The sequence below is a fragment of the Chryseobacterium sp. CBo1 genome, assembly GCF_001693475.1.
Taxonomy (GTDB): Bacteria; Bacteroidota; Bacteroidia; order Flavobacteriales; family Weeksellaceae; genus Chryseobacterium; species Chryseobacterium formosense.
Window position 1 is genome coordinate 57672 of the sequence record NZ_MAUH01000045.1, and the last position, 57463, is coordinate 115134.

Below are 57463 nucleotides of genomic sequence, written 5' to 3' on the forward strand. Positions count from 1 at the left end.
CGTTTTCGGCAATCGGTTCAACCTGGTGATTTTTATAATAATTATATCCAAAGTAAGAAGCTCCACCCAACAATATAATTCCGCCAAGACTGAAGAATGCAATTTTATAGGGATTTCTTTTCTTTTTTTCGGTAACAGGTAAAGTTTGTTCAGGTTGTTTTTCTACAGGCTTCTCTCTAATTTCATTTGAAGAATTTTCAGAACTTAGATTTTCAGATTCTAAATTTTGCTGCTCCGAAAAATCATCAGAAGGCGAATTATTGTTTTGCTGTGATTGATTTTTATCCAACTCGTTTTGGTCGGATTCATTTTTTTCATGATCCATTTGTGCTCAATATTAAGTGTTTATAATAAAAAAGTTGATTCTTAAAATAAGAATCAACTTGTGGTATAAATTTAAAAAAATATTTTAGATTATTTCAAATTTTTTAATGCATTCTCTAATTTCGGCATCATTACTTCAATTTCATCAATTGCCAAACCTCCTACAGAAGCTCTGAACCAAGGCTCAGTTTTCTCTTCTCCGAAAGCCGAGAATGGTACTAATGCAACTCCTGCCTCATTAATTAAATAGAAAACAAGATCTGAAGAATTTTCAATAACTGCTCCGTCAGGTTTTGTTTTTCCGATATAATCTAATTTAATGGTAAGATATAAAGCTCCCATCGGCTCAATACTTTCTACCGCTAAACCTTTGGTTTTTAAATCCTGAATTCCGTTGTGAAGAACCTTTAAGCTTTCTTCTAATTTACCTTTAAAATCATGGATAAATGAATTCACATTATCTGCATTCTGGAAATATTTTGCAGTAGCTTCCTGCTCCGGTTTTGGCGCCCAGGCTCCAACGTGAGTCAATAAAGCTTTCATTTTATCGATTACCTGAGAAGGACCAAATCCCCATCCTACACGTACTCCTGTTGCGGCAAGACATTTAGAGATACCTTCGATATAAATTGTAAATTCTCTCATTTCAGGGAAAAGAGACACCGGATCGACATGTTTTGCACCAAAAGTAAGATTAGAATAAATCTGATCGTACATCAAATACAATGGCTTTTCGTCTGCTCCTCTTTTGCTGTTTTCCTCCAAAATCATTTCACAGATTTCTCTTAACTGATCTTCCGTAAACATCGTCCCAGTAGGATTCAGTGGTGAACAAAGCGCTAAAAGAACTGCACCATTTAAGTGTGGTTTCAATTCTGCAGCAGTGGGTAAGAAATTGTTTTCAGGAGTGGTTTTTACTTCTATTGCATCTGCAGAAGTAAGATATGCGTAATGATTGTTGTTCCAAGAAGGTGTAGGATAAATTACCTTATCGCCTTCATCAACGATAGTTTTGTAAACCGCGTAAATCAAAGGTCTCGAACCTGCTGTAATCAGAATATCATTCGCTGAATAGTCTAAATTCCATCTTGATTTTAAATCTTTGGAAACTTCATTTCTCAACGACAATAATCCGTTTGCAGGCGGATAATTGGTCAAATTATTCTGATACGCTTTCTGAATTTCTTCTTTTAATTCTGCAGGAATCGGATACAAATTAGAATTTAAATCCCCAATCGTAAGATTCGCAATTTCTGCTCCTTTCGCTTTTAAATCATTTACTTCATTACCAATTTTTACAATTTCAGAACCAATAAGGTTCGCTGCTAATTTTGAAACTTTCACTTTTATTTACTTTTAATATATTTAGGTTTTTAGGTTGCAGGAATTAAGGTTTAGATAATTATAATGCCTGATTTTAACGCAAAGTTCGCAAAGTTTTTTTTAACAACTAGCTGTTTTTAAGCTCGCAAAGGCGTTTGACTACGTTGAATCTTCGATTTCACTCAGCAAAGAACACAAGGCATTTGCTATAATTTAATATTATCTAAATCTAATTTCGGCAACCTTATTTTAATTCAACTGAAGATCTTTTCTTACTTCTTCAATTTTTGCTTCCAAAGCTTTTAATTTATCTTTAAAATCTGCTTTTGATTCTAATACATCTTTTACAGAAACGTAGAATTTAATTTTTGGTTCTGTTCCCGAAGGTCTTACACAAACTTTTGTTCCGTCCTGAGTGTAATAAATCAAAACATTAGATTTTGGAATGTCATCCATCACATGTTTTTCGTTTTCAGAAACTACGAAATTGGTTTGCTCTTTAAAATCTTTCACTTCTTCCACTAAAGAACCAGCCAATGATTTTGGCGGATTTTCACGGAAATTCTTCATCATATTCTGAATTTCCTCAGCACCGTCTCTACCTTTTTTAACGATATTGATCAAACCTTCGTAATACATTCCGGTTTCCTGATAAATCTCGATCAGATATTCGTACATCGTTTTTCCGTTTGCTTTGCACCAAGCTGCAATTTCACAAGCTAAAATGATACTTCCGCAAGAATCTTTATCACGAACGAAATCTCCGGTCATAAACCCGAAACTTTCTTCACCACCGCAAATGAATTTTTCCTGACCTTCAAAATCACGAATCATTTTTCCGATCCATTTGAAACCTGTTAATCCGACTTTACAGTCAACCCCGAATTTTTCAGCAATATCAAAGAAAATATCTGAAGTTACAATCGTAGAACCGATGAATTCTTTTCCTGTAATTTTGCCTTGTTTTTTCCACTGGTCTAAAATATAATACGTCAAAATGGTATTACATTGATTTCCATTCAATAACTGAATTTCGCCTTCAAGATTTCTAACCGCAATTCCGAGTCTGTCTCCATCAGGATCAGTTCCGATAACAATATCTGCATTGGTGATTTTGGCTAAATCCATTGCCATTTCAAGAGCTGCAGGTTCTTCCGGATTCGGAGAATCTACGGTCGGGAAATTTCCGCTCGGAATCATCTGTTCTTTTACCAAATCTATTTTCTTGAAACCAGCTTTTTCCAAAGCTTTCGGTACAGTTGTATAGGTTGTTCCGTGGATTGATGTGAAAACAATATTCAAATTTCCTTTTCCAACATCCTGATAAGTTGAATTTTCGATACAGGCATTGATGTAAACATCATCCTGCTCCTCTCCGATCCATTCGATTAGATCATCATTTCCATCAAATTTAATATCTTCAAATTTTGTAGAATATACCTCTTTAATGATTGCTTCATCATGTGGCGGAACAATTTGTGCTCCGTCATTCCAATAAACTTTATAACCGTTGTATTCAGGCGGATTGTGAGAAGCCGTCAATACAATTCCTCCATTACATTTTCTGTCACGAACCGTGAAAGACAATTCAGGAGTCGGTCTATGGTTTTTGAACAGCAAAACTTTAATTCCGTTTGCTGTTAAAACATCTGCCACCAATTTTCCGAATTCTTTAGAATTATTTCTCACGTCATAAGCAATCGCAACACTGATTTGGCTCGTCCCTGACTTCGCCGAACCTTCGGTTTCTTCACCTTGGAACTGCTGTAACATATAATTCGCAAGTCCCTGTGTTGCTTGACCTAACGTATATTTATTTAAACGATTGGTTCCAACACCCATAATTCCTCTCATTCCTCCTGTTCCGAACTCCAATTCTCTGTAAAAAGAATCTTCTAAATCAGGAGAATTGCTGTCGATTAATGTTTGAACAGCATCTTTTGTTTCCTGATCAAATGAGTCGCCTAACCAAAGTTTCGCTTTTTCTAATGTTGTCATATTTGTATGTTTTTTTTGGTCGGAAGTTAGAAGTAGGAAGTTGGAGGTCTTCCATCATCCCGTTTCAAGCTTCCAGCTTTTTATTCTTTTATTTTATTTCTAAAAGCTATAATCTGATTCATTAAATTATAACTTTCATTATATAGTTTATTAAATTCTTCTTCTAAAATATAGTTTCTATTCTTTGATTTATAAAGACATGTTACTACTTCGGCTAATGAGCGGATTGAAAATCCTAAAAATTTTCTAAACTCTAATTTAGATTGTAAAATACTTCCTTCGGAAATATTTAGTGCAATAGAATCAGAAGCTCTTCTAATCTGAGAAGTTAAATTAAAAGATTCATCTTTTGGAAATTTTAAAGTAAGTTTATAAATACTTTCTCCAAAATCCATAGACTTTTGCCATATAATTAACTTTTCAAATTTAAAACTCATTTCATTTGTATTAATGATTTGTTTTGAAATTTTAGACTCATAAAACTTCCATCATCCAGCTTCAAACTTCCCGCCTAATTTAATTTCTTGTTTTCTACCTTCGTTGTTTTGTCTACCTTAAAAGCTCTGATCGGATCATTATAATATACAAACTTCGCAGTATTTTTCACGTTTCCTTTTAATGAATCTTTTACATTGACTTCTGCATAATTTCCGTTTTGAGAATCTAAATTCAGATTAACAATCTTCCAATAGGGAGCAATCAAACTAGCGGTATCTGAAATCTTGATGACCGCATCTTTAGTTTCACCCAAAAAATTAGCGCGGCTTCTGTTTTTCATGTCAACTTCTGCCCTTCTTGTGTTGATCGAACCCATAAAAGTAGCGTAATTTTTTAAATTTAATCTAAAATTATCAGTTTTAATTTCACTAGAAATATTCATTTCCACAGAATCTGAAATTGAAACTTTCTCCAGATTATATTTTGAATAGATCGTAATATTATAAAAATCTACCCCTTTTGTTTTTCTGTTTTCTTTGATTGAAAGGGTTTTATCATCCACATCAATATCCAGATTGTCTGCAATGTTGGGATACGTTTCTACTTCCACAAAATTTTTAGGGCCTTTTGCATAAAATACACGAAACTTTCCATCCAGATCAAGGTTGACAAATTCTTCAACATCGATTTCTTTTTTATCTAAATTTCCTTTGGGAGAAATCTTTCCGCAGGAAAATATAGCCAGTAAACTTAATCCTAAAACTACTTTTTTCATTATTTACTTTTTTTGTAAAGCCAGGTTAGCTTTTTACCATCAATATTCTTCAGAAGCAAATATTTGTTTTCAATAACAGAATAATTAAACTTTATGGGTTCAGGCAGATTAGAATACTGCATGATTAAAGTGTTGTTTTTCAAAGTATAAGTACCTTCACTATTATTTTTACTCCCGACGGAAGAAAAAGATAAATCTTGTTTGAATTCTATGATTCCGGTACCATATTCTTTATTAATATTATTCAGCATTTTATCATCAACTTTGTTTCTGTCACCTTCATTTATACTGATAAATTCCCATTGCGCAGTTATCGGTTCGGAAACTTTCACTTCCGAGCATGACATTAATAATAGACTGAAAATGATGAGATAAAATTTCATAAACTTAAATCACTTCGTCAATATTATAATTCTTATGCTCTCTGTTGGTTCGGATAATCATTTCGCCTAAAAAGCCTGCGATGAAAAGCAAAGTTCCCATCAACATCATCGTTAAAGCAATATAAAACCAAGGATTATTGGTTATTAAATGACCGTAAATTCCTCTTGCAACATCGATCAGTTTTGAAACCCCTAACCAAAGTGCAGAAAGAAATCCGATGATGAACATTAAAGTTCCGACTGCTCCGAAGAAATGCATCGGTCTTCCTCCGAATCTGCTTACAAACCAAAGGGTTACCAAATCTAAGAATCCGCGAACAAATCTTTCAGTTCCGAATTTTGAAGTTCCGTAAGGTCTTGCCTGGTGTGGGACTTCTTTCTCAGTAATTCTTCTGAAACCTGCATTTGCGGCCAAAACCGGAATGTAACGGTGCATATCTCCGTAAACATCGATTGATTTGACAACCTGTTTTTTGTAAGCTTTTAAACCGCAATTGAAATCATGAAGATAAACTCCGGAAACCTTTCTCGCTGCTGCATTGAAAAGTTTTGAAGGAATGTTTTTCGTCATTACATTATCAAAACGCTTCTTTTTCCATCCCGAAACAATATCATAATTATCTTCCATCACCATTCTGTACAGTTCAGGAATCTCCTCCGGAAAATCCTGAAGATCAGCATCCATCGTAATAACAACATCACCGTTGGTTTTTTCAAAAGCGGCATGTAAAGCCTGAGATTTTCCGTAATTTCTGGAAAATTTTATTCCGTGAATCTGTGGATGCTGAACTTTCATGTTCTCGATAATGCTCCATGAAAGATCGGTGCTTCCGTCGTCTACAAACCAAACTTCGTAAGATAAGTTGTTGGTTTTACATGTATTATCAATCCTCGAAAAAAGCTCTTCAAGAGATGCTTCCTCGTTCAGTAACGGAATAACTATAGATAAATTCATTTAATTTTAATAAAAAATTATGCTTGATTAGGTTCCTCCTGCGGAATTGTTTTTGTTCTGAAAAACGCTCCGAAAAAGACAGACAAAATTACGTAAAATATCAGGATTGCTGCAAAATATCCTGAAAAATGACTTGCCGTCAACATATCTTTTCCTTTTACAACCTTAGGATCAAATCTTTCAAGCCCTTCTTTGTATTTTTGTTCCAGTTCATCAATGTCTTTTTGGTGTTTTAAAATCTTTTTTGCTGACTGATATTCTTTATCCAATTCCGATTTTTGTCTTGTTACATATTGGTAATTTAACAGTTTTTTCGCATCGGTATCAATGTAATTTAAGAAAGTAAATATGCTTACGATGGATAAAATTCCACCAATAAACATCGGAACAAATGCTCTTTTAAAAGCCTCTCTGAAACCCATTTTGTGGGTGTTCCATCTTGATTTTACAGACCAGAATGCAGTTACCGCATAAATTAAGGGCAAAACGAATGCATTGACTTTCAATGTAGTATCGAAATATTCAATGCCGGAGAAAAAAGAATACACTACAAAAAAGATGATCATTGTAGCAATAAAAAGAATAATTCCTAAGGTAGTCGGACTTTTAGCCATGTTTAAAAAATTTTATAAAAAGATGAAAAATTATTAACTTAAATTTCAGCAAATTAGCTTAAATTCTCAGTTTTTTCACCTGTTTTTCTGCTTTACAGTTTTGAAGTTTAATATTAATTCCTATCTTTGCAACGGCAAGTCCTAAACAACCAGCTCCTGAGAATCCTCCAGGGTGGGAACGCAGCAAAGGTAATTGGTCGTAGCGGTGTGATTTAGGTAGCTTGCCATTTTTTATTTTTATAAAAAAGAGATTAAGATGATTTTATTTAAATTGCTTAATCTCTTTTTTTGTATTTATATTTCGAAACTTTCTCCCAATTTTGGTAAAACCAATTCTACATTCTTGTCAGCAAAATGTTTCGCCGCACTCTCGTGATTGATTTCAATTGCAGGAAAAGTATCAAAGTGACATCCGATCACTTTCGGAGTTTTCAATAATTCTGATGCTGCAAAAGCCGCTTTTCTTGCACACATTGTATAATGACCACCAATCGGAAGAATCGAAAGGTCTAAATTTCCAAACAATGAAGGAAACAACTGCATGTCTGCCATTACTCCTGTATCTCCTGCCAAATACAAATTTCTCCCTTCAGGAAGTCTGAAAATATATCCTACAGGAACTCCACCATAAGTTCCGTCAGGAAACGAACTTGTATGATGAGCCGGAACCATAGAAATTTTCAAATCATCGATTTTTGCAGAACCTCCAAGGTTTACATCGTCTGTATTTTTTGCATTTTTAAAGTAAGCACAGATTTCTGGCTGACCGATAATCGTAGCTTCAGGGTAATGTTGCAAAACCTCTCCTACATCGGCAATATGATCTCCGTGAGCATGAGTCAGTAAAATGTAATCTATTTTTTGAGCGGTGATATCAAAACCTGATTCTGCTTTTTTGTAGTTGTAAAAAGGGTCGCATAAAATCGTTTTGTCTTTGTACGTGAACAAAAAACAGTTTTGTCCTAAGTATTGTATTTTCATTTTTAATTCATTTTTGAATATTGCTAATTTTTTTAAAACGCAAAGAGCGCAAAGATTTTTATATAAATTATTCTGTTTTTAAGTTCGCAAAGGCGTTTGACTCAGCAAAGTTTTGAAAACTATTTCGATGGAAATTTATCTTCAATCAATCTCAGATTAATGCCGTGTTCTAAATAAGCTTTGCAGCCATCTAAAACGGTTGTAAAACCACCCGTATTGTCATTAATTACAGATAAAAGTTCATCTCCTGTTTCAGAATATCCAAAACTTTTGATGATAACTAATGTTCCTTTTTCCATTTCTTTAAACTCATAATCGACATTGTTGGAAAATAATCCCCACGTTGTTTTTATAAGCTGATTGGGAATAATCTGATGAACTTTAACCTCAGATTTCGCATCGTACATTTCCCATTCCCAAAGGATTGTTTCACCTTCCACGAGTTTTCCGCTCGATTTTGTAAACCAGAAATTGGTTGTGATTTCCGGATTGATAAACGCTTCGAAAACTTCGTTGATCGGTTTTCTGATGAGCATCTGAGCCTGAACGAATATTTTAGATTCCATAACAGAAAATTTAGCTAAAATAATTAAGACCTACTGCCGTTAAAACAGCCATCATTAAAGTCATGATTCCTACCTGTTTCAAAAACGGATCAAGTTGTTTCGGTTCTTTCACAGACATGATGCTTCTTCTTAGTTTCGCTACCGGGAATAAAAGAATCATTACAATAAACACGTAATATTTCTGAAGCTGAATGAAATTATTTAATCCTAAAAAGATCAAAACTAAAATCAAAGGAAGCTGCAACAAAACCATTTCGTAGATCATTGCATTCTTAAAGCCAATTCTCAATGCAAGGCTGTTTTTGCCTGATAATCTGTCACTTTCAATATCTCTCATGTTGTTAAGATTCAAAACTGCCATACTCATCATTCCAATCGCCGTTCCCGGTAAAAGAATGTCCCATGAGAAAGTTTTTGTAAACAGAAAATAACTTCCACAAACCGAAACCAATCCAAAGAATATAAATACGAAAACGTCGCCCAACCCCATATATCCATAAGGTTTTTTACCGACTGTATAACCGATTGCCGCCAAAATACTTGCCACTCCCAATCCGATGAAAATGTAAAATTCATTCATAAATTCAGGGATAAAAGCGATGTACAGAAGTGCAACAGTTGCTACAAAAGACAAAACAGAAAAAAGAATTACTGCATTTTTCATTTGTTTTGCCGTGATTTTCCCTGACGCAACAGCTCTTGCTTCTGCTTCACCGATTCTTTTGGCATCAGTTCCTTTCACACCATCTCCATAATCATTCGCATAGTTTGATAAAACCTGATACAGCAAAGTCACCAACAGTGCCAAAGCAAAGATCTTCCAGTCCCAGGTTCCTCCCTCTTCTCTGAGTCTCCATTTTGCGATGAAAGATCCCATGATGATTCCGCTTAACGATAACGGCAACGTTCTAAGCCGTGCGGCTTTTATCCAATCAATCATAATTTATGAGTAGTGAGTAATGGGCAATAGGCAATATAAAATCTGAAGATTACTCATTACTTATTGCTCATTACTTATATTAATTTGTTTCTATTTTATAAATGCAGTAATTGAGCAGTTTTTTGAGCTTTGTAAAATTTAAAGCAACTATTCTGAACCGTCCTGCAGAGGTATAAAAAGTGATACTTCCCAAGTTTGTTTTTCTTTGCCAAAAATACTGAGAAATTTTCACAGTCTGAAGCTTTTCGACCTCAAAAGTTCGGTTATCGATGTCCCAAATTCCTGATTTTAACCTAATGAATCTTTCATTATAAAACAATCTCAGGTTTCTGAAGGAAATCAGAATACATATTTCGACTAAAACAATATACACAACTGCTAAAAACCAGTAGTTTATCAACAAATCTTTTTCAATAATAAGAAACAAAAGAAGCGGAATAATAATGAACTGAAAAGTATTGACGATAATTAATCTGAAATTCGGTTTCAAAAAGTTTTCAAAAACAGGATTTTCTTTCCAGATTGTTGAGATCAATTTTGATTTTTCTTCATTATTAATTCCCGGAACGGCTGCAACATTTTTCTCATCTTCTTCTTCATTTTTTCCGATTTGCAGGAATTTCACATAAGAAATTTTCATCTTCTTCTGAATCCAGTTTTGCGTTTCGGTAATGACCTGAACTTTCGATTTGTTGACAATTGAATTTCTTGTGTTAAACAAACCATATTCAAAAGAAAAGCTTTGATTGTTTTCCGTGATTTTAAAGTTGAAAAATTTAATGATGGTTCGAACTGCATTCACGATGATTCCGATAATAATAACGACTAAAACAATCCCCAAAATGACAGGTATTGAAAATGCCAGAAATCTTTCTTCCACCGTATCATAATCCAGCTGAGTATCAAATTCTACCTTTTTAAGTAAGTTGGCAAGTTCAGAAAAACCGTAAATCAGCAAACTGACCATTGCCAGAAAACTCCGAACATAATTTGCCGTTATTCCATATTTTAAAATGCTGAAAGTAGAAATTTTAATGGAACGAAGGTCTTTAATTTCTTCATTTAATACAATATCATCTGTTTTTTCTATAGAGTACTCAACAGTAGTTTCCGTTAAAAGATATTTTTTGAGGTCAATTGCATTCTGTTTTGTCAATGCCGAAATTTTCACCTCTTTTTCAGAACTTCCGGGTGTATCAATTTCAAGTTTATAAATATTAAAAAACCGATGAATAAAAGGTTGTGAAATATTTACTTCCTGAATATTTTTCTTTTTGATCTTGGTTACCGAAGTATTGATAATCCCCTCATGAATCACAAATTCCTCATTCTCTTCATCGATATAATATTTAAAATGAAAGTATTGTAAAACCGCTGAAACAATAAGAATTAAAAGTGCTGCAACGATTGCTACAATAATCATCCAGGATTCTACTTTTTCCTTTTTAACAAAGAAAAGAACGATTAAAACCCATAGGTTTTTAATTACCATTCCGATATTATACAGAAAAAGCAGAACGATACCTGTTTTTGATTGTCTTTGAGGCTGAAAAAAAGAATTAAGCTTCTCCTCCATCTTCTGTTTTTTCTTGTGAGATCGTTCCACGGATATGATTGTTGATTCCTTCCGCGATCTCTTCAGGTAAACCGTTGATGGTAACATCTCCACCATTCACTCCTGCTGTAAAAACGGCAATCGATTTTAAGTTTAATATCCTTGAAAACCAACCCTGTTCTACTTTTACATGTTGAATCCTGTTGAAAGGAACAATGATAATGCTTCTTTTCAGCCAACCGTATTGATAGACCAAATCTTTTTCCCGAACAGCATATTTCCTGAATTTAAAACCAATGATTGCATTCAAAAACAGAAAAAAAATCATCAGGAAAATTCCGATAACAATTGTTAAAATCTGTAGTTTTGTTAAATTTAAATAAAAGAAATAAAAAGCCACTCCAACAGCTCCGATTAAAAAAATCGAAAACAATGCAAGATTTAATAAAATAATCCTGAGATATTTTGGAGAAACAGCCGTCAGTTTCAGATCATTGAAATCAGGAATTTCAAGGTCGAAAATCTGAGGGTTTTGAAAGTTTTGATTCATATTGTTTTAGAGCTCTCGCAGATTTTGGAGATGACGCAGATTAGTTTTTTATTTGTTAAATCTGAAATAATTATTTTTGTATATCCGTTATTTATCATACTTGGATTTCACCACGAAGCTCACTAAAGATTTCACCAGGAACACAATAGTTGTGAGCTTTATGGATAACCTTAGTGTACGTTGTGGTAAAAAATAATTATGATTACAGCAAACAGCATTTAATTATAGCATATTGCGGACAATCAGATAATTATTTAAACAAAATAATAGGTAATGAAATTACTCATTACCTATCACTTATTATTTATAATTAAGAAATCCACTGATCTTTTCCAAAGTCAGGTTTTCTTTTTTCAAGGAAGGCATTTCTACCCTCTTTTGCTTCTTCTGTCATGTATGCCAAACGGGTTGCTTCTCCCGCAAAAACCTGCTGACCAACCATTCCGTCGTCAGTAAGATTCATTGCAAACTTCAGCATTCTGATGGAAGTCGGAGATTTTGCTAAAATTTCCTGAGCCCATTCGTAAGCTGTGTCTTCCAATTCGTCGTGAGGAATTACGGCATTCACCATTCCCATATCGAAAGCTTCCTGAGCTGAATAATTTCTTCCTAAAAAGAAAATTTCACGTGCTTTTTTCTGTCCGACCATTTTAGCCAAATAAGCTGAACCGTAACCGCCGTCAAAACTTGTAACATCAGCATCAGTCTGCTTGAAAATAGCGTGTTCTTTACTTGCTAAAGTCAAATCACAAACTACGTGAAGCGAGTGACCACCACCTACAGCCCAACCCGGAACCACAGCAATTACCGCTTTCGGCATAAAACGAATCAGACGCTGAACTTCCAGAATATTTAAACGATGTCTTCCATCTTCGCCTACATAACCTTGCTGACCTCTTGCTTTTTGGTCGCCCCCACTACAGAAAGCCCAAACTCCGTCTTTAGAACTTGGCCCTTCTCCTGAAAGCAAAACCACACCAATTGATGGATCTTCTGATGCATCATAAAAAGCATCATACAATTCTGAAGTTGTTTTTGGTCTGAAAGCATTACGGATTTCCGGTCTGTTGAATGCAATTCTTGCCACACCGTTGCATTTTTTATAAGTAATATCTTCGTATTCCTTTACGGTTTTCCACTCGATCATTTTGTAAAATTTTCCCCAAATATACGGAATTGGAGAGAGATTTTATGATATTCGGTTTTGAAATATTAGTAATGGGTGATTGGTAATTAATAATTTGGAAGTAGCTTAATATATCAACATATTTGCTAATAATTTTAAATTTAATAATCATTTGTCATACTCAATGAAAACATTTCTTTTTTATTTTTTGCTTTTATTATCAATTAATATTTTTGGATGCAAATGTGCTTATGAACCCGATATTGAAAGTTCCTTTAAATCTGCAGATATTGTATTCATCGGAAGTGTTTATGATATCAATACTTCATACAAGACAGGATATTCGAATGTTGAAAATTCACTTTCAAAAGTAAAGATTGAAAAGATTTACAAATTTTTAGAAGATGATTTTAAAAGTACAGAAATTACTTTTTTCGGACAGCAGCTTAACTCCTGCGATTTTATGTTCAGAGAAAAAGGAAAATATTTGATTTTTGGATATTTTGATCCTGACACAACCTTCTTTTATACAACTCACTGCTCCGCAACACAATTAATAAACAACTTAGATCAAGATGATTATCTTCTCCTTAAAAAACTCAGTCAGGAAAATAAATCTAAGCAAACCAAAAACACAGAAACGATATCAGATATTATAGAACTTGAAGATAGGTATCCTCATAAAGATGTTACTAATTTAAAGCTGAGCAATCAACAACTTTCTGAAGAAATTGAGAAGCAGAGAGTCTTCTTTATCGTAATTATTTCTGTTTTATTGGTTATTATTTTAATTCTAATTTGGATGCGTCGAAAAAAGAAGTAGTTTTTTGAATCAAATACAATTTTAAAGTTTTGAAAATCAAATCCTATAGGTTATAAAAAAACCGACTCTCTCGAATCGGCTTTTCAATTATAATTTATCCAAAATCTTTTTCGGAAGAACTTTTTCCAGCTGTTTTTTATATTCTGTATCGGCAAAAACCACTTTCCAGTTTTTCTTGTCTTTTGAAACCGCAACCATTTTCATCGGAGCATTGATAACGTAAGCGCCTTCTTTAGCAAGATATTCCACGCTGCCTTTTCCATATTTTTTAGTCAGCATTTCTGAAATAGATTTTTTCATTTCTTCATTCATCGAGCTTACATCTGCTTTGAGTTTTAAATAATAACTTGTGATAGAGAAATTTTCACCGTCTACCAATTCAGGTTTTCCGACTGAAGCAAATTTCATATCCAAAACATCAATCTTCACAAATGGATTATTATAAGTCATGTTCAGCATTTGGGTGAACTGTTCTTTGTTGACAACCGTAAAAAACTTTGGATAGAAACAGTCTACAGTCTGATCAATCTTTTTGTATTTAATGGTATTGGCAAAATAAACCAGTGATTTTCTGATAGACTGATCCTCTGCATTTGCTTTTGTCTGCGCGAAAGAAATCAGAGAAAACAGTATAAAAAGTGCTGTGATGAATCTTGTTTTCATTTTAAATTTTAATTATTTATATGAAACCTCATAGGTTTTGAAAACCTGTGAGGTTTAAAGATTTAAAAGTAATAAAAAAACCGCCTTTCACAAGACGGTTTAAGATATTTTATGAGTGTTGATTAAGGTACTTTTACCAATTCAACATCGAAAATTAACCATGCGTTTGGCGGAATTACTCCTCCTGCACCTCTTTCTCCGTAACCCATCACTGGCGGAATCAATAAAGTAGCCGTTTCACCTTCTTTTAACAATAAGATTCCCTCGTCCCAACCTTTGATTACTCTACCTGTTCCTACAGGGAATTCAAGAGGCTCATTTCTTTTAAATGAAGAATCGAATTCAGTTCCGTTTGTCAGTTTACCTGCATAATGAACTTTAACGTTATCTCCTGCTTTTGCAGCTTTTCCGTCAGTCTTCTTAGTGATTTTATAGTAAAGACCAGATTCTGTAACCTGCATTCCAGCTTTTAATTCTTCCAAAGCTTTTTTTGCTTCAGCTTCAGCTTTTTCAGCCATTGCTTTGTTATTGGCAGCAATCTTACCTTTTCCTTCGTTGAAAGTTTTTGCAGCATCGTAATTTTTATACTCGTCTCCTTTGCTGAAAATGCTTACTTTCTCAAGTACGATGTCAGTTTTTGGTTTATCCTGAGCTCCTTTTTCAACAGCAGCAATAGCATCAATAGTTTCAGTTCCGCTTACTACAGATCCGAAAATCGTGTGTCTTCCGTCTAACCAAGGAGTAGCCACTTCCGTGATGAAGAACTGAGAACCGTTTGTGTTTGGTCCTGAATTCGCCATAGAAAGAATACCTTTTCCTGTATGTTTAAGATCGTTTTTCTCGTCTTCAAATTTATATCCCGGATCTCCCATTCCTGTTCCCTGAGGATCACCTCCCTGAATCATGAAATCTTTAATTACTCTGTGGAAAATAGTTCCGTCATAAAAAGGAACTCCTTTCGCTTTCGCTTTATTATCGATTTTCCCTTCTGCAAGACCAATAAAGTTAGCCACAGTTACCGGTGATTTTTTGTCTTCAAACTTTACAATCATGTTACCTTTTGTAGTCTGAATATTAGCATAAAGTCCGTCTTTAAGCCCTTCGTAAGTTTCTTTGTCTACGTTCATCTTTTTATAAATTGGAGTACAGCTTAAAAGCGAAACGCTCGCCGCTGCTAAGATTATATTTTTGTTTAGGAATTTCATTTTAGAGTGCTTTTAATTTTATAATTAAAGGAATATCGTTATCAATTTTATTTTGGTCACCATAAGTTCCGTAAGCTAATGAAGATGGAACAAGAAGCGTTACTTCTTCACCGTTTTTCATGTATCGAAGTGCATTCTCAACTGCTTTGAGCTCATCAAAATGTCCAAATCTTGCATCCGCCCTGCTTATGGATTTGTCATAAATTTTAGTCTGATCAAAATCGTAAAGATCGTAAGAATACGAAATTGGCGAATCGTCCGGTCTTCTTTCTCTATGGTCGAAACCTTCCACATTCGTCCAGTAATTCAACTGTGTAGGAAAGAATTTTTCGTTCTGACCTTTGATCCAGTCCTGAATCTGCTGTCTTTCGATCGCATTGAGATTTCTCATGCGGTTTTTAGATACATCCAGGTCATTCTGGCTCAAAACACCGCCAACCGGAGGATGCACCGGATTATTTCTTTTGCAGCTGAATAAGCTTAAAACAGATATGAAGATTAACTTTTTCATAAAAACTTTTGCGAAAATAAGCATTTCGGGAATTACTGGCAAAAGTTGTTTAACATATTGAATTAAAAGTTTTCACATTTTTTGAAATCAAAATTGATGTTAAAATATTCTTTTGACTTAAGCATAAAGATTCAATTGCTTTTGTCATTCTGACGAAGGAAGAATCTCAACATATTATTAAAGATTCTTCACTCCACTTCGTTCCGTTCTGAATGACAAAAATAACCTATTTAGCCAAAAACAAAAAAGCCGGGAACAATTCCCGACTTTATATTTGATATTTAATTCTAAAATTAAACGGTCTCCATAGCGTGGTCAACCAAAACTCTCCACCCGAAAGGATCTTCAGCAAGGTTTGTCTGCAAATCAACCAAATCATTTTTAAGAATTACTGCATAGCTTTCCTCATCAGAAAGTCTTGGCAAGTCAAGCTTTTCTCCATTATAACCTAAGGCTTCGAAAACTGTCGTTACAACCGCAGTTCCTACTCCCCAAACTTCTTTCAGAGTTCCGTTTTTCTGTGCTGCAACAACGTCTTTTACTTTAATTGGCTCTACTTTCACCTCAAATCCTCTCTTCTTTGCCAATTGAATAAAACTGTCTCTTGTAACACCATCTAAAATTTTCTCAGAAGTTGGTGGTGTATAGATCGTATCGTTGATTCTTACAAATACATTCATCGTCCCACTTTCTTCAAAATATTCGTGAGTAGCATCATCCGTCCAGATAATCTGATCATAACCTTCTTCGATAGCCAACTGAGTCGGGTAAAAAGAAGCAGCATAGTTTCCTGCAGCTTTAGCAGAACCTACTCCACCGCTCGCCGCTCTTGAATAGTGATCTGAAATTTTTACAGAAACTGGTTCTGTATAATACATTTTTGCAGGTGTTGCAACGATTGCAAACATATATTTATTGGCTACTCTTGCTTTTAAGGCCTCTTCGGTAGCGAAAATCAAAGGTCTGATGTATAAAGACATCCCTTCTCCTTCCGGAATCCATTCTCTGTCGATATCTACTAATGCTTTCAACCCATCCAAAAACATTTCTTCTGTAACTTCCGGCATTGCCAAACGTTTTGCAGATTTATTGATACGTTCAAAATTCTTTTCGGGCCTGAAAAGGAAAACCTGTCCGTCTTTATCTTTGTAGGCTTTCATACCTTCAAAACAAGCCTGTCCGTAATTTACACCCATCATTGCAGGAGAAAATTGTAGCGGACCATAAGGAACCAATTTTACATCACCCCACTTTCCGTTTTCATACTCGCAAATGATCATGTGATCGATGAAAGTATTTCCAAAAGAAAAGTTACTCGGGTCGAATGTAGAAATTCTAGAGTTTTCTGTTTTTTGAATTATCATTTCTTAAAATTTTTATGATGTTCGACAAATTTAACATAATTTTTTAAATATAAAAATTTTAGATTAAATTTGAAAAAAAATACCTTGGAAAGAGAGATTAAGATCACAAACGACGGAAGCAAAACACTGTTTATCAATGAATTAAATGAAAACTATCATTCTCATCATGGTGCGCTTCAGGAAGCAGAACATGTGTTTATTAAAAATGGACTAAATTTGATAAATGATTACGAAATTAATATTTTAGAACTCGGTTTTGGCACAGGTTTGAATGTTTTGGTAACAATTAATGAATATTTAAAAACTGACAAAAATCATGACATCCATTATTTTACCCTAGAAAAATATCCGATAAATGCGTTTGAAATAGAAAATCTGGCATATTTTGAGCTTTTTGATAACCCAGAGTTAAAAAATATTTATCAAAAAATTCATCAGACTGAGTGGGAAAAACCGGTCGAAATTATTAAAGGATTTCATTTACATAAAATTCAATGTGATTTTTTTGAGCTAAAAAACATTGATCTGCCGAAGATTAACCTGGTATATTATGATTGCTTCGGTGCGAGAGTTCAGCCCGACCTTTGGGAAAAACCTTTATTTGAAATGGTTTCCGACAAAATGACGGTCAACGGACTATTAACAACCTATTCATCTAAAGGAAGTGTGAGAAGAATTCTTCAGGAACTCAATTTTAATGTTGAAAAAAAGCAAGGACCTCCGGGAAAAAGAGAAATGATTAATGCCGTGAAATTATAGGTTTGATGCTGGAGAAGCTTGAAGTTGGATGTTCATTTGATTAAGCGTGCAACTTGGCATCTATCTTAAAATATTTTCCCTATTTTAGCTAAGCAAATTATTATTTATGATCGACAATATTAATGTAAGGGTTTATGCATGTGTGGTAAAAGATAAAAAAGTTCTGACTCTTTTTGAAGAATATGCGGGCGAACCTTTAATGAAATTTCCCGGTGGCGGACTGGAATACGGAGAAGGACTAACCGACTGCCTGAAACGTGAATTCGAAGAAGAACTCAATGTACATATAGAAATTGTAGAGCATCTTTATACTCAGGAAGATTTTCTTGTATCGAGGTTTAAAGAAAATGAGCAGCTTCTTACCATATATTATACAGTAAACATATTAAACGAAGAAGATTTTATCATTCTTGATCCTTGTATAGAAAAAATCGACTGGATCGAAATTAATACCGAAGAAAATCCCTTCTCTTTGCCTGTAGACAAAATTGTTTTCGAGAAGCTGAAAGAAAAATTCCTGTAACTATTTACAGGAATTTTTATTATTTTGATACTTTAAAATCTCTTGCTCCGGGATAAGGCTGTAAGTAACCTGAATTCCAGTTGGATTGAAGAAGCGATTCCAAAAACTCATCGGTTCTGTTTTTATGAGGATCGTATTTATCTTTCAGGTCTATATCTGCCATTTTTCCTTTTACATTCCACCAGAAAGCACTCCATCCGCCACGCAATTCTTTGATAATTTCGTAGACATTTTTATTGGTCGCTCTGTTCATCAGTTTAGCAAAAACCTGACCTTCAGTGGTCGTTAAATCTCTTAATTGTTTTTCATACTGGTCTGCCAACATATTCTGCCTGTCTTTTACATACTTTCTTTTTGCAGCAGTGTCCAGATTCGTCATTTCTCCCTGAATATCACGATATTGTTGTAAAGCAGTCAGGAATAAAGGATAAACCCGGTATAATTTTTTATTTAAAAAGAAGTAATAATTTTTATCTAGCTGATTATTGAATTTTGGTTTATTTAAAAGAATCAGCTCATCCATTACAACAACAGTTTCACCATTGATTTCGTAAATTTTAGCTTTTTGTCTTTCATCATAGAAATACTTATTGCCAAATTCATCTGTCTTTAGTTGATCCTGAGGATACTGACTTAAAGGTTTTACAACAACTGAATCTCTTTGCTGCCCAAAAACAGAGATACCAAAAAAGACTATAAAAAGGCAGGCAATTTTATGAAATTTCATTATTTTTACACGTATTATAACAAAATTTAATTACAAAAATCATTCCTTTTATATGAAATTCGAGAAGAAATCTTTGAAATTTTTAGAGAAATATTTAAACACTTCGTCACCAACCGGTTATGAACATGAAGGCCAAAAAATATGGATGGATTATATTACTCCATATGTTGATAAAATTGAAGTTGATCATTACGGAACATGCTACGGAATAATTAATCCTGAAGCAGAATTTAAGGTAGTCATAGAAGCTCATGCTGATGAAATTTCATGGTATGTAAATTACATCACTGACGACGGTCTTATTTATGTTATCAGAAACGGAGGTTCAGACCAAACGATTGCCCCTTCAAAAGTTGTACACATTCATGGCGAGAAAGGAATGGTTAAAGGTGTTTTCGGATGGCCTGCAATTCACACAAGAAGCGCAAACCAAAATGAGCCAACTCCAAAAATTGAAAATATTTTTATCGATTGCGGCGCAACATCAAAAGAAGAAGTTGAAGAACTGGGAATTTTTGTAGGATGCATGATTACGTATCCGGATGAGTTTTTCGAAATGAATGATCGTTATTTTGTTTGCAGAGCTTTAGACAACAGAATCGGAGGATTTATGATCGCTGAAGTGGCAAGACTTTTAAAAGAAAACAAAAAGCAGATTCCATTCGGTTTATACATTACAAATTCGGTTCAGGAAGAAGTTGGCCTGTATGGAGCAGATATGATTGCAGATACCATTAAACCAAACATCGCCATTGTAACCGATGTTACCCACGATACAACAACTCCGATGATCGAAAAGAAAAAAGAAGGCGATCAGAAATGCGGGAATGGTCCGGTTGTATTTTTTGCACCAAGTGTACATCATACCATCAGAGAATTAATTATTGATACGGCTAAAACCAAAAAAATTCCTTTCCAAAGAGCTGCTGCAAGTCGTGCAACAGGAACCGATACAGATGCTTTTGCTCATTCCAACGGCGGTGTTCCAAGTGCTTTGATTTCATTACCTTTGCGCTATATGCATACAACAGTTGAAATGGTTTCTAAAGAAGATGTCAGAAATGTCATCCAATTAATTTACGAAACCCTTCTGAAGATCACACCGGAAATGAAACTGAAGTATCATTAAAAGTAAAAAGAGACAAGTTTAAAGTAAAAAGTAAAAATGAAAACGAAGCTTATTGCTCCTTCCCTTTTAGCCGCAGACTTCGGGAATCTGCAGAGAGACATCGAAATGCTTAATAATTCTCAGGCAGACTGGCTTCATATCGATGTGATGGACGGAAGATTTGTTCCGAATATCTCTTTCGGATTTCCTGTGATGAAAACGGTACAGCAACACGCCAAAAAGTTTGTAGATGTACATTTAATGATTGTTGAACCAGATAAATATGTTGATGAATTCATTAATCACGGAGCAGATTTGATCTCTGTACATTACGAAGCTTGCACCCATCTTCACAGAACGATTCACCATATTCAAAGTAAAGGCGTAAAAGCCGGAGTTGTTCTGAATCCTTCAACACCCGTATTAATGCTTGAAGATATTATTGCTGATGTTGATCTCGTCTTATTGATGAGCGTAAACCCAGGATTTGGAGGTCAGAAATTTATTGAGAATACCTACAAAAAAATTGCAGAAACCAAAGATCTTATCCTGAGCAACAATTCGACAGCTCTTATTGAAATTGACGGCGGTGTGAATTTAGACAATGCCTCAAAACTATTCGAAGCCGGAGCTGATGTTTTAGTGGCGGGAAATGCGGTTTTTTCAGCTGAAAGTCCTGAGAGAACGATTGAGCTTTTAAAAGTTTAAAATAAAAAAAATATAAAGGCTGTTTCATCTGAATGAAGCAGCCTTTTTTTAATATGATATGAATGTTTATTCAATCTGCTGAAAATTAAAACTAAGATCTCCTCCGTTATAATTTTGAGAAACATTTGTCGGAAAAACCTGTGTCGTAGTACCAATCCATCTGTATTCCCAAACTTTGATATTTCCTGCAGTAATCGGATAAGTTGCATTGCTGTTATCCACCTTATTACGTTTGTACCAATCGTTCGAATTCATGGTGATCATATATTTTTTGTCTTTTTCTAAAACCATTTCAGAAATACTTTTTACTACCGAAACATCTGCTGCAGATACATTTATCGTCTCAGTTCTTAAAACAGTTTTAGCATCGTAATCCCAAATAGTAACCCTAAGATTGGCATTTGATGCAGGCAATTTTACAACCAAAGAATTTATTTTTCCTTTTACATTTGGTGAAAAAGCAAGTCCGAATTCATAATCTCCCGCATTTACAAAATTACTCGTTGTGGTAAATCCAGCCAGTTCATGATATTTGTTTAAAGGATCTTCTTCATGATATACAACAGGAGTCGGCTCATCATCATCTTTGCTACAACTTATGGTAAATACTGTTGTAGATAAAGCAAATAATAAAAGAAGACTTTTTAGCACAATTGGAAATTTTAAATTTTTCATGATATTTTTATTTGTTTAAATTATTGTGACAAAGTTCACAATAAACAAACCTCAGTATAACAGGAAAAACACCTATTTTAAAACCATATTTTTCCTGTAAAAGAAATATAGGAAACAAAAAAAAGCAGTCGTTAAACTGCCTTTCACCTCATTTAAAATAAGATTAGTTTATATGGTCATTAGTTTTCAGAATCGATGCTAGAAATTTGATTCTCTGTTTTAATTTGATGTAAAGATGACTAAATTTAAAACATTAACCAATCCGTAAAATCACGGAAATTTCAACAAGCATTTTTATTTTTAGTTTTAATTAAAAAATAAAACGATATTGATAATTAAATTAAAAAACATTTTTATTTATTTAGTTTAAATAACTATTACTCTGAAAAACAATATTTTATACAAATTATTTATGACGAAATGTCACACAAAAACAATAAAAAAATCCGGAATAAAATTCCGGACAAAATTTATATTATTTTAATCTGATTTAGAAAATTTCTCTTCCTGAAAAATGGAATTGAGCTTCGATTAAAGCATTTTCATTAGAGTCTGAACCGTGTACAGCATTCTCTCCGATGCTTCTGGCAAACATTTTTCTGATTGTTCCTTCAGCAGCTTCAGCAGGATTTGTAGAACCGATTAAAGTTCTGAAATCTTCAACAGCATTGTCTTTTTCTAAAACCGCAGCAACGATAGGCCCTGAACTCATAAATTCTACCAATTCACCATAAAAAGGTCTTTTTGCATGAACTTCGTAGAATTTTTTTGCATCAGCAACAGTAAGTTGAGTTAATTTTAAAGCTTTAATTTTGAATCCACCTTCAGAAATCTTCCCTAAAATAGCACCAATGTGACCATCAGCAACTGCATCAGGTTTGATCATTGTGAATGTAATGTTTGACATATTTGAATATTTTTTTAATGGCACAAAATTACAAAAAATATCCTAAAATAATTTTAAAATAATTTTAACATAAAATAACTTTTGTTAAGAATTGAGAGTTGATTCTTGGCACACTAATTGTTATTAATATTCCGATTCTCATGTTTAATTTGAGTTTTCATGGTTATTAGTTTTTACCCAGCTTCGGCTGGGTTTTTTATTGCTAATAAATCATCACTTTCTTTATCAAATTCACATTTAAACAAACAAAAGAAAATAGGAATAAAAAATTATTGCTTCAATATCAATCAAAGCAATAAATTGTATCGGAAAAAATTTATGAATATATATTTACTTATGTGCGTTTTCCTCCGCCTCTTCCATAAGTTTAATATAAGTAGAATATCTTGAATGTTGAATTTCCCCAGTTTCTAAAGACTCTAGAACGGCACATTTAGGCTCATTAATGTGAAGGCAGTTATGATATTTGCACTCTTCTCTTTTTTTGAAAATTTCAGGAAAATAGTGTTGTACTTCTTCTTTCTCTATATCAATCATGGCAAATTCACGAACTCCGGGTGTATCGATCACATTTCCACCAAAATCCCAAAAATGCATTTGTGCAAAGGTTGTTGTATGCTTTCCTTTTAAATGAGTATCAGAAATTTCCGAGGTTCTCAGATTAAGATCAGGCTGTAAAGCATTAACCAGAGTAGATTTTCCGCAACCTGAATGTCCGAAAAACACAGAAGTTTTATCTTTCAGAATTTCAACAAGATCATCAAGATTTAATTTCGAATATGAAGAAATTTCTAAAGTCTCATACCCAATTTCGTTGTAGAGAAACTCAATATCTTTTACGATTTCAGATTCTTCTTCAGAAAGAACATCCATTTTATTAAACAAAATCAGAGGCGTAATATTGTAAGCTTCACAACATGCCAAAAAACGGTCAAGAAACCCGAGAGAAGTTTCGGGATGCTTTAAAGTAAAAATAAAGCACGCCAGATCAATATTTGAAGCAATAATATGTGCTTCTTTAGAAAGATTTACCGATTTTCGGATGAGATAATTTTTGCGGGGATCTATTTTTGTAATCCAGGCAACATCGTCCTGCTCCAATTGAAATTCAACAAAATCACCAACAGCTAAAGGATTGGTAAGTCTGGTTTTTATCAGCTTAAATTTTCCTCGAATTCTCGCTTCGAAAATTCTCCCGGTTTCCGTTTCCAAAACCTGGTACCAGCTTCCCGTAGATTTAATGACTTTTCCTTTCATATTTTAAGATACGGCAAATATAGGGAATTAGTTTAGGTTTGAGAGTTTTAGAGTCTTTGAGTTTAAAATGTTATTAGAATAATTTTTGTATTCGACAATAACACTTTTGCCCTAAAACACTAAAACCCTCTCACATATTTACCTGTCAATCATAATATTATTCTGAACTTCAATTGACTCTTCGTGAATTGCTTTAAAAACTTTTTCTATAAATTCCTGAGACATTCCTGTTTCTGAAGCTTTTTGTACGGCATATTCGGTAATGACTTTCCATCTTTCAGGCTGAAAAATAGCAATATCATTCTCTTTCTTCAGTTTACCAATTTTTGCAGAAATTTTCATCCTTTGGGAAAGCAATTCAATCAACTGAAAATCAAGATCGGAAATCAAGGTTCTGTGTCTTCCCATTTCATCATCAAAACCAGCCAAATCTGTACTTCTTACTTTAAGATTTGAAATCATATTGCCTAAAACTTCCGGTGTAATCTGTTGTGCAGCATCACTCCACGCTTCATCAGGATTGCAATGTGTTTCGATAATAGCACCTTGGTAACCTACATTCAGAGCTTCCTGTGTAATATCTGCCAATCCGGTGCGATTTCCGCAAATATGTGAAGGGTCTATTAAAATCGGAATATTCGGAAACTGGCTTTTGAAATCTAAGGCAATCTGCCAATTCGGATTATTTCTGTATTTTGTTTTCTGGTAAGTAGAAAAACCTCTGTGAATAGCTCCTAAATTCTTAATATCCTGCCCTAAAATTCTTTCTAAAGCACCAATCCATAATGCCAAATCCGGATTTACAGGATTTTTAACCAAAACAATTTTTTCTGTACCTTTCAAAGCTTCGGCAATTTCCTGAACTGTAAAAGGATTTACAGTAGAACGTGCTCCAATCCATAAAATATCGACATCAGCTTCTAAAGCAGCATCTACGTGATGAGCGTTCGCAACTTCAGTCGCGGTTTTAAAACCATATTCTTCTTTTACTTTTTTCAGCCAGTTTAAACCAATTACGCCCACTCCTTCAAAACCATTGGGTTTCGTTCTCGGCTTCCAGATTCCTGCCCGAAAAATAGGAACCTGAGCATTGGTATTTTTAATTCTCTTTGCTGTTTCCAGCATTTGTTGTTCACTTTCCGCACTGCATGGTCCTGCGATGATAAGAGGTTGCTGAAAATCTTTTATCCAGCTGTTTTCTAAATCTCTTAAGTTCATATTGTAAATTTTATTTTAAATTAAAGGCAATAGTATATTCATTATAAAGTTACTTTATAATTCTTTCTAAAAAATGTCGTTCAAAAATTGTTATGAAATCAGGAATCTACAGTAGAGTTCCCATATTTTTTTTAAGAAAGAAATTAAATTAGCTGTACCAATAAAATCGATAATAGCTTCTAAAATTTCTGTAATAAAAAGTTGCAAAAGAAAGATAACTGCTTAAAAAATAAGCAGGTGCAAAACTGATTGTTTGAGTAGAATCAGCAGTATATGGAAGTTTGGAATGTTCCAATTTGTATACTTTTTTATCTTGTCTCTGTAAATATTAAGCAAATATATAAAAAATTATGACAAATCAAACTTCATCAAATCATCAAGATCTTTCAGTAGCGGATTTTTTTCTATAAATTTTTCGAAAATTTTCTTTTTGGTGACGATTTCAATCTTAAGATTTTCATGATCTTTTTTAAATTGAAACTCTATGGAATGGTTATTTACCTTATGTTTAAAATGATTAAAAAACTCAATACTTATCTTATCAAACTCATTTTTTGCGGAATCTGAAGGATAAGATATCTGAATAATTTTTTCATCAATTTTAGTAAATTTAAAAGTTTTTATAGCATTGAAAACCACAGGATCTTTTTGGCGAAGCTGTTTTAAAAGGATCATCCATTCGTTCTGTACATCTGTTTCAGTAAAATGATGTTCTGGAAGTTTTTCTGTATTTACAATTGTTGCTTTATCTTCAACTTCAGATTTTTCTTCTTTATTTAAAAGAGAATTAATGCTGAAACTTGAAGAAATATTGGGTCTTGATAAAGGTTTTGAAGCTTTTTTGATGAGAACTTCAGCAGGCGGTTCAAGAGCAGTTTTTGTCTCAACTTTTACCTCTTCATTTTTTTTCTCCTGAATCTGAGTTGGTAATTTTACTTCCTGCTTCTCTTTGAGAAATGGAGCTAATATTATAAACTTTTTTTTTTAGCTAATTCGCCACCGGCAGAAAGAGAAGACAATTGCATCAACGCAATTTCTACAGTAAGCCTCGGATTTTTTGAATTTTTGTAATTAATGTCTGCATGATTACAGATTTCAATAGCATCAATCAGATGTTGAGCGCTCCATTTTTGTCCCTGTTCCGTAAATTTCACTTTGGTCTGCTCTCCTACCTCGATCAGATCCATTGTTGATGGATTCTGAGCCATCATCAGATCACGGAAATGATTACCAAGTCCTGCAATAAATAAATGCGGATCAAAACCTTTCTTTACAATTTCATTGAAAGCAGAAAGCACTTCAGGAATTTTACTTTCTTTCGCTAAATCTACAATTTTAAGATACTGATCGTAATCTAGAATGTTAAGAACTTCAGCAGCTTTAGCAAGTGTAATATTCTTTTGTGAAAAAGTAGAAAGTCTGTCAAAAATTGAAAGCGCATCTCTCAAAGCGCCATCAGCTTTTTGTGCAATCAAATACAAAGCATCATCTTCATATTTAATATTTTCTTTCTCAGCAATCTTTCTTAAATGATCCTGAATATCAAGAATAGTAATTCTTTTGAAATCGTAAATCTGACAACGGGATAAAATTGTAGGAATAATTTTATGCTTTTCCGTCGTTGCCAAAATGAAAATCGCATGAGCAGGCGGTTCTTCCAATGTTTTAAGGAAAGCATTGAAAGCCGCTGAAGACAACATGTGAACCTCATCGATTATATACACTTTGTACTGACCAACTTGTGGCGCAAAACGCACCTGATCGATTAGCTCACGAATATCATCAACAGAGTTATTGGATGCTGCATCGAGCTCATAGATATTGTAAGCAAAGCCGTCCTCTGAGACAGAGCCGTCCTTTTCGTTGATTTTTCTTGCCAAAATTCTGGCACAAGTTGTTTTGCCGACGCCTCGAGGACCGCAAAACAACAGCGCCTGTGCTAACTGATTTTCTTCAATAGCATGTTCCAGCGTATCTGTAATGTGAGACTGCCCAACAACGGTATCAAACTGTTGCGGGCGGTATTTTCTTGCAGATACGATAAAATTTTCCATTGCCCAAAAGTATGAAATATAGTTTTAATTTAAAAATTTTAATTTTCAAATTTCATTAAAATACACTTATAATTTTGGGTAACAGAATATTATTTATTGTAAGCGAATTCGATAATATCTTCGATTGCGGTCTTTATTTTTTGTCTTCCGTCTTCACTTTTCATATCGATACCGCAGAATGTAGTTGCATTGTGTGCCGTAAACATATTTAAGTGATAACTTCCAGCAACTAAAATAGCTGCAATTGCTCTAAATTTATCAGATTTTTCTCCAAAATAAGGATCTGTAATATTTTTGAATAATTCTTCACCCACTTCTTCTCTCTGATCAAAAAGCTTTTTAAGAATCGGCCGGCTTTCAGACATTTCCCAAATCAGGATTTTCTGAAGTTCTTTGTTCTTTTTAAGATTTTCAAACTGATTCAGAATTGCTATTTTAGACATTTCTTTTCCTCCGTCAGATAAATCTGTATCGCTTGCAAGCTCAAATCTGCTCCAGTAATCCTGAGATTTGATATATTCGTCGATCAATTTATCTGTACTTCCGAAATATTCGTAGATCAGCTTTTTATCAAAGCCTGCAACAGCAGCAATTTTGCTTACCATTAATCCTGAATATCCTTTGGTTTTCAAAATCTTTCCTACTGCATTGAGTAGTTTTTGTTTTGTTTTTTCTTTGTCCCTGATAGGACCTTGTACAACTTTTCTAGGCATCGTCTTATATATTAATTTGCTAAAAGCAATTTTTATTTACCATTAATCTTTTTGTCTCCAAAGAAGAGTAAACTTATTGTTTTTAAAAGAGTTATTGAACTCTGCTTTTACAAATATACATCTCTTTAGTGAGAATTGTATATCTTATTTTATTAATTACGATTTTTTCAATCACTTGGTTTTGAAATATCAAAAAAAATTGTTGCTAACCATTAATTTCTCACAATACAAAAAGTAAAAATACTACATCTAAACTTAATCAAATTTATCTACTTTTTAAATATCAGCATAAAAATAACGGCAAAAATAAATTATTTTTAAAATATGTACTCATTAAAAATATTATTTTTAATGCAAAAGATTTATAACTAATAATTGTGTGAATTAATATAACTCACAAATCCTTATTAAACATTAAGATTTATGCAATTAAAAAAAGGAACAATTTTTTCATAAATATTTTTATGAATTTTTATTGTGTGGAGCTTCTAATGTCTCTTTTATGGTAAATAATAATCAAAAAGAATATTTTGAACCTATCTTTGTACAAGCAAATATTATCGAAATCCAATGAAAATCGTCACTTTAAAAGAAGGCAATTTTGCGGCCGACAAACAAAAGAATTTCACACTGCTTGATAAACATCCGGAAGCCAAAGGAATCAAAATGTCGATACAACCTTTTTTAGCCATAACCAAAAACGATTACATCCTTATCGACGCTGGTTTCGGCTGGAAAAATGATAACGGGAAATTAGTTATTAAAGAAACTTTAGAAAGTGAAAATATTAGACCTGATCAGATCACAAAAGTTCTTCTTTCACACTTACACAAAGACCATATCAATGGAACTTTGGTGAAAACAGAGAATGGTTTTGAGCCTGTTTTCCCGAATGCTGAAATTTATATTCAAAAAAGAGAACTCGATTTCGCCTTTGAAAGCCGTGGAAATCCTTCCTTCGATTTTGAAGTTTTAGAATCGCTCATTCAATTGCCAAATATCATCTGGATGAATGATGATTATGGAAATATTAATGACGAAATTTATTATGAACTTGTTGGCGGTCACAGTCCGTTTATGCAGGTTTTTAAAATTACTGAAGATCGTGAAACCGCGTTTTATGGCGCAGATAATCTTCCTCAGGAATCTTATTTAAAATATCATCTGGCTTACAAAAGTGATTTTGATGGTAAAAAAGCGATGCAACTCCGCATTAAATGGTATGAAGAAGCCCTTGAAAACCACTGGAAAGTTTTGCTTTATCACGATTTGGAAAAAAGCATAATCCAATTCTAACTAAAATTTAAGTTTAAATCATTACCAATCAGATTTTATCGTACATTTGTTTTTTCGAAAAAGGAAATGGTGTCTTCCTTACCCAACCGCCTTAAAAAGCTGATGGCGCCTGATTAATTGAATGTTTTACCATTTAATCAGGAATGTATGTTTAAAAATAACAAAAAATCAGTTTTCAGAACGCTTCTTATTTTAATTAAATTATTTTTCAGAAAGTATCCTTCTGCTCTTTTTGTATTGAAATGGCTTTTCATTACTTTGATAACAGGAATTTTAATCGGAAGTGCTTCTGCATTTTTTCTTCAGACTTTGGAATGGGCAACGCAATTCAGAGAAAATCATCTTTGGCTGATTGCATTCTTACCTTTAGGTGGTTTTTTGGTTGGTTTAATGTATCATTATTTCGGAAAAGATGTTGAAGCCGGAAATAATTTATTGATTGAAACCATTCATGAGCCTGGAAAAATAATTCCTCTTAAAATGGCATCATTTGTTTATTTAGGAACGATGGTTACACATTTCTTTGGTGGTTCTGCAGGTCGTGAAGGCACGGCTTTACAAATGGCGGGAGCAATTGCTGACCAGTTTTCAAAACCATTCAGGATTTCAGAAGATGATAGAAAAATACTGATTATTTCTGCAATTTCAGCTGGGTTTGGTTCTGTTTTCGGTACACCTTTAGCCGGAGCAATTTTCGGACTGGAAGTTTTTCTTGTCGGAAGATTAAAATACAATGCCTTATTTCCCGCTTTTTCGGCAGCGATTATTGCGGATTTGACTACCAAATTATGGAATACCCATCATACTCATTATCATATTGACTTCATTCCTGAAATTTCATTTTTAAATATTCTATATGCAATCATTTCAGGGATTTTATTCGGAATCTGTGCTGCAATATTCAGTAAAGCAATTCATAAAACCGGAAATGTATTTAAATTAAAAATAAATTATTCTCCCTTAAGACCATTTTTTGGTGGAATTATCGTTGCATCTGCTGTTTTTTTAATGGGAACTACAAAATACGTCGGTTTAGGAATTCCGACCATTGTAGATTCTTTTGAACAGCAACTTCCAGCTTATGATTTTGCATTAAAAATGATTTTTACCATTGTCACTTTGGCGGCAGGTTTTAAAGGTGGTGAAGTTACTCCTCTGTTTTTTATCGGTGCAGCTTTAGGAAACGCTTTGGGATATTTTATTCCCTTACCTATCGCTCTGTTGGCAGGAATGGGCTTTGTAGCAGTTTTTGCCGGAGCAACCAATACACCGATCGCGTGCAGTATTATGGCAATTGAATTATTTGGAAATGAATGTGGCGTTTATGTTGCGATTGCCTGTGTTGTTTCTTATTTGTTTTCCGGTGCAAACAGTATTTACAAAAGCCAGATTATCGGAGAACCAAAAAACAGGAGATTTTTGAATGATATTGGCAAAAAATTGAGTGAACTATAAAATATGTAAAGACCGGAATAATCTACTCCGGTCTTGCTTAAGATATTATTTTTGAATTTAACGAATTATGATTTCATTCAAATTGAATTTAAAATCATTTAATTGTTTCTGTATTTTTAATTTTTGAGTTGAGAAAAAAGAAGTTTTCTCGAAAAGCTGTTCATAATATTCTATGCCGTCAAGAAGATTAGATTTAAATGTATTCCATTTTTTAACTTGCACATTCGTAAGTTCGCCTGAAAAACCTAAAATTTCTTTTTTTAAATGATCAACGTACATTTTTAATTCATTAATAAACATATTCGGCCGCTCAACATCCGAAAGAACGTTTGTATTTCCATAAATATGACCCACCATTTCCGAAAGCGAAACTTCTTTATCAAAATAAGCCAAATTTGGTCCCGGACAAATCACAACACCCTGTTTTTCACCTTTTATATCAATGTTGTTTTCCAGATAAGCAGAATTTACCAGACCAACACAAAGACATGCTTTATCGGTGATTTCATTTTTTTTAGATTGAAACTGATCTTCGGTTAATTCGTTTCTCACCGATTCAAGCTCATTTAATTTTATTTCCTGGTATTTTTTTGATGCCGTACAAATTCCCTGTGGAGAATATTCTTTGCTTAATGCCAATAATTTTTTAGGACACGAACTTCCAAATTTGTTTTTCGCTTCTTTTTGATATTTTAAAATTTCGTTTGAAGTTCCTCTTACTGTATTGAATGGAACGCCCAAAGGTGAGATATTGCTCAGAAAATAATCATCTTGCTTTGATTTTGCTAAAAGATTTCTGGTTTCACGGTCTACAGAAGTTGCTTCAGGAACCAAAAGAAAAGGCGATCCCCAACCAACACTGTCAACCAGATAATTCTCTAAAAGAAAATCATGCTCCTCGGAAGTTCCTACTCCACCCTGAACCGTTATTTTCATTTCTAAAGGTTCAGCAGGAATATACTTTTCTTTTTGTTGAAGAGCTTTAATCATCAAAGAATGTGCGGAGGAAATCAGTTCATTTTTCTTTTGTTTAAATTCTTCCATGATCGGACCAAGCAATAAACCTTCCGTTGCAAAAGCATGACCGCCACAATTCAAACCAGATTCAATTCTGTATTCGGAAACCCAAAGTCCTTTTTTTGCTAAAAAATTTCCCTGGATCATTGCAGAACGGAAATCGCTGACCTTAAGAATAATTTTCTTTTTAATAAAGTTATTTCTATCTGGAAAAAAGTCATCAAATTCTTCAATATAGCTGTACAAACGAGGGTTCATTCCTGCAGAAAGTATCATTGCCGAAGAAATTTTACTTTTAGCAAAACCGCGTAGCGAAGCATGTGCATCATTATAAATTACAGGAAGCTGCACGTTTTTTTTGTAATTGTCTTTATCAACTTTGGTCATGATATTGACATCAATATTTCCCGGAATGAGATTTTTTTCTACAAAATTTTTAATATTTGATGCTAAAGAATCGCCCTGATTCAAAATATTCTGTAAACCGTTCTTTAACTCGGAAGTATTGGGAAGCATTGCCATAAAATTCTTGAGCACTTCCGTATTCTTAGAAATTTCTTCTTTGAAAGATTCAAATTTTTCGGTGACGATATCATCCATCATATCGAGATAATCGGTGATTCTTTTGGCTCTGTAATCTTCGGTTTTAGTAGAAATCCCGAAATAGTTGAGATTGAATTTTTTGCTGTAGAAATTTTTCATTTTTTCTACAATTTCATCGTCAATAATTGAAACAACGGAGGAAATTCCGTATTGTGCAACACGAATCGGGCTGTCGATCGTGTAAGATAATCCCATAACGGGAATATGAAAACTGTGTAAAGGCTTATTAATCATTATTTAAATAAAAATTTTACCCTCATATTTCTATGAAAGTGATAATGATCTGAAAACCTGCGAATTTCTTCTAAAAATTCTTTACAAAAATAAATATTTACGGCAGACTATGCAAGAGATAACAATTTAAACAAATCTAATGCTGTACAATTTTTAAAATCAAATATTTACGAAAAATATTGAATTTTTATAAATTTATCATTAAAAATCATAACAATTTGGTAGTATTTTAATTCTATTTTCATTAAATTTACGTTTTCAATTTCATAAACAACTATTGCTTTATAATGTTTGAGTTTAGAAAAATACTCTTTTTACTCAGTCTATTTTTTAGTTTTTTAGCACCCTCTCAGCAAAAACTGACCGCCAAAGAACTGAAAGCTAAGATTACCAACAATTCTAAACTATACAAAACAAATATTGATAAGGCTTACCAGGAACTGAACGGACTCATGAATCAGTCTGTTATTCTGAAAGATTCGATTTCTGAAATGAAACTTCTTGACAGAAAATGCCGCTATTTTTACAGTAAAAATATGATGGACAGCCTGATTATTACCAGTGAAAACCTTCAGAAAAAAGCTAACAAATTCAATGACATTTATTTTGAAGCCATGTCGCATATTTATATTGCCGAGATCTATTCCATCAATAAATTTCCTGACAAGGCAATTTTAAATCTGAATTCAGCATACAAGATCTTACAAAAAGGTGATCCTGAAAGCGAGAAGATTTTCTATGCAAAAGCGAATGTTCTGAGCAGTTTTGCCAATATTTATTTAGATAAAAATCAGCCAAAAGAAGCCGCAAAAAAAATTTATGAACAGATCCAAAGTGGAAAACAGCTGAAAAATAAATTTGAAAGAGACAATTTTCAGTATCTGAACTACGCCAATCTTGCCAATATTTACAGCCAGTTTAACGCTGATTCGGCTTATCATTATGCAAAAAAATCTATTTTAATAAAACCCAAAGAGGTAATTGACGAGAAAGCAATGGTCGACAATTATTCGGTCATAGGAAAAGTTTATAAGGAGAAGAAAAACTATAAGAGTTCATTAAAAAACTTTCACAAAGCTCTCTACATCAGCAAAAAAACTGGCATGGAACTCAATGCCAATCAGATTTACCATTCGCTGAAAGAAATTTATGACATTCTCAACATCAAAGACAGCTCAGATTTCTATAAAAATAAGATCGAACAACACGAATTGAAAGCCCTGAAAAGCAAATATAATTCTTTACAGGAGGTTATCAATAAAGATAAAAAAGAACAGGAAAAAGCCCAAAATGCATTTTGGTATTGGATTATTCCGGTTTTTGCATCGATCGGAATCGCATTTTTTATAACGAAGAGAAAAAGTAAAAAATCTCTCATCGAAAGTGAAAATGAAACCAGACCCGAAATCAATCTAAGCGAAACTTATCATGATCTGATAGAACTTCTTGAAAAAAGAGATCCGGCTTTTATGTTTGCATTCGAGAAAGTTTATCCTGATTTTTCGGCTCGTCTTTTAGAAAAAAATTCAGAACTGCAACAATCTGAGATCGAATTTTGCGCACTTCTTAAATTAAAATTAACAACAAAAGAAATTGCTAAAATCAGCTTTATTGAAACCAGAACTGTTCAGAATAAGAAATACCGGATCAGAAAAAAACTCGACATTCCCCAAAATGTTGACATCTACCATTGGATTGACCAGATCTAAAACCCATCTTTTAAAAATTACATTTAATACAATAATTAATACGTATTTTAAAAAAGTATCTAATGAGTATGTTATTTGATAAACATTTCACAAAATCACTTCTCAAATAAAATACCACATAATATATTTGTTGACTGAAAACGGATGTCAAAAACTGATAAATCGTTAGATTAATTTCTTCAACAAATATTTTTTTATGGTTAAAATTTCTACTCTTAATTTCGGAAAAGCTCTAATAGCTTTAGGTGTCTTTGCGAATGTAATTTCTGCAAATGCTCAGCAATGGGAAAATGTTGGTTCTTCTGCAAATATTTCTGCAGGAACAGGAAGCTTCAATAATTTGGTTATTGACACACAAGGTAATTATTATGTTTCTTATTATGATTTATCTGTAACAAAAGCATCAGTACAGAAGTTTAACGGAACAAGCTGGTCGTACGTTGGAGGAAATGCAGGAATTACAACCGGTGCAGCAACATACAGTTCATTGTCGATAAATCCTGCCGGAAATATCTTATACTACACCAATCAGGGATCTGGTTTAGAAGTTCGAAAATTTGAGGGCTCGACGTGGTCTTCTCTACCGAGTGCTTCGTCTGCTACAACAAATTATCAAGCTTCAGCCGTTTCATCTTCTAATATTTTGTTTACTTACGGATCTTATGGTTCAGGAACTGTAAAAAGGTTTGTAAACGGAGCTTGGGAGCAAGTTGGTACTGCAAATATTGCAGGTGGAGTTCCTTATTATGCTGAAATGGTGACGGGTACAAATGGTAAAGTATATGTTCTCCATAACTCATCCGGAATAAAAGTATATGAAAACAGCCAGACTGCTTCTGCAACAGATGCATGGACTTTGGTTGGAGGAGCAAACGTAGGATCATCATTTACAGAAGGAGCAAATGCTACAACAGACATCGCAATAGGTTCTGATAACACGCTATACGTAGTTTACTCTTCACCATCTTCAAACAACAGAAGATTAAATGTTAAAAAGTTTGATGGAGCAAACTGGATTCAGGTTGGTAATGCTGATTTTGGTATCTCAGACAATTTGTATAATGTTTCGATCGCCATTACTCCATCAGGAAAACTTTACACCGTAGCAAGCGGATGGGCAATAAACAGTGGAAAAAATACGGTGTACGAGTACAATTCCACAACAAATACATGGGTAACGGTAGGTGGAGATTTTGTTTCTGATGACGTTGCAACCTATAATGATCTGCAGTATGATGCAGCAACAAACAGTTTAGTTCTCACCTATTCTCAAAACGGAATTAAAGTGAAAAGATTTTCGCTAAACTCACTATCGGTAGATGATGTGAAGAAAAATGATTTCAGTATTTATCCGAATCCAACCAACGGAATGATCAATGTTAAAGGCAATTCTACAATAAAATCACTGGAAATTACCAATACTGTGGGGCAGCTTTTAAATGCAAAATTCAACAGTCAGCAAATTAATCTTTCATCATTTCCAAAAGGAGTTTATTTTATAAAAATAAATTCAGAAGACGGGCAGCTAATAATTAAAAAAGTAATTAAAAACTAGATATATGGAGTAAATCGTACATAGTAATTGAATTAGGAAAGTAAGGCTTTGATTTTTCAAAGTCTTATTTTTTAGTCTAAATAATTAGTATATAAATATACTTAATAAAAATAAATTAAGTATATTTGTTTACTAATAAATCATTTCATATGAATTATAATTTAGCAAAAGATGTGATTCAATTGCTGGAACAATTCGATTCTGAGAACAATAATTCCCGATATTCATCTGATATTGAAGGATTTAAAAATTGGATACAGCATCAGCAAAATAAGAAACCTTCACCAAAAAATATTATTTGGGAAGGTAAACAAAATGGAAGAAGTCCTGAAAGCGTTATCAGTACCCTACTCGTTCACATGAGCAGGTACGCAAAAACATATTCTAAATCTGCCATCGCCGGTTCAGATTTCTCTACTCAGGAAGAGTTTATCTATCTCATCAATCTGAAAGCTTTCGGTGAAATGACGAAAACCGAACTTATTAAAAAAAATATCCAGGATAAACCTGTCGGAATTCTCATCATTAATCGCTTGATAAAAAACGACTGGGTGAAACAAACAGATTCGAAAAAAGATAAAAGAACCAAGGTTATCAGCATTACAGAGAAAGGTAATGATGCGCTAGAAAAGCAAATGGAAAACATCAGAATGGCAACCAAAATTGTCTGTGGAAATCTTACAGAAGAAGAAAAATATGATCTGATTGAGCTTCTGAATAAACTCGATCATTTTCACAATCCCATTTTTGGCAGAAATATTGACAGTCTAAAATTAGTTGAAACCGTTTTTAACGAGAACTTTTCGAATAATAATTAATTATGATTAAAAAAATAGCAATTATCGGTTCAGGATTTTCAGGATTATCTGCTGCAGCTTATACTTCGAAAAATGGTCATGAAGTTCACGTTTTCGAAAAAAACAGCACCTTAGGAGGCAGAGCCAGACAATTTAAAACTAATAATGGTTATGTTTTCGACATGGGTCCAAGCTGGTATTGGATGCCGGATATTATCGAAGATTTTTTTAAAGATTTTAATAAAAAAACGTCAGATTATTATGAACTGATTCCCCTGAATCCTCAGTTTGAAATGGTTTTTTCTGACGGAAATATGGCGCTCCCTCAAGATTATTCAGAAATGAGAAATTTATTTGAAAGCGTTGAAAAGGGGGCCGCAAAAAAATTAGACGAATTCATGCATGATGCACAGTACAAATATGAAGTAGGCATGAAAGATTTTGTTACAAAACCTTGTCATTCGTGGTTTGAATTCGTTTCTCCAAAGATTGCCAAAAGTGCTTTAAAACTCGATCTTCTATCAAATTTTCATCGATTTGTAAGAAAATATTTTTCAGATCCGAAACTGATTATGCTGATGGAATTTCCGGTAATTTTTCTCGGTGCCGCTCCGAAAGACATTCCTGCTTTGTACAGCCTGATGAACTATGGAGGCTACAAATTAGGAACCTGGTATCCAAACGGCGGTTTTTATAAAGTTATCGAAGCAATGTCTGAAATTGCCAAGGAACAAGGTGTACAATTTCATCTGAATTCAAATGTTGATGAAATTAAAATTATAAAAGGTAAAGCAAGTTCAATTGTTGTTAACGGAACAGAAATTGAATTCGACACGATAATTGCGTCCTCAGATTATCATCATACCGAAAATTTAATTCAGAAAGAATACAAAAATTACAGTGAAGAATATTGGGAAAAGAAAACTTTTGCACCTTCCTGTCTGATTTATTATTTAGGATTTAAAGAAAAAATCCCGAATCTGAAACATCACACATTGTTTTTTGAAAATGATCTTGATTTGCATACCTCAGAGATCTACGAAGATAAAAAATGGCCGACAAAACCTTTATTTTATGCTTGTTGCCCATCTAAAACCGATGAAAATGTAGCTCCTGAAAACTGCGAAAACATATTTCTTTTAATGCCCGTTGCAACCGGAATTGAAGATAATGAAGAAATACGGGAAAAATATTTCCTTGAAATGATACAAAGACTTGAAAAACACACCAAGTCATCAGATCTTTTATCAAAAATAGAGTATAAAAAAAGCTATTGCATTAATGATTTTAAAAAAGATTATAATGCGTATGAAGGAAATGCATACGGTTTGGCAAATACACTAAACCAGACTGCAGTTTTAAAACCTTCATTGAGAAATAAGAAAGTGAAAAATCTTTTTTACACAGGACAGCTCACGGTTCCGGGACCGGGAGTTCCGCCTTCAATTATTTCAGGAAAAATAGCTGCAAACGAAGCCACCAAATAATCCAAAATATGAAAAAACTTTTCGACGAACTTTCCTATAAGATCAGTAAGCAGACCACAAAACAATACAGCACGAGTTTTTCTTTGGGAATTTTGGCACTTTCTCCGAAGATCAGAAATGCGATTTACGCCATCTACGGTTATGTAAGACTGGCTGATGAAATTGTAGACAGCTTTCATGGTTTCGACCGTACAATATTATTGTCAAGATTTCGGGAACAAACCACTCAGGCATTGGAAGAGAGGATTTCTTTAAATCCTATTCTACAAGCTTTTCAGGAGACTATTCATAAATATGAGATTGATGTAAAATTAATCCATCAATTCCTCAACAGCATGGAAATGGATTTGCAGAAGATCGATTATGATTCTGATCTTTACAAAGAATACATTCTTGGCTCTGCAGAAGTTGTAGGATTAATGTGCCTTCAGATTTTTGTTGACGGAAATAAAGAGATTTATGCCCACCTGAAACCATCTGCGATGAAACTTGGATCTGCTTTTCAGAAAGTTAATTTCCTGCGGGATATGAAAGATGATTATCAGATTTTAGGGAGAACATATTTCCCGAATGTAGATATTTCTTATTTTGATAATGTGGTAAAAGCTCAGATCGAGCAGGAAATTCATGATGAGTTTCAAGAAGCTTTGGAAGGAATCAGGAAACTTCCCAATTCATCAAGATTCGGAGTTTATCTTGCTTACCGTTATTATATTTCGCTTTTCAGAAAAATAAAGAAAACTTCTGCAAATAAAATCATAAATCAGAGGATAAGAATATCAAATGGCAAGAAATTTTCTCTTATGATGAGCAGTTATGTACAATATAAAATGTCATTCCTTTAAATTTAAACTTAAAAAATGATACACCAACTTCAGCGTCAACAGCAGCTCAACTGCGATATAGAAACTGCCTGGAAATTTTTCTCATCGGCTAATAATCTTTCAGAAATAACACCTAAAGACATGAATTTCACCGTCTTAACAAAGCTTAATGAAGACGAAATTTATGAAGGAATGGTCATCGATTACTATGTTTCTCCGCTTTTTGGTGTAAAACTGAAATGGCAAACCGTCATTACTGAAGTTGAATCAAAAAAAATGTTTACCGATTTTCAAAACAAAGGTCCTTTCAAAATGTGGCATCATCGTCATTTCTTTGTCTCGAATGAAAATGGGGTTTTAATGGTGGATAATGTGAATTATGAACTTCCTTTTGGATTTCTGGGAGAAATTGCCCACAAATTGATGGTGAAAAAAAAGCTGGAAGACATTTTTGATTATCGTTTTCAAATTTTAGAAAAAACTTTTAATAAAAAGTAACATGAATTTTTTAATTGTCTTAGTTACATTTTTCGTGATGGAAGGAATGACATGGCTTATTCATAAATATGTTATGCACGGCTTTTTGTGGACGCTCCACCGCGATCACCACGACCACAGCAATGACGGAAAAATGGAGCGGAACGATTATTTTTTCGCCATTTTTGCAATTCCGACGATTGCTTTGATGTATTACGGAACCATTAATAATTTTAATGCATACTTCTACATCGCAATAGGAATTACCTTGTACGGAATGGCTTATTTCTTTGTGCACGACATCTTTATTCATCAGCGTTTCAAGATTTTGAGAGATACAAAAAACCCATATTTGCTGGCAATCCGGAGAGGTCACAAACAGCATCATAAACATACCGGGAAAGAACATGGCGAATGTTTTGGTTTTCTTTGGGTTCCTGTGAAATACTTCAGAATGTACTTTAATAAAAATAAAGCATAGATGTGGCAATACACTTATTTGGCAATTAATTTTTTTACGATCATCATCTGTTTTATATTTTCTTTTCATCCGAAAATTAAATTCAACAAACATTTCAAAGCATTTTTATTGGCATCGGTTATTGTCGCTGTATTTTTTATTGCCTGGGATATTTGGTTTACCGCCAATGGAGTTTGGTGGTTTAATGATAAATATTTGATCGGAGTCCGTTACATTGGTCTTCCGATCGAAGAATTGCTGTTTTTCATCTGCATTCCTTTTTCCTGCGTTTTCACGTATTTCTGTTTGGATAAATTTTTTAACCTTGATTGGAAACCATCTATTGAAAAAGTTTTTGTCATCATTTCAGTAATTGCCTGTTTTGTTTTAGCCTTAATTTTTAAAGATAAAATTTACTCATTTGTTACTTTTTTGACAACGGCAATCAGTTTAATTGTTCTCTATTTTGTTCTAAAAGTAAAATGGATCGGCAAAGCATCATTTATTTACCTTGTTCTCATGCCCGGCTTTTTAGCCGTTAACGGAATTCTTACAGGAACAGGACTCGAATCTCCGATTGTGAATTATAACCCGAAAGATTTTATTGGCTTCCGGATTTTAACCATTCCTATCGAAGATACGGTTTACGGTTACGAAATGATCCTCTGGAATCTTTTCTTTTTTCATAAATTTAAAAAACATGAGCAAAATTAATATATTCTGGTTTCGCAGAGACTTGAGATTGAATGACAATACGGGACTGAATGAGGCTTTACAATCAGAACAAAAAGTAATTCCGGTTTTTATATTTGATACAGAAATTTTAGATCAGCTTGAAAATAAATCCGATCGAAGAGTTGATTATATCCATCAGGTTTTGACAGAAATTCATGAAGAATTAAAAAATCACAATTCCGGAATCAAAACCTATTACGGAAAACCGATTGAAATTTTTAAAGAAATAATAAAAGAATTTGATGTAGAAACCGTTTTCTGTAATCGTGATTACGAACCTCAAGCTATTAAAAGAGACCAAGAAATTGCGGATTTTCTCAAAAAGAATGACATCCATTTTGAAGATTATAAAGATCAGGTCATTTTCGAAAAAGATGAAATTGTAAAAAACGATGGTTCGCCATACACTGTTTATACTCCTTATTCAAAAAAATGGAAAGAGAAATTTCATCAGACTGAAATTCATTCAATCCAAACAAATTTTCAGAATTTTCATTCATTTAAATCTAAAAAAATTCACACCCTCAAAGAAATTGGTTTCGAAAAAACAGATATGGTTTTCGAAGAGCCGGTTTTTGATAAAAAAATAATAGAATCTTACGAGAAAAACAGAGATTTTCCGGCTTTGGATCAAACAACAAGATTGGGAATTGCTTTACGTTTTGGAACGATTTCAATCCGAAAATGTGTAAAATATGCTTCAGAGCACAATGAAATTTGGTTGAACGAGTTGATCTGGAGAGAATTTTTCATGCAGATTCTTTATCATTTTCCTAAAGTAGTGAAGCATTGTTTTAAAGAAAAATATGAAAAAATCAATTGGCGAAACAATGAGGATGAATTTAAGCTGTGGTGCGAAGGAAAAACCGGTTATCCTATCGTTGATGCAGGAATGCGACAGCTTAACGAAACCGGATTTATGCATAATCGCGTTCGAATGATTACCGCAAGTTTTCTTACCAAACATCTTCTGATTGACTGGAGATGGGGCGAAGCTTATTTTGCAGAAAAACTTTTAGATTATGAACTTTCATCCAACAACGGAAACTGGCAATGGGCTGCAGGTTGCGGTTGCGATGCAGCTCCGTATTTCAGAATTTTCAATCCGAGTGAGCAGACTAAAAAATTTGATAATGATGGGAAATATATCAAAAAATGGTTGCCGAAGAATTATGCTGACATTACATCTGTCGTAGAGCATAGTTTTGCAAGAAACAGAGCACTCGAGGTTTATAAAAAAGCTGTTAAAGATTAAAATAATTAAAAAAACGGTCTGTTTTGAATTAATTACAGAATTATTCTAAATTAAAAGCATTTACATACCACATCAATGATGTGAGGCATAGTATTTGTAACCATAGTCTTTAGCAAACATTATTAACACCACATCAAAATAAAATGAAAGTTACAGATCTAAAAATTAAAAATCTTGTCGAGTACAGAAACGAGATTTTTACGATTACGGAGATTTTCCAAAAAAACAACGATTATTTTGTGAAAATCGAGAATGACAGTCAGACAATTTCTTTACCGGCAGAAAAAATCAATCCTATTCAGATTACAGGAGATTGGCTGGAAAAATTCGGTTTCATGAGAACTTATGCTTCGGATCACCAAATACGTTATGAAAGACCGGAATCATTTATCAAATATGATATTGATCTAAATTCTAAAAAGATTGTAGAAGGTCTGAAAATTTACGGAAACACGATCAAGTGTAAATACATACATGAATTTCAAAATATTTTTTCATGCCTGTTTGGTAAAGAGACCACGGCTTTTTTTAAGCCATCGTTTCATAAAGCAGCAGTTTAGGCTGAACTTCTGAAACCATTAAAAATTATATACTTCAAATTTTTCCCCGACTGAAAAGCCGGGGATTTTTTTAGGTAATTCTCAGTCTGTTACTTGCTTCCACCCAATTATGCTTTCCGCAATTCTTACAACTTCCTGCATTTCCAGAAGTTTTTTCTTCTGTATATCCGCAAAAAGTACATGAATAATGACCTGGCTTTTCAATATTTCTAATCGGATTATCCAAAGAATGCAACATAATCGGAAGACCATATTTTACTTTTTCATCTTCAAAAAAGAACACACTGATATCACCGGAAACTTCTTCAATGGCAAATTCTATCTGCCCCAAATGTGAAACACTTTTTAACCTTAATTCTGCAAAAAATTCGTCGCTTCCGAGATTTTCTTTTTTAAAGTTATCAATAGCAAAAATACCATTTTCGATAAGGCACATTGCTTTTCCTTCCAATAGGTTTTCAATTTTTTTAAATCTTCCGATGAGCTTGGTAATGGTAGAATATAAAATAATGATGACAATAAAAACGATTATGGAAGAAACAATCCCGACTTCTTTATAAAACATCGGGTCTCCTGCTGCAGATCCTAAACCTATAATTACAACCAGCTCAAAAATCGAAAGCTGCTTCACTCCCCTTTTTCCCAAAGCACGAAGTCCGATGATAATGGTGAGGAACATAATGATTGTTCTTAGAACAATTTCCAGAAGAAAAGCCCAGTCTTCAGTTCCGAGAAATAACTCTTTCCAACTGAAACTTAAAAAAGCTGATAGAAGCATAGTGAGATTTTAAACAGAAAGCTTCAAAAAACAAGCCAGTCGAAAAAAATTAATGATGATAAAATATCGCAATTAATGATTAACAAAGAATAAATAAAATTCATTAATTTTCAGCATTAAATTAAAACTACAAAATGAAAATAACTACAACGCTGTTTATGTTGTTTTTGTCACTATCGATCAATGCGCAACAAATTATTGCACAGGAAAAATATCTGGGAACCATTGACGGAAAAATAAATATTTCTTTTTATTTGAAAATAGAAGAAACAGGCTGCCCAAAGATAGTTGCTTCAGGAGTTTACAAATACACCGACAATAAAGCCGGAAACTGGATTCTTCTGGATACTACTTTTTCTGAAAAAGCACAGCAATATACTTTTGTAGAGCATTACAATACCGGAATTATGTTACTAAAAAGGGATAACGATGATCTTCAGGGATTGTGGATTTCTCCGGATGGGAAAAAACAGCTTAAGGTCAGTTTAAAAAAATTGAAACCGACCAAAGCTGAGATTGATAAAATGGAAGACGAATTGGAAAAAGCCAATTACAATGCAAATGATTGCTAATTTTTATCTGTGTCTGTCACCTCTTTGATGATAGGCAACTTCCGGTTTTGGCAGGTTTGCTTTTTCATTTAAATGTTGATTATTAAAACCCGGATCTACTCTATTTTGATGATTTCCTGAATTTGTCGGAACCTGAATATGAACTTTTTTTCCATTCTTGAAAACTTCACCATCGGCAGTTCTGTAGCTTTGATTTTCTTTGTAAGTGTTTCCGTCTGGTGCTGTAAAAAGATTTTCTGTTTCTTTTCTTTGCTTAATCTTTTTGGCCAAATAAACCAGACTTCCTCCGGCAACAATTCCTAAAGCCACTTTTATTGCATTTTTCATAAGTAATATTTTGTTTCAGTTAAAACAAAAGTGTTGCCAATAATAAGGTTTGTGGTATCTAAGTTTATGAATAAAAAAGACTGACATCCGAGATGACAGTCCTAAACTTGAGTTAAAAACATAGATATGACTAATCTGGATTGATACTTATCTATATAACCAAAACTAAGAAGTTTATTCTTCTTACGTTATGATCGAAGTCATAATTTAATCATTATCATAATTTTCATTTATCTTTATAAATAAAGTAACAAACCAACAACGCAAGATTCACAATAACGGCAAAGGAATTTGAAAGGATAATTGGTAACTCATCCTGTTGTATTCCGTACCATACCCAAAGTGAAAGTCCGGTGACCAGGATCAAAAGCATAAGCCAAGAAAGATCTTCAACGTTTTTAGTTTTGATTACTTTGATAAGCTGTGGCATTGAAGCAATAGATGTAAGTCCACCTGCAATTAATCCTAAAATTTCAGTATTCATAGATATTTTTTTAAATAAAAAATCAGCATAAAAAGATTACGCTGATTATCTTTAAAAGAGATATACAAATTGTATGCTTTTTAATCAAAAACCTTGAAGATGTGGTATTAATTTATATTAATGAGTCCGTCTGCAAGAGATTTCCATTGGATTTTGGATGTCCCGATTACAGAGCTTACTATATTCTTAATGCTATTGGCAAAGCTTGTATTTTTGTTGGGCTGCTGATTTCTTTCATAAATTGCCATTTTGATGTAATCATTTCCTTTAGAAATCACAAAAGTAGATGTAGATGCTGCAGAATGAAAATGAATTGTTTTTCCCGCAAACTCATTACCCGGTAATTTAGACGGTCTGCACTGCAACATTATGCGATTCGGATTGCTCTTATCAATCATATCAATCTGGACCCAATGGTAATCTTCAATTTCAGGATTATTTATTTTAGTAAGCAAGATCTTGATATAATCACCAATCTTGGGTGATCTGCGTACAGATTCTCCTGTATTGTCACATAATTCAAATTTTGAAATACATCCTTGGCTATAATTATTCCAGTTATTGATTTCAAAAAAACGGTCTTTAAGAATATCAAATTTAAAATCTACTTCTTCAGAACTGCTAAATCTTTTTATACTTTCTGTGTCTTGAAAACCACCTCTTACCTGCGATGGAATTCCGGGAACTTTCTTCGGCTTCATTAGTTAATTAATATTTTGCTTTTAAGTGATTTTAAAACATCAATATTCATCATGGTTGACGAACATATTCTCTCCTGAAGGATGAAAAGAATAATATTTTTTAATCATCATTTTTTATCATTTCACACAAATTTAATGTAAGTCACATTTAAATGAAAATATATTAACAAATAAAATATATGTAACAAATAATAACCTATTATTAACATTGATTATCAATACATTTGACATAGAATGATTTAAATCATTATGTCATAAAGAGAAAATAATAAAGAAATATGAAAAAAATTTATTAAGCATATATAGAATGTTGATTTAAGATTATTATAAATTGTGAAATCGATTGCATTTTTTTCTAAAGTTATTTATTTGATTTAGAGGACAGATCATATAACTTTAAAAAAAATAATTAATATCTCTGAAAAAAGGCAATGTGGTTCCAAAAATTTGCCTATATTTGGAGTGAAAATTTTTTTTTCATCATTTGTGTTTTTATTAAACCCTCCGTTTACGGGGGGTTTAATTTTTGTAGTAACTCAACTATCTCATTTTCAAGCATATACTTTCATTCGCAAAGGTTTCAAAAATAATTCCTTATCTTACCTATTCTAAAATTACAAACACTACAAAATTTTATTATATGAAAATAGGTTTAATTGGATTTGGAAAAGCAGGAAAGGCTGTAGCAAATGTAATACTGCAAAGTCCCGATTTTACACTGGAATGGATTTTGAGAAACAGCACAAATATGGAAAATCTTTCGGCAAAAGATTTTTTGGAAGTAGAATCTTCTGATGCTGCCGAAATTTTCTCATTACAAAACATTGAAATAACTCAGCTATTTGATGATCGACCTGTAGATATAATTATAGATTTTTCTACCACTGAAAGTATTTATTTATATGGCAAAGCAGCATCTGAAAGGAATATTAAAATAATTTCGGCAATCTCACATTACGGAAACCAAGAAAAAAAATTTCTTCAGGAATTATCACAAAAAAATACGGTTTTTTGGTCGCCCAACATTACTCTCGGAGTTAACTATCTTTTATTTGCAGCCAGTCTTCTGAAAAATATTGCTCCTGATGTCGACATAGAAGTCGTTGAAGAACATTTTAAGGCTAAAGCAGGAATCTCAGGCACAGCGATAAAAATTGCTGAAACACTCGATATTGAAGAAACAAGTATCAACTCGGTGAGAGCAGGCGGAATTGTAGGTAAGCATGAAGTGATTTTTGGCTTTCCTTATCAAACAGTTCGCCTTGTACATGAATCGATTTCGCGGGAAGCGTTTGGAAGCGGTGCTCTTTTTGTTGCACGAAATTTAAAAAACCGATCAAATGGTCTTTATAATTTTGAAGATATTCTGAAGCCTTTCTTTTTTAATGATTCTAAAATGATGCTTTCATAAACCCGGATTATAAAATATTAGAGATGAAGATGTGGCTCATCATGTTTAATCTTTAATTTTTTCACCTGAAAAACAGAAAAGGCACACAATATGCTAACAATATTACATAAACCTTAAAAAAATATTATTATGAAAAGTGTATTATGGTTAGTTGCAGTGATCTGCATTGTTGTTTGGCTTTTAGGAATGCTGAACGTGATCCCGGGAATCAGTACAAGTTATCTGATTCATGTTTTACTGGTTATTGCTATTATTGTAGTTCTTTACAATATTATTTCAGGAAGACGGCCTTTAGATTAGTTAAAAATTTTAAAAATACAAAAGCTGAATGATTTGATTATTCAGCTTTTTTATTGTAATTTTTAAAGATATATCTAATTATTTCTGGTCATCCATTCTTTATTTCTAAATAATCTGGAGAAATTTCAGTTAGAAAATAGATTTGGACAACATTTGAAATGAATTTAAAATTTTATTTTCAATAATTCTCACAACAAGTAAAAACATCTAGAAATCAACACTTTGAAAGGTAAAAACACAGTTGTTTTTCATAAATTATTACGTAAATATTTATAAATACCACCTGCAATAACTTGTTGATGCAGATTTATGATTCTATATTTGTTACAGATAAAACAAGACACCTTATCATTCATATATATAACTTTTCATCATTCAGTTTTCATGTAGAAGAACAATCAGGGTTCTGACAATCTAGGGAGAGGAACCCTGTTCTCTACAATTTCTGAAGAAGATTATGAAACTGAAATAAGAAATTAAAATATACACCAAACATTCACATTCTATTAATAAGAAAACCGAACTTTCATTGAAGGTTCGGTTTTTATTTTGAATTATAAATGTTATTTTAAACTTAAGAATTATTCTGATCTTCCAGTTCTTTCATTCTCTTTTTAATAAAATCAGCAGGTCTGATTCCGTTTTGCTCAAGAAATATATTAGAAAAGCTCTGTCTGTTGCTAAAACCTGCAGCTGATGCAATATGTTCTATAGAATATTTTCTCCATTCTTTATCCTGATAGATTCTTTGAGTTGCATAATTGATCCTTAAAGCGTTAATATAAGAATTGAAATTACTGCCTTTATATTCATTAATTACTTGCGAAAGGTAAGATGTATTGGTTTTAAATTGTTCTGCAAGCTTCTTAAGGGTAAGACCTTGCTCCAGATAACCCTGATTATTTTCAAACACCTGAATATCGTTTAAAAGCTTTTCTACAATACTGCTATCAAATTTGATGTTTTTGTCTGCAGTATCTGTAACTTCTGTTTTTATAGGTATGGGAACAACTTCTGGTTGATTACTTGTTTCTTCAAGCTTAATCAAAAGATCATCATAGTTTTTCTGAATATTCTTCTGCTTTCTTATTCTATAATACATAATCACCCCCAAAGCAGCAATTATAGCAAGGCAAATAAACAAAAGTAATTTACTGTAAGAATTGGTTTTTTCCAGATTTTCCTTTGTTTCCATGAGCATCTTCGTATCATACTCTTTATAAATTCTGGTAGAAAGATGCTTGAAATCTGAAGCGATAACGCTATCAACTTTCAAAAGCTGATTGGTATAATATAATTCTTCTTGATGGTTGCCATTTTTTTTAAAATATTCAATAAGCTCTTCATAATTACTTCGCAATTCAGGAAGAATGAATTTGTTTTTATTAAATATGGAATCTACTTTCTTATAATTATCAACTTCAAGATCTTGATTACCAAGGATTTCATAACTTTTACCTTTATAAAAATAAATATAAGAAGCCCAGCTGAAATCATTTACTTTTAGAAGTTCAGGCAATGCTTGATCAAAATATTTAATGGCCTGCGTATAATTTTTATTCTTGAACTCAGAAACTCCTAAGCTTTTTTGAAAATAACTTTTTTCTAAATAAAAATCCTTTGTTTGAGGAATTTTTTTGGCAGCTTCATCCAGCATTTTTTTCGCCTCTTGGTTCTTACCGAGCGCCTGATAACAAATAATTGCCTGATGTAAAGAGTTTAAATATCCTTTTGTATTATTAAAAACTGTGTTATCGTGTATATCACCATCAATTTTTGTTTCGAAAAAAGCTATGCATTCCTCAAAAATTTTCAATGCTTCATCATGATAGCCCAAATAACTTTTAACAACTCCGATATGGTAAATATTCTGATATTTTAAAAATTCGTTTTTTGAATCCTTTAAATATTCATAAGCTTTTAAATATTCTTCTAAAGCGAACTGAAATTTGCGCTGATTAAAATAATAAATTGCTCCTTTACTTAAATATCCGTCACCTATAAGATCATTATTCGCTGATTTTTTGGCTGCTACAATTGCGCTATCTGCATATGCTATTTTTTTGTTTTCCGAATATAATATTCCGTCTTTATATGCCTGAAATAATTCAGAATAATTTTTTTCGGATTTTGCTCTTTTTATATATTGATTAATATACACAAAGGCTCGAGGATCATTTTCTTCATATACCCAATATTTTTCTCTGAGATTTGAATAAAAATCCTGTGAATATAGTAAAGCTGCAAATAGACAGCCTAAAATTGTAAAAATTCTTTTTATCATCAGATATTTCCCGATAAATTTTATTCAAAAATACACAAAAAGTATTTATGATAAGCTATTTTGCAGTAAGGAGTTTATTAAATTAAATTAAAAGCTAGTAAAAAAACGTAATCATATGAGTGTAAAAATTTATAAATCAAACCTACATATATTTGCATCGTATATATGTTTTTGAGTAATTTCGAGAATCTAAATTAAGAAATAAATTAAAATCATTAATCCTAGAATAAAATGAAATTAAAATTAACAACCTTCAGCTTAATGTTAATTGGGCTTGCAAGTATTGCCTGTAGGCAGGGTGAAGAAACTTTCGATCAAGAGGAGCAGGTTTCTTTACACGAGGATGAAAATCAGATGAATGCAAGAGATTCTACTGGTTCGACTCCAAATTATGATGACAATGATCCACCGAAGAATGGTACTCATTGGAAAACAACCGCTGAAGATACAATTAAAATCATTACTCCGAAAAGTTTTATTGGAGGTGTATTAGATTCTTCATCAGACACAACTCCTGGTAACAACGACGCAGATCCGCCTCAAAATCCACCAAAAAACGGCACACACTGGAGAGCAAGATAATCGATAAAATAAAAAAACCTGTTGACAAATGTCAACAGGTTTTTTTATTTTCATTTAAGCAGATCAAGCTCAAGAAGATTATTGTCTTTCGCATTATTTTCTTTGGCTGCACGATCTTTATCTCTCAAAATCTTTTCAATATCCAGCTGTTTTCCGCTTTCATCTACCATTATCATTTTCGTGCTTCCAGACATCATTTGTCGCATACCTTTCGTAGGATTTTCTCTGCTATCAATAAACTGTTTTTTGTACTTTTCCTCGTCAATCGAAATAATACTACCGAATACCTTCTTTTCAGAATCACTTACCCATTCCTGATCAGGTCTTAGTTTTTTAACTTCTTTCAAAACAAATGAATGGCTTTTTGTTTTATCCTCCAGTTTAATAATTATTCCTGGTAAACCATTAAACTTATACGGTCCATCCTGAATCGGGATATTCGGAGTAAACCATGCTGTCCAGACTCTGCCTGCAAAATGACAAACAGCTTTCTGGGTACTGAATTCCCCTATTTTTTCTTTTTCAGACAAAATCCTCCACTCCAATTTCCTGTTATCAGAAACTTTATATTTATTCATATCAAGATTATTGTAAAAAGTGACATTGTATTCCGGATATGATTTTTCAACTACAAACGATACCTGCCCATAATCTATTCCTGTAAAATCCCTTGTTTGCTTTTTTATTCTATCCTGATGTATAGAATCTGCAATGCTTTTTTTATGGCTGTAAAACTTTGAGCCTTTCTTTGCAATATCAAGTAACATTATTTCTGAAGTCACTTCATTTTTTTGGGTAGAATCACTTATGAATCTATATTCGTATACAAAACGTTGATTTTGTCCCCACAAAACTGTTGTTATAATGAGAGCAAATATTGTATTAAAGGTTTTCATTCAAAAAATGCTTTAATAATTATTTTATTAGATCTAATTCAAGTATATTGTTGTTCTTAAGATATGCTTCTTTTTTTCTTTTTTCTATATCTTTCATCATCTTATTGGTGTTGCCTGAAGCATCTTTGAACTCAACTGTTCCGCCGTTGGCTAAAAGATTTCTTATTCCTTTATTTGGATCAGCCCGATCATCAAGTAAACCTTTTATATTTCTCTACATTTAGATTTTTTACTAAAATATATCTTTTTACCGAATCGGGCAATATTTAAAGTTTTCTATTGAATAGTTTTTGATTTTATGATCATAACAACACAAAAAAACCTCTCGAAGTGAGAGGTTTTAATTATTTATATTTCAAAAAGTTACAGTAACAATGTTAAAGGACTTTCTAAATACGTTTTTAAAGTTTGTAAGAACTGAGCTCCAGTCGCTCCGTCTACCACTCTGTGGTCACAAGCTAATGAAAGCTTCATGATATTTCCAACTACGATTTGTCCGTTCTTAACGATTGGTTTCTCGATAATTGCACCTACAGAAAGGATTGCAGAGTTTGGTTGGTTGATGATACTTGTGAACGTTTCAATTCCGAACATACCCAAGTTTGAAATTGAGAATGTAGAACCTTCCATTTCGTTTGCTTTAAGACCTTTAGATTTAGCTCTTCCAGCCATATCTTTTACAGCAGCAGAAATCTGAGTATAGTTCATATGATCTGTATTCTTAAGCACAGGAACAACCAATCCGTCAGGAATTGCAACCGCTACACCGATATTAATGTTTCCTCTATGAATGATTTTATCACCTGCCCAGCTTGAATTTACCTGCGGGTGTTTTCTCAAAGCAACAGCAGTCGCCTTAATAATCATATCATTGAAAGAAATTTTAGTATCAGGTAATGAATTGATTTCTTTTCTAGCCTCAATCGCCTTATCCATGTTGATTTCAACCATCAGATAATAGTGAGGCGCAGAGAATTTACTTTCAGAAAGACGTTTAGCGATAATATTTCTTACCTGGGAATTCTGAGATTCTGTATCTTCTCCCTGAACGAAACTTAGTGCAACCTGAGCAGCAGCCGAACTTGCAGCCGGAGCTGAAGATGCTGGTTTTGCAGAAGGCTGATAATTTTCAATATCTTTTTTAACGATTCTTCCGTTTTCTCCTGAACCTTGTACAGAATTAATATCAACGCCTTTATCCTGAGCCATTTTTTTAGCTAATGGAGAAATTGCAACTCTGTCTGAAGATGAAGTATTTGCTGCCGGAGTCGCTTTCTCTTCTGTTTTAGCTTCAGATTTTTGTTCAGCAGGCTTGTCAGAAGATTTAGCAGCAGCTTTTGGAGCACCAACCGCAGAAACATCAGTTCCTTCAGGTCCGATAATTGCCAAAACGGTATCTACAGGGGCAGCTCCACCTTCTTCAACACCTTGCTTTAATAAAATTCCATTAAATTCAGATTCAAAGTCCTGAACAGCTTTGTCGGTTTCGATTTCAGCAAGAAGATCACCTTCTTTTACCGTATCACCAACATTTTTATGCCATTTAGCAACCTTACCTTCCGTCATGGTATCAGAAAGACGAGGCATTGTAATCACTTCTACTCCAGCCGGAACTTCCGCAGAAGTTTCTTCAGCTGCAGTATCATTTGATTCTGCTTTTGGTTCTTCTTTTTTGTCTTCAGAAGCAGCACTCGGAGCAGCTGCTCCGCCTGTTAATCCTGAAATATCTTCTCCTTCATTTCCGATAATCGCCAAAACTAAATCTACTGCAGCAGCTGAACCTTCTTCAACGCCAACATATAAAAGTGTTCCTTCAACTTCAGATTCAAAATCCTGTACTGCTTTATCAGTTTCGATTTCGGCTAAAATATCTCCTTCTTTTACCTTATCTCCTACTTTTTTATGCCATTTAGCCACTTTTCCTTCCGTCATTGTATCGGAAAGACGTGGCATTGTAATCACTTCTGCCATAATATATATTGATTTGAGATTTGAGATTCGAGATTTGAGATTAGGGAAACTCAAATTCAAATGCCAAATTAATTATTAATTATTATTTTTTAGTTTTCTAATTTATCTAAGAATGGATAATCTTCCTGAGCGTAAACATATTCGTAAACTTTTTCAGCATCCGGATATGGAGAATTTTCCATAAACTCGATACATTCTTCTACGAAATCTCTCGATTTGTTATCAGCAGCTTCCAATTCTTCTTCAGTTGCCCAATTATTAGCCAAAATTCTTGCTTTGATCAATTCAATCGGGTCATCGTTTTTAGCAATTGAAACCTCTTCTTTAGATCTGTACGGTTCAGCATCAGACATTGAGTGACCTCTGAAACGGTAAGTTCTAGCTTCAATGAAAGTAGGTCCGTCTCCTCTTCTTGCTCTTTCAATAGCTTCGTAAGCAGCTTCAGCTACTTTCTCAGGATCCATTGCATCTACTGCAAGACAAGGCATTTCGTAGCCTAAACCTAGTTTGTAAATATCTTCGTGGTTAGCTGTTCTTTTTACAGAAGTTCCCATTGCGTACTGATTGTTTTCAACCACAAAGATTACAGGAAGCTTCCAGTTCATTGCCATGTTGAAAGTTTCGTGAAGAGAACCTTGTCTTGCAGCACCGTCTCCGAAGAAACAAATATTTACTGCTTTTCTGTCAAAATATTTATCTGCGAAAGCAATACCTGCTCCCAATGGAATTTGTCCTCCAACAATACCATGACCTCCGTAGAAACGGTGTTCTTTGCTGAAAATGTGCATAGATCCACCCATACCTCCGGATGTACCTGTCGCTTTACCACAAAGTTCAGCCATGATTCTTTTAGGATCTACCCCCATCGCCATTGGATGAATGTGACATCTGTATGCAGTAATCATACTGTCTTTTGTTAAATCCATTGCATGCGTAAAACCAGCAGGAATAGCTTCCTGGCCGTTGTACAAATGTAAAAAACCTCTGATTTTTTGTTTTAGATAAAGAGAACGGCATTTGTCTTCAAACCTTCTCCACATTGTCATATCTTCATACCACTTGAGGTATACCTCTTTAGAAAATTCTTTCATGTGCGAGCTTCTTGCTTATTTATTATGAAATAGTTGAGCAAAAATATAAAAAAAACTTCGTTTTTATTATATGCGCAGCAATAGTTTTTTTACTTATAATGTTATATTTACATTTCAAACTAATTTATGGAAGAAAAAAAGACCTCGTTACTGCATATTATCTCAAGAATTATCTCAGATTTTTTTAATCCATTAGTTTCTCTGTTTATTTATTTCGTGTATTTCAGTATTCAGAATTACACTTTAAAAGATGCAGTTACTCATTTTTTGCCGATTCTTTTGATCACCATTCTTCCTATCATTATTTGGATTGTCTGGAATGTAAAAACGGGACGATATACCAATATGGATGTTTCCAACAGAGTTCAGAGGAAAACACTATATATTTTCATAGCAGTCTGTATTATTTCATATTTACTATTTAATTATATCAAACATGGTTTCATAGATTTTGTAATGCTGTTTATTCTGATTCTTCTATTCGCTTTGCAGTTTAGTAATTTATATATTAAAAGCTCGATGCACACAGCATTTAATGTTTTTGTGGCAGCTTTATTTTTTGCTTTTGACATAAAAATAGGTTTTGTTTGGCTTGCAATTGCAATTTTAGTGGGAATTACGAGAGTGATTTTAAAAAGACACACCATAAAAGAGGTATTTATGGGAGCCGGAATCGCTTTTTTAATATCTTTTATTTATCTTTATTGCAACAATAAGTATCAGCGTAACGATATACCCACTGAGGTTATTCCTGTGGAGACTACTATTAAGTAAAAATACGCTACTTTTTATTTTATAAAATTTAAATTCAAATATGAAAATAAATCATCTTACTTCTGCCGAAGAAAACCTAATGAAGTTATTTTGGAAGCTGGAAACCTTTTATTTAAAGGATGTAATGGAACAACATCCGGAACCGAAACCACATCAAAATACCGTATCAACCTATTTAAAAATATTGGTTGAGAAAGGTTATTTATCTACAGAAAAAGAAGGAAGAATTTTCAAATATTCTGTCATTGTGCCTTTTGAAGAATACAAAAAGTTTTTACTGAAAGAACTTTCACACCAGTTTTTCAATAATTCAGGAAAAGAGATTTTGGAATTTTTGTTTAATGAAAATTTAATCTCACAAAAAGATCTTCACTCTTATTTCGACCTGAAAATCGAGATGAAACCTGTGAAGACTAAAGAACCGAAGCTAGAATATGCTGAAGAGATTCTGAATCCTAAGAAAGATAAAAAAGGAAAGGATAAGAAAAAGAAGAAGAAAAAGAGTGAGAATTAGTTTTTAGAGAAATAAAATCTAAAATCTTCAGGGCTCATTGATTTCAAAAATAAAGACATAAAAAAAGCGGCTTAAAAGCCGCTTCATTTTTTTACCAACGATTCCCACCGCCGTTATTTCCTCCACGGTTGTTGTTACCGTAACCACCACCGTTTCCACCACGGTTGTTACCATAACTTCCACCACCGCTTCTGTTATTATCAAAACTTCTTCTTGGTTTTTCTTCTCTTGGCTTAGCCTCAGATACGTTAAGAATTTTACCGTTGAATTCTTTTTGGTTAAGTGCTTCAACAGCTTGTTGTCCTTCTTCGTCTCCCATTTCGATGAAACCGAAACCTCTAGAACGGCCCGTTTCTCTGTCTGTTACAATTTTAGCTGATGCTACATCGCCAAATTCTGCAAATAAGTCGTGCAACTCATATTCTTTAGTTGCGTAATTGATGTTTGAAACAAAAATGTTCATTTTAAAAAAAATTAAATAATTAATATAAGTTTGGTATATAAAAGAAAAGCAACATAATAAATGAACATGATATTGATTCCAAATATAAACAGGTGCAAGATACAATTAAAAATTTCAAATCAAAACTTTTTAATGATTTAATTAAAACCATTTCAAAATTATTAACATAAATGTTAAACTATCACTAATTTTTTAATGGCCAACTGTTTGAAAAGATTATTTTAAAAAGCTAAATTTGTATTGGAAAATAGTACAAAACATGAATTATCATACAAGAAAATGGGTAAAACCGGAAGACTTAAATCCTAATCAATCACTTTTCGGAGGCCGTCTTTTACAATGGATTGATGAAGAAGCTGCTTTATACGCTGTTATTCAGCTTGAAAATAAAAAAATCGTTACCAAATTTATATCAGAAATCAACTTTGTAAGCTCAGCAAAACAGGGCGACATTATCGAAATCGGAATTGAAGTGACAAAATTCGGTTCTACGTCACTTACTCTCGCTTGTCAGGTTCGAAATAAAATGACGCATCAGACGATTATTACTGTCGACAGAATTGTAATGGTAAATCTTGATGAAGACGGAAATCCTGCTCCACACGGAAAAACTCAGGTTGAATTTGTGAAAGATAGGCTTAAACCTAAAGATGAACTATGAAGATTTTCATAAAAAATATGGTTTGCGGAAGATGTATTTCTGCTGTTTCAAATATTTTTAATGAATTTAAGATTAAGATAAACTCCATTAATCTTGGCGAAGTAGAAACAGAATCTGAAATTTCAAAAAAAAACATTCAGCTTATTGAAAATCGCCTTTTGGAAACAGGCTTTGAAAGAATAAAAGATACTGCCCATCAATTGGTTGATAAAATCAAAAATCTTATTATTATTAAAATCGGAAAGCTTGATATTGATGAAAATTTTTTGTTGTCGAAATTTCTAAGTTCCGAATTACACAAAGATTACAGTGCGCTTTCGAAAACCTTTTCGCAAAACGAAAATATCACAGTAGAACAGTTTTACATTCTTCAAAAAATTGAAAAGGTGAAAGAACTGTTGCTTTATAATGAATTTAATCTGACAGAAATCGCCGGAAAATTAGGATATAAAAGTGTTCAGCATTTATCATCACAATTCAGAACAGTTACCGGCTTCACTCCTACCGAATTTAAAAAACTGAAAGTTCATACCAGAAAACCTCTTGATAAAGTTTGAGAGTTGTAGCGTTGTAGCGTAAAATAACACATTCACAAATCCAATTTTAGTGACCCTAAAACACTCCAACTCTCCCACTTCCCCAACCCAACAACCTCCACAATATTGTAAACATTATCCTTAAATTTATAACAGCGTACAAAATCCTTTTCGGAAATTTGTCGTATAAATTTAGAATCATGCACCAACAATATAAAGTTTTAGGAATGACCTGTTCAGGTTGTCAGAAAAAAATTTCAGAAAAACTGAATAGTTTAGATGGAATTTCCGCCATTGTCAACCTTGAAAACAGCACCGTTGAAATTCAATCAGATAAAGAGATTAATTTAACGAAAATCAATCAATCACTTTCTGAGATTGGAAATTACAGGGTTGAAGATCTTAAAAAAGCTGATCATACTTTTGTAAAACCACAGGATCGCGTTTCTCCTTCCTCGGTTTATTATTGTCCGATGGAATGTGAAGGTGATAAAGTGTATTTCCAGCAGGGAAAAAGATGTCCAACCTGTAATATGTTCTTGGTCCCGATCGAGGAAAAATTAGCAAAAGATCCTAATTATAAGCCAACTTATTCTTCTACCAACCTTCCCGAAAACTTTAAAGACCATATCGGAAAATATTACTGTCCGATGTTTTGTGAAGACGACAAAGTATATGACGAAAAAACAGATTGCCCGGTCTGTCACATGCACCTGGAAGAAATAACAGAGGATTTGGTTAAAAATTCTGGGTCACATTCTCATCATCACAATCATCAACAAGAAGCGCCGAAAGTCACCGATGATAAGGCGGGAAGATACTATTGCCCGATGTTTTGTGAGGGAGGCAAAACGTATGACAGTAACGTTGGTTGCCCTGTTTGCGGAATGGATTTGGTAAAATATCCCGAA

63 protein-coding genes, 1 other RNA gene and 1 riboswitch (2 of these 65 only partly in view) are annotated in these 57463 nt (G+C 33.2%); of the genes, 28 read left to right on the forward strand and 36 right to left on the reverse strand.

The genetic code is table 11. The features are described 5' to 3' along the window. The 8 genes from BA768_RS16920 to BA768_RS16955 all read right to left on the reverse strand — a co-directional run. On the reverse strand, positions 1–325 hold the 5' end (the start) of the coding sequence (locus tag BA768_RS16920) for a trypsin-like peptidase domain-containing protein (protein WP_065721723.1). The gene continues 1025 nt to the left of window position 1, outside the view; the window shows 325 of its 1350 coding nt (coding positions 1–325); the start codon lies at positions 323–325; its stop codon lies beyond the left edge, outside the window. 89 nt (positions 326–414) lie between these two features. Next, the gene (locus tag BA768_RS16925; protein ID WP_065721724.1) at positions 415–1668 is read right to left on the reverse strand and encodes a pyridoxal phosphate-dependent aminotransferase; all 1254 of its coding nucleotides are present in this window, start codon (positions 1666–1668) and stop codon (positions 415–417) included. Positions 1669–1896: 228 nt separating this feature from the next. Next, entirely contained in the window at positions 1897–3645 is a 1749-nt protein-coding gene (locus BA768_RS16930) for a phospho-sugar mutase (RefSeq protein WP_065721725.1), read from the reverse strand. 80 nt (positions 3646–3725) lie between these two features. Continuing rightward, on the reverse strand, positions 3726–4082 hold the full coding sequence (locus BA768_RS16935) for a four helix bundle protein (protein ID WP_065721726.1): 357 nt from the start codon (positions 4080–4082) through the stop codon (positions 3726–3728). 74 nt (positions 4083–4156) lie between these two features. Continuing rightward, positions 4157–4858: a GIN domain-containing protein gene (locus BA768_RS16940; protein ID WP_034676167.1), complete on the reverse strand. Its 702-nt coding sequence runs from the start codon at positions 4856–4858 to the stop codon at positions 4157–4159. Then, positions 4858–5241, reverse strand: a complete 384-nt coding sequence (locus tag BA768_RS16945) for a hypothetical protein (protein ID WP_123947139.1) — start codon at positions 5239–5241, stop codon at positions 4858–4860. Before BA768_RS16945 ends, BA768_RS16940 begins: the two co-directional genes overlap by 1 nt. A gap of 4 nt (positions 5242–5245) precedes the next feature. Beyond that, a complete protein-coding gene (locus tag BA768_RS16950) occupies positions 5246–6196 on the reverse strand; it encodes a glycosyltransferase family 2 protein (protein WP_065721727.1) in 951 nt (316 codons plus the stop codon). 17 nt (positions 6197–6213) lie between these two features. After that, on the reverse strand, positions 6214–6810 hold the full coding sequence (locus BA768_RS16955; protein ID WP_065721728.1) for a DUF4199 domain-containing protein: 597 nt from the start codon (positions 6808–6810) through the stop codon (positions 6214–6216). Positions 6811–6942: 132 nt separating this feature from the next. Between BA768_RS16955 and ffs the strand changes: the two genes are divergently transcribed. Next, positions 6943–7040: signal recognition particle sRNA small type (ffs, locus tag BA768_RS16960), an RNA gene on the forward strand. A 64-nt stretch (positions 7041–7104) separates the two neighbouring features. On the opposite strand, the gene BA768_RS16965 is transcribed toward ffs, so the two are convergent. The 6 genes from BA768_RS16965 to BA768_RS16990 all read right to left on the reverse strand — a co-directional run bounded on the left by BA768_RS16965 (position 7105) and on the right by BA768_RS16990 (position 12549). After that, complete coding sequence (locus BA768_RS16965; protein ID WP_034676158.1) at positions 7105–7791, reverse strand: metal-dependent hydrolase; 687 nt, start codon at positions 7789–7791, stop codon at positions 7105–7107. 119 nt (positions 7792–7910) lie between these two features. Continuing rightward, positions 7911–8357 (reverse strand): SRPBCC family protein, encoded by a 447-nt coding sequence (locus BA768_RS16970; RefSeq protein ID WP_065721729.1) that lies wholly within the window; start codon positions 8355–8357, stop codon positions 7911–7913. A 10-nt stretch (positions 8358–8367) separates the two neighbouring features. After that, a complete protein-coding gene (gene menA / locus BA768_RS16975; RefSeq protein ID WP_065721730.1) occupies positions 8368–9297 on the reverse strand; it encodes a 1,4-dihydroxy-2-naphthoate octaprenyltransferase in 930 nt (309 codons plus the stop codon). Between the two features lie 79 nt (positions 9298–9376). Next, positions 9377–10873 (reverse strand): PH domain-containing protein, encoded by a 1497-nt coding sequence (locus BA768_RS16980; protein ID WP_065721731.1) that lies wholly within the window; start codon positions 10871–10873, stop codon positions 9377–9379. Further along, the gene (locus tag BA768_RS16985) at positions 10857–11402 is read right to left on the reverse strand and encodes a PH domain-containing protein (protein ID WP_065721732.1); all 546 of its coding nucleotides are present in this window, start codon (positions 11400–11402) and stop codon (positions 10857–10859) included. The genes BA768_RS16980 and BA768_RS16985 overlap by 17 nt, the downstream gene beginning before the upstream one ends. A gap of 310 nt (positions 11403–11712) precedes the next feature. After that, positions 11713–12549 carry a 1,4-dihydroxy-2-naphthoyl-CoA synthase gene (locus BA768_RS16990; RefSeq protein WP_034676149.1) on the reverse strand — a complete coding sequence of 279 codons (837 nt, stop codon included), beginning with the start codon at positions 12547–12549 and terminating at the stop codon, positions 11713–11715. 163 nt (positions 12550–12712) lie between these two features. Between BA768_RS16990 and BA768_RS16995 the strand changes: the two genes are divergently transcribed. Further along, the gene (locus BA768_RS16995; protein WP_065721733.1) at positions 12713–13351 is read left to right on the forward strand and encodes a hypothetical protein; all 639 of its coding nucleotides are present in this window, start codon (positions 12713–12715) and stop codon (positions 13349–13351) included. A gap of 87 nt (positions 13352–13438) precedes the next feature. Here BA768_RS16995 and BA768_RS17000 read toward each other — a convergent pair whose 3' ends face one another. The 4 genes from BA768_RS17000 to BA768_RS17015 form a co-directional block, all read right to left on the reverse strand. After that, entirely contained in the window at positions 13439–14014 is a 576-nt protein-coding gene (locus BA768_RS17000) for a hypothetical protein (RefSeq protein WP_065721734.1), read from the reverse strand. Positions 14015–14136: 122 nt separating this feature from the next. Further along, complete coding sequence (locus tag BA768_RS17005; protein WP_123947141.1) at positions 14137–15141, reverse strand: peptidylprolyl isomerase; 1005 nt, start codon at positions 15139–15141, stop codon at positions 14137–14139. Positions 15142–15220: 79 nt separating this feature from the next. Beyond that, on the reverse strand, positions 15221–15730 hold the full coding sequence (locus BA768_RS17010; protein WP_065721820.1) for an FKBP-type peptidyl-prolyl cis-trans isomerase: 510 nt from the start codon (positions 15728–15730) through the stop codon (positions 15221–15223). Between the two features lie 293 nt (positions 15731–16023). After that, positions 16024–17094: a branched-chain amino acid aminotransferase gene (locus BA768_RS17015; protein WP_034676139.1), complete on the reverse strand. Its 1071-nt coding sequence runs from the start codon at positions 17092–17094 to the stop codon at positions 16024–16026. Between the two features lie 84 nt (positions 17095–17178). Here BA768_RS17015 and mnmD point away from each other — a divergent pair, with 84 nt between their 5' ends. Together mnmD and BA768_RS17025 are read left to right on the forward strand one after the other, a co-directional pair. After that, positions 17179–17853 carry a tRNA (5-methylaminomethyl-2-thiouridine)(34)-methyltransferase MnmD gene (mnmD, locus tag BA768_RS17020; protein WP_065721821.1) on the forward strand — a complete coding sequence of 225 codons (675 nt, stop codon included), beginning with the start codon at positions 17179–17181 and terminating at the stop codon, positions 17851–17853. Between the two features lie 106 nt (positions 17854–17959). Continuing rightward, positions 17960–18376 (forward strand): NUDIX hydrolase, encoded by a 417-nt coding sequence (locus BA768_RS17025; protein ID WP_065721736.1) that lies wholly within the window; start codon positions 17960–17962, stop codon positions 18374–18376. Between the two features lie 19 nt (positions 18377–18395). Here the strand turns inward: BA768_RS17025 and BA768_RS17030 are convergent, their stop codons facing one another. Continuing rightward, on the reverse strand, positions 18396–19103 hold the full coding sequence (locus BA768_RS17030) for a DUF4294 domain-containing protein (RefSeq protein WP_065721737.1): 708 nt from the start codon (positions 19101–19103) through the stop codon (positions 18396–18398). A gap of 52 nt (positions 19104–19155) precedes the next feature. Between BA768_RS17030 and BA768_RS17035 the strand changes: the two genes are divergently transcribed. Both BA768_RS17035 and rpe read left to right on the forward strand, forming a co-directional pair. Beyond that, positions 19156–20232 carry a M28 family peptidase gene (locus tag BA768_RS17035; protein WP_065721738.1) on the forward strand — a complete coding sequence of 359 codons (1077 nt, stop codon included), beginning with the start codon at positions 19156–19158 and terminating at the stop codon, positions 20230–20232. Between the two features lie 36 nt (positions 20233–20268). Then, positions 20269–20919 carry a ribulose-phosphate 3-epimerase gene (rpe, locus tag BA768_RS17040; RefSeq protein ID WP_034676130.1) on the forward strand — a complete coding sequence of 217 codons (651 nt, stop codon included), beginning with the start codon at positions 20269–20271 and terminating at the stop codon, positions 20917–20919. A gap of 66 nt (positions 20920–20985) precedes the next feature. Here rpe and BA768_RS17045 read toward each other — a convergent pair whose 3' ends face one another. From BA768_RS17045 to BA768_RS17065, 5 genes are all read right to left on the reverse strand, one after another. After that, positions 20986–21594, reverse strand: coding sequence for a DUF4082 domain-containing protein (locus BA768_RS17045; RefSeq protein ID WP_065721739.1), 609 nt, complete (start codon positions 21592–21594; stop codon positions 20986–20988). A 490-nt stretch (positions 21595–22084) separates the two neighbouring features. Further along, positions 22085–22501, reverse strand: coding sequence for a nucleoside-diphosphate kinase (locus tag BA768_RS17050; RefSeq protein ID WP_065721740.1), 417 nt, complete (start codon positions 22499–22501; stop codon positions 22085–22087). A 330-nt stretch (positions 22502–22831) separates the two neighbouring features. Next, positions 22832–23758, reverse strand: coding sequence for a ribosome small subunit-dependent GTPase A (gene rsgA, locus BA768_RS17055; protein WP_065721741.1), 927 nt, complete (start codon positions 23756–23758; stop codon positions 22832–22834). Between the two features lie 138 nt (positions 23759–23896). Beyond that, the gene (locus BA768_RS17060) at positions 23897–24976 is read right to left on the reverse strand and encodes a chorismate mutase (RefSeq protein ID WP_065721742.1); all 1080 of its coding nucleotides are present in this window, start codon (positions 24974–24976) and stop codon (positions 23897–23899) included. A gap of 348 nt (positions 24977–25324) precedes the next feature. Further along, positions 25325–25651: a hypothetical protein gene (locus BA768_RS17065; RefSeq protein WP_034676118.1), complete on the reverse strand. Its 327-nt coding sequence runs from the start codon at positions 25649–25651 to the stop codon at positions 25325–25327. Positions 25652–25766: 115 nt separating this feature from the next. Here BA768_RS17065 and BA768_RS21615 point away from each other — a divergent pair, with 115 nt between their 5' ends. Beyond that, positions 25767–25892 (forward strand): hypothetical protein, encoded by a 126-nt coding sequence (locus BA768_RS21615; protein ID WP_262484180.1) that lies wholly within the window; start codon positions 25767–25769, stop codon positions 25890–25892. A 52-nt stretch (positions 25893–25944) separates the two neighbouring features. Here the strand turns inward: BA768_RS21615 and dnaX are convergent, their stop codons facing one another. Next, positions 25945–27030, reverse strand: coding sequence for a DNA polymerase III subunit gamma/tau (dnaX, locus tag BA768_RS17070; protein WP_034676116.1), 1086 nt, complete (start codon positions 27028–27030; stop codon positions 25945–25947). A gap of 89 nt (positions 27031–27119) precedes the next feature. Then, complete coding sequence (locus BA768_RS17075) at positions 27120–27743, reverse strand: TetR/AcrR family transcriptional regulator (protein ID WP_065721743.1); 624 nt, start codon at positions 27741–27743, stop codon at positions 27120–27122. Between the two features lie 570 nt (positions 27744–28313). Here BA768_RS17075 and BA768_RS17080 point away from each other — a divergent pair. After that, complete coding sequence (locus tag BA768_RS17080; RefSeq protein ID WP_065721744.1) at positions 28314–29039, forward strand: MBL fold metallo-hydrolase; 726 nt, start codon at positions 28314–28316, stop codon at positions 29037–29039. 53 nt (positions 29040–29092) lie between these two features. Further along, positions 29093–29158, forward strand: a riboswitch (Fluoride riboswitch). Positions 29159–29186: 28 nt separating this feature from the next. Further along, positions 29187–30494 carry a voltage-gated chloride channel family protein gene (locus tag BA768_RS17085; RefSeq protein ID WP_083206728.1) on the forward strand — a complete coding sequence of 436 codons (1308 nt, stop codon included), beginning with the start codon at positions 29187–29189 and terminating at the stop codon, positions 30492–30494. Between the two features lie 57 nt (positions 30495–30551). On the opposite strand, the gene BA768_RS17090 is transcribed toward BA768_RS17085, so the two are convergent. After that, positions 30552–32348 carry a hypothetical protein gene (locus BA768_RS17090; protein WP_065721745.1) on the reverse strand — a complete coding sequence of 599 codons (1797 nt, stop codon included), beginning with the start codon at positions 32346–32348 and terminating at the stop codon, positions 30552–30554. Between the two features lie 287 nt (positions 32349–32635). On the opposite strand from BA768_RS17090, the gene BA768_RS17095 reads away from it, so the two are divergent. The 10 genes from BA768_RS17095 (at position 32636) to BA768_RS17140 (ending at position 42207) form a co-directional block, all read left to right on the forward strand. Then, a complete protein-coding gene (locus BA768_RS17095; protein WP_065721746.1) occupies positions 32636–34057 on the forward strand; it encodes a helix-turn-helix transcriptional regulator in 1422 nt (473 codons plus the stop codon). A 196-nt stretch (positions 34058–34253) separates the two neighbouring features. Then, complete coding sequence (locus tag BA768_RS17100) at positions 34254–35612, forward strand: T9SS type A sorting domain-containing protein (protein WP_065721747.1); 1359 nt, start codon at positions 34254–34256, stop codon at positions 35610–35612. Between the two features lie 149 nt (positions 35613–35761). Further along, positions 35762–36430 carry a MarR family winged helix-turn-helix transcriptional regulator gene (locus BA768_RS17105; protein ID WP_034676102.1) on the forward strand — a complete coding sequence of 223 codons (669 nt, stop codon included), beginning with the start codon at positions 35762–35764 and terminating at the stop codon, positions 36428–36430. 2 nt (positions 36431–36432) lie between these two features. Then, the gene (locus tag BA768_RS17110) at positions 36433–37896 is read left to right on the forward strand and encodes a phytoene desaturase family protein (RefSeq protein ID WP_185114204.1); all 1464 of its coding nucleotides are present in this window, start codon (positions 36433–36435) and stop codon (positions 37894–37896) included. Between the two features lie 8 nt (positions 37897–37904). Further along, positions 37905–38741, forward strand: coding sequence for a phytoene/squalene synthase family protein (locus tag BA768_RS17115; RefSeq protein WP_034676099.1), 837 nt, complete (start codon positions 37905–37907; stop codon positions 38739–38741). Positions 38742–38756: 15 nt separating this feature from the next. After that, complete coding sequence (locus BA768_RS17120) at positions 38757–39218, forward strand: SRPBCC family protein (RefSeq protein WP_065721748.1); 462 nt, start codon at positions 38757–38759, stop codon at positions 39216–39218. Between the two features lies 1 nt (position 39219). Next, positions 39220–39678, forward strand: coding sequence for a sterol desaturase family protein (locus tag BA768_RS17125; protein ID WP_065721749.1), 459 nt, complete (start codon positions 39220–39222; stop codon positions 39676–39678). After that, complete coding sequence (locus BA768_RS17130) at positions 39679–40371, forward strand: lycopene cyclase domain-containing protein (RefSeq protein WP_065721750.1); 693 nt, start codon at positions 39679–39681, stop codon at positions 40369–40371. Further along, positions 40358–41647, forward strand: a complete 1290-nt coding sequence (locus BA768_RS17135; protein ID WP_065721751.1) for a cryptochrome/photolyase family protein — start codon at positions 40358–40360, stop codon at positions 41645–41647. Before BA768_RS17130 ends, BA768_RS17135 begins: the two co-directional genes overlap by 14 nt. 143 nt (positions 41648–41790) lie before the next feature. Continuing rightward, positions 41791–42207 carry a hypothetical protein gene (locus BA768_RS17140; RefSeq protein WP_051882764.1) on the forward strand — a complete coding sequence of 139 codons (417 nt, stop codon included), beginning with the start codon at positions 41791–41793 and terminating at the stop codon, positions 42205–42207. A 70-nt stretch (positions 42208–42277) separates the two neighbouring features. On the opposite strand, the gene BA768_RS17145 is transcribed toward BA768_RS17140, so the two are convergent. Then, entirely contained in the window at positions 42278–42985 is a 708-nt protein-coding gene (locus BA768_RS17145; RefSeq protein ID WP_065721752.1) for a DUF421 domain-containing protein, read from the reverse strand. A 134-nt stretch (positions 42986–43119) separates the two neighbouring features. Here BA768_RS17145 and BA768_RS17150 point away from each other — a divergent pair, with 134 nt between their 5' ends. After that, positions 43120–43557, forward strand: coding sequence for a hypothetical protein (locus BA768_RS17150; RefSeq protein WP_065721753.1), 438 nt, complete (start codon positions 43120–43122; stop codon positions 43555–43557). A 3-nt stretch (positions 43558–43560) separates the two neighbouring features. On the opposite strand, the gene BA768_RS17155 is transcribed toward BA768_RS17150, so the two are convergent. The 3 genes from BA768_RS17155 to BA768_RS17165 form a co-directional block, all read right to left on the reverse strand. After that, positions 43561–43884 carry a hypothetical protein gene (locus BA768_RS17155; protein ID WP_065721754.1) on the reverse strand — a complete coding sequence of 108 codons (324 nt, stop codon included), beginning with the start codon at positions 43882–43884 and terminating at the stop codon, positions 43561–43563. 226 nt (positions 43885–44110) lie between these two features. Continuing rightward, positions 44111–44368, reverse strand: coding sequence for a SemiSWEET transporter (locus BA768_RS17160; RefSeq protein ID WP_065721755.1), 258 nt, complete (start codon positions 44366–44368; stop codon positions 44111–44113). A gap of 107 nt (positions 44369–44475) precedes the next feature. Further along, positions 44476–45069: a hypothetical protein gene (locus tag BA768_RS17165; protein ID WP_065721756.1), complete on the reverse strand. Its 594-nt coding sequence runs from the start codon at positions 45067–45069 to the stop codon at positions 44476–44478. Between the two features lie 640 nt (positions 45070–45709). Here BA768_RS17165 and BA768_RS17170 point away from each other — a divergent pair. Together BA768_RS17170 and BA768_RS21125 are read left to right on the forward strand one after the other, a co-directional pair. Further along, the gene (locus BA768_RS17170; protein WP_065721757.1) at positions 45710–46480 is read left to right on the forward strand and encodes a 4-hydroxy-tetrahydrodipicolinate reductase; all 771 of its coding nucleotides are present in this window, start codon (positions 45710–45712) and stop codon (positions 46478–46480) included. A 129-nt stretch (positions 46481–46609) separates the two neighbouring features. Further along, the gene (locus BA768_RS21125) at positions 46610–46780 is read left to right on the forward strand and encodes a lmo0937 family membrane protein (RefSeq protein ID WP_034676074.1); all 171 of its coding nucleotides are present in this window, start codon (positions 46610–46612) and stop codon (positions 46778–46780) included. Positions 46781–47354: 574 nt separating this feature from the next. On the opposite strand, the gene BA768_RS17175 is transcribed toward BA768_RS21125, so the two are convergent. Further along, positions 47355–49064, reverse strand: a complete 1710-nt coding sequence (locus BA768_RS17175; protein ID WP_083206729.1) for a helix-turn-helix domain-containing protein — start codon at positions 49062–49064, stop codon at positions 47355–47357. Positions 49065–49295: 231 nt separating this feature from the next. On the opposite strand from BA768_RS17175, the gene BA768_RS17180 reads away from it, so the two are divergent. Next, positions 49296–49646 (forward strand): hypothetical protein, encoded by a 351-nt coding sequence (locus BA768_RS17180; RefSeq protein ID WP_065721758.1) that lies wholly within the window; start codon positions 49296–49298, stop codon positions 49644–49646. 50 nt (positions 49647–49696) lie between these two features. Here BA768_RS17180 and BA768_RS17185 read toward each other — a convergent pair whose 3' ends face one another. The 3 genes from BA768_RS17185 to pdhA all read right to left on the reverse strand — a co-directional run bounded on the left by BA768_RS17185 (position 49697) and on the right by pdhA (position 53604). Continuing rightward, positions 49697–50542 (reverse strand): GLPGLI family protein, encoded by an 846-nt coding sequence (locus BA768_RS17185; RefSeq protein ID WP_065721759.1) that lies wholly within the window; start codon positions 50540–50542, stop codon positions 49697–49699. Between the two features lie 363 nt (positions 50543–50905). Continuing rightward, complete coding sequence (locus BA768_RS17190) at positions 50906–52513, reverse strand: pyruvate dehydrogenase complex dihydrolipoamide acetyltransferase (RefSeq protein ID WP_065721760.1); 1608 nt, start codon at positions 52511–52513, stop codon at positions 50906–50908. Positions 52514–52602: 89 nt separating this feature from the next. After that, the gene (pdhA, locus tag BA768_RS17195; RefSeq protein WP_034676062.1) at positions 52603–53604 is read right to left on the reverse strand and encodes a pyruvate dehydrogenase (acetyl-transferring) E1 component subunit alpha; all 1002 of its coding nucleotides are present in this window, start codon (positions 53602–53604) and stop codon (positions 52603–52605) included. Positions 53605–53730: 126 nt separating this feature from the next. Between pdhA and BA768_RS17200 the strand changes: the two genes are divergently transcribed. Both BA768_RS17200 and BA768_RS17205 read left to right on the forward strand, forming a co-directional pair. Next, the gene (locus tag BA768_RS17200; protein ID WP_065721761.1) at positions 53731–54378 is read left to right on the forward strand and encodes a phosphatase PAP2 family protein; all 648 of its coding nucleotides are present in this window, start codon (positions 53731–53733) and stop codon (positions 54376–54378) included. 40 nt (positions 54379–54418) lie between these two features. Beyond that, positions 54419–54892: a BlaI/MecI/CopY family transcriptional regulator gene (locus BA768_RS17205; protein ID WP_065721762.1), complete on the forward strand. Its 474-nt coding sequence runs from the start codon at positions 54419–54421 to the stop codon at positions 54890–54892. Between the two features lie 91 nt (positions 54893–54983). On the opposite strand, the gene BA768_RS17210 is transcribed toward BA768_RS17205, so the two are convergent. Continuing rightward, positions 54984–55355 carry an RNA recognition motif domain-containing protein gene (locus BA768_RS17210; protein ID WP_034676057.1) on the reverse strand — a complete coding sequence of 124 codons (372 nt, stop codon included), beginning with the start codon at positions 55353–55355 and terminating at the stop codon, positions 54984–54986. A 259-nt stretch (positions 55356–55614) separates the two neighbouring features. On the opposite strand from BA768_RS17210, the gene BA768_RS17215 reads away from it, so the two are divergent. From BA768_RS17215 to BA768_RS17225, 3 genes are all read left to right on the forward strand, one after another. Continuing rightward, the gene (locus BA768_RS17215) at positions 55615–56016 is read left to right on the forward strand and encodes an acyl-CoA thioesterase (RefSeq protein WP_034676055.1); all 402 of its coding nucleotides are present in this window, start codon (positions 55615–55617) and stop codon (positions 56014–56016) included. After that, positions 56013–56573 carry a helix-turn-helix domain-containing protein gene (locus tag BA768_RS17220; RefSeq protein ID WP_065721763.1) on the forward strand — a complete coding sequence of 187 codons (561 nt, stop codon included), beginning with the start codon at positions 56013–56015 and terminating at the stop codon, positions 56571–56573. Before BA768_RS17215 ends, BA768_RS17220 begins: the two co-directional genes overlap by 4 nt. A gap of 179 nt (positions 56574–56752) precedes the next feature. After that, positions 56753–57463: the 5' portion of a heavy metal translocating P-type ATPase gene (locus BA768_RS17225; RefSeq protein ID WP_065721764.1), read on the forward strand. The gene runs 2022 nt beyond the window's last position; 711 of the gene's 2733 nt are visible here — the first part of the coding sequence; its start codon is at positions 56753–56755; the stop codon falls past the right edge of the window.

Bases quoted from the DNA above. Each gene is read 5' to 3' on its own strand.
- rpe (WP_034676130.1), top strand. From the start codon at position 20,269: ATGAAAACGAAGCTTATTGCTCCTTCCCTTTTAGCCGCAGACTTCGGG.
- menA (WP_065721730.1), bottom strand. From the start codon at position 9,297: ATGATTGATTGGATAAAAGCCGCACGGCTTAGAACGTTGCCGTTATCG.
- BA768_RS17050 (WP_065721740.1), bottom strand. From the start codon at position 22,501: ATGTCAAACATTACATTCACAATGATCAAACCTGATGCAGTTGCTGAT.
- BA768_RS16995 (WP_065721733.1), top strand. From the start codon at position 12,713: ATGAAAACATTTCTTTTTTATTTTTTGCTTTTATTATCAATTAATATT.
- BA768_RS16970 (WP_065721729.1), bottom strand. From the start codon at position 8,357: ATGGAATCTAAAATATTCGTTCAGGCTCAGATGCTCATCAGAAAACCG.
- BA768_RS16965 (WP_034676158.1), bottom strand. From the start codon at position 7,791: ATGAAAATACAATACTTAGGACAAAACTGTTTTTTGTTCACGTACAAA.
- BA768_RS17090 (WP_065721745.1), bottom strand. From the start codon at position 32,348: ATGATTAATAAGCCTTTACACAGTTTTCATATTCCCGTTATGGGATTA.
- rsgA (WP_065721741.1), bottom strand. From the start codon at position 23,758: ATGAAAGGAAAAGTCATTAAATCTACGGGAAGCTGGTACCAGGTTTTG.
- BA768_RS17085 (WP_083206728.1), top strand. From the start codon at position 29,187: ATGTTTAAAAATAACAAAAAATCAGTTTTCAGAACGCTTCTTATTTTA.
- BA768_RS17215 (WP_034676055.1), top strand. From the start codon at position 55,615: ATGAATTATCATACAAGAAAATGGGTAAAACCGGAAGACTTAAATCCT.
- BA768_RS17125 (WP_065721749.1), top strand. From the start codon at position 39,220: ATGAATTTTTTAATTGTCTTAGTTACATTTTTCGTGATGGAAGGAATG.
- BA768_RS17105 (WP_034676102.1), top strand. From the start codon at position 35,762: ATGAATTATAATTTAGCAAAAGATGTGATTCAATTGCTGGAACAATTC.
- BA768_RS17220 (WP_065721763.1), top strand. From the start codon at position 56,013: ATGAAGATTTTCATAAAAAATATGGTTTGCGGAAGATGTATTTCTGCT.
- BA768_RS21125 (WP_034676074.1), top strand. From the start codon at position 46,610: ATGAAAAGTGTATTATGGTTAGTTGCAGTGATCTGCATTGTTGTTTGG.
- BA768_RS17045 (WP_065721739.1), bottom strand. From the start codon at position 21,594: ATGAAAAATTTAAAATTTCCAATTGTGCTAAAAAGTCTTCTTTTATTA.
- BA768_RS16990 (WP_034676149.1), bottom strand. From the start codon at position 12,549: ATGATCGAGTGGAAAACCGTAAAGGAATACGAAGATATTACTTATAAA.
- BA768_RS17135 (WP_065721751.1), top strand. From the start codon at position 40,358: ATGAGCAAAATTAATATATTCTGGTTTCGCAGAGACTTGAGATTGAAT.
- BA768_RS17030 (WP_065721737.1), bottom strand. From the start codon at position 19,103: ATGAAATTTCATAAAATTGCCTGCCTTTTTATAGTCTTTTTTGGTATC.
- BA768_RS17200 (WP_065721761.1), top strand. From the start codon at position 53,731: ATGGAAGAAAAAAAGACCTCGTTACTGCATATTATCTCAAGAATTATC.
- BA768_RS17180 (WP_065721758.1), top strand. From the start codon at position 49,296: ATGAAATTAAAATTAACAACCTTCAGCTTAATGTTAATTGGGCTTGCA.
- dnaX (WP_034676116.1), bottom strand. From the start codon at position 27,030: ATGGAAAATTTTATCGTATCTGCAAGAAAATACCGCCCGCAACAGTTT.
- BA768_RS17095 (WP_065721746.1), top strand. From the start codon at position 32,636: ATGTTTGAGTTTAGAAAAATACTCTTTTTACTCAGTCTATTTTTTAGT.
- BA768_RS16945 (WP_123947139.1), bottom strand. From the start codon at position 5,241: ATGAAATTTTATCTCATCATTTTCAGTCTATTATTAATGTCATGCTCG.
- BA768_RS17210 (WP_034676057.1), bottom strand. From the start codon at position 55,355: ATGAACATTTTTGTTTCAAACATCAATTACGCAACTAAAGAATATGAG.
- BA768_RS17165 (WP_065721756.1), bottom strand. From the start codon at position 45,069: ATGAAGCCGAAGAAAGTTCCCGGAATTCCATCGCAGGTAAGAGGTGGT.
- BA768_RS17080 (WP_065721744.1), top strand. From the start codon at position 28,314: ATGAAAATCGTCACTTTAAAAGAAGGCAATTTTGCGGCCGACAAACAA.
- BA768_RS17075 (WP_065721743.1), bottom strand. From the start codon at position 27,743: ATGCCTAGAAAAGTTGTACAAGGTCCTATCAGGGACAAAGAAAAAACA.
- BA768_RS16950 (WP_065721727.1), bottom strand. From the start codon at position 6,196: ATGAATTTATCTATAGTTATTCCGTTACTGAACGAGGAAGCATCTCTT.
- BA768_RS17065 (WP_034676118.1), bottom strand. From the start codon at position 25,651: ATGATCCTTTTAAAACAGCTTCGCCAAAAAGATCCTGTGGTTTTCAAT.
- BA768_RS17185 (WP_065721759.1), bottom strand. From the start codon at position 50,542: ATGAAAACCTTTAATACAATATTTGCTCTCATTATAACAACAGTTTTG.
- BA768_RS17015 (WP_034676139.1), bottom strand. From the start codon at position 17,094: ATGATAATTCAAAAAACAGAAAACTCTAGAATTTCTACATTCGACCCG.
- BA768_RS17005 (WP_123947141.1), bottom strand. From the start codon at position 15,141: ATGAACGTAGACAAAGAAACTTACGAAGGGCTTAAAGACGGACTTTAT.
- pdhA (WP_034676062.1), bottom strand. From the start codon at position 53,604: ATGAAAGAATTTTCTAAAGAGGTATACCTCAAGTGGTATGAAGATATG.
- BA768_RS17175 (WP_083206729.1), bottom strand. From the start codon at position 49,064: ATGATAAAAAGAATTTTTACAATTTTAGGCTGTCTATTTGCAGCTTTA.
- BA768_RS16955 (WP_065721728.1), bottom strand. From the start codon at position 6,810: ATGGCTAAAAGTCCGACTACCTTAGGAATTATTCTTTTTATTGCTACA.
- BA768_RS17205 (WP_065721762.1), top strand. From the start codon at position 54,419: ATGAAAATAAATCATCTTACTTCTGCCGAAGAAAACCTAATGAAGTTA.
- BA768_RS17160 (WP_065721755.1), bottom strand. From the start codon at position 44,368: ATGAATACTGAAATTTTAGGATTAATTGCAGGTGGACTTACATCTATT.
- BA768_RS17170 (WP_065721757.1), top strand. From the start codon at position 45,710: ATGAAAATAGGTTTAATTGGATTTGGAAAAGCAGGAAAGGCTGTAGCA.
- BA768_RS17035 (WP_065721738.1), top strand. From the start codon at position 19,156: ATGAAATTCGAGAAGAAATCTTTGAAATTTTTAGAGAAATATTTAAAC.
- BA768_RS17010 (WP_065721820.1), bottom strand. From the start codon at position 15,730: ATGAAAAAGTTAATCTTCATATCTGTTTTAAGCTTATTCAGCTGCAAA.
- BA768_RS16930 (WP_065721725.1), bottom strand. From the start codon at position 3,645: ATGACAACATTAGAAAAAGCGAAACTTTGGTTAGGCGACTCATTTGAT.
- BA768_RS17000 (WP_065721734.1), bottom strand. From the start codon at position 14,014: ATGAAAACAAGATTCATCACAGCACTTTTTATACTGTTTTCTCTGATT.
- BA768_RS17190 (WP_065721760.1), bottom strand. From the start codon at position 52,513: ATGGCAGAAGTGATTACAATGCCACGTCTTTCCGATACAATGACGGAA.
- BA768_RS16980 (WP_065721731.1), bottom strand. From the start codon at position 10,873: ATGGAGGAGAAGCTTAATTCTTTTTTTCAGCCTCAAAGACAATCAAAA.
- BA768_RS16935 (WP_065721726.1), bottom strand. From the start codon at position 4,082: ATGAGTTTTAAATTTGAAAAGTTAATTATATGGCAAAAGTCTATGGAT.
- BA768_RS16985 (WP_065721732.1), bottom strand. From the start codon at position 11,402: ATGAATCAAAACTTTCAAAACCCTCAGATTTTCGACCTTGAAATTCCT.
- BA768_RS17145 (WP_065721752.1), bottom strand. From the start codon at position 42,985: ATGCTTCTATCAGCTTTTTTAAGTTTCAGTTGGAAAGAGTTATTTCTC.
- BA768_RS17100 (WP_065721747.1), top strand. From the start codon at position 34,254: ATGGTTAAAATTTCTACTCTTAATTTCGGAAAAGCTCTAATAGCTTTA.
- BA768_RS16940 (WP_034676167.1), bottom strand. From the start codon at position 4,858: ATGAAAAAAGTAGTTTTAGGATTAAGTTTACTGGCTATATTTTCCTGC.
- BA768_RS17110 (WP_185114204.1), top strand. From the start codon at position 36,433: ATGATTAAAAAAATAGCAATTATCGGTTCAGGATTTTCAGGATTATCT.
- BA768_RS17120 (WP_065721748.1), top strand. From the start codon at position 38,757: ATGATACACCAACTTCAGCGTCAACAGCAGCTCAACTGCGATATAGAA.
- BA768_RS17155 (WP_065721754.1), bottom strand. From the start codon at position 43,884: ATGAAAAATGCAATAAAAGTGGCTTTAGGAATTGTTGCCGGAGGAAGT.
- BA768_RS17150 (WP_065721753.1), top strand. From the start codon at position 43,120: ATGAAAATAACTACAACGCTGTTTATGTTGTTTTTGTCACTATCGATC.
- BA768_RS17025 (WP_065721736.1), top strand. From the start codon at position 17,960: ATGATCGACAATATTAATGTAAGGGTTTATGCATGTGTGGTAAAAGAT.
- BA768_RS17060 (WP_065721742.1), bottom strand. From the start codon at position 24,976: ATGAACTTAAGAGATTTAGAAAACAGCTGGATAAAAGATTTTCAGCAA.
- BA768_RS17140 (WP_051882764.1), top strand. From the start codon at position 41,791: ATGAAAGTTACAGATCTAAAAATTAAAAATCTTGTCGAGTACAGAAAC.
- BA768_RS17115 (WP_034676099.1), top strand. From the start codon at position 37,905: ATGAAAAAACTTTTCGACGAACTTTCCTATAAGATCAGTAAGCAGACC.
- BA768_RS17130 (WP_065721750.1), top strand. From the start codon at position 39,679: ATGTGGCAATACACTTATTTGGCAATTAATTTTTTTACGATCATCATC.
- BA768_RS21615 (WP_262484180.1), top strand. From the start codon at position 25,767: ATGCTGAAACTTGAAGAAATATTGGGTCTTGATAAAGGTTTTGAAGCT.